The 56,952-nt window shown below is 58.4% G+C and carries 53 protein-coding genes and 2 pseudogenes (1 of these 55 only partly in view); 21 read left to right on the forward strand and 34 right to left on the reverse strand.

Annotated features, from left to right (window positions below; genetic code table 11):
* The 11 genes and pseudogenes from AB6V08_RS18110 to mdcA all read right to left on the reverse strand — a co-directional run.
* Nucleotides 1–1,546 (reverse strand): annotated as a pseudogene (locus AB6V08_RS18110) (hypothetical protein); the annotation flags it as partial.
* 33 nt (nt 1,547–1,579) lie between these two features.
* Nucleotides 1,580–1,909: pseudogene (locus AB6V08_RS23265) on the reverse strand (BapA/Bap/LapF family prefix-like domain-containing protein); the annotation flags it as partial.
* A 125-nt stretch (nt 1,910–2,034) separates the two neighbouring features.
* Entirely contained in the window at nt 2,035–2,493 is a 459-nt protein-coding gene (locus AB6V08_RS18115; protein ID WP_368544201.1) for a phage tail assembly chaperone, read from the reverse strand.
* A gap of 891 nt (nt 2,494–3,384) precedes the next feature.
* Nucleotides 3,385–4,281: a malonate decarboxylase subunit epsilon gene (gene mdcH / locus AB6V08_RS18120; protein ID WP_368544202.1), complete on the reverse strand. Its 897-nt coding sequence runs from the start codon at nt 4,279–4,281 to the stop codon at nt 3,385–3,387.
* Nucleotides 4,281–4,898, reverse strand: a complete 618-nt coding sequence (locus AB6V08_RS18125; protein ID WP_368544203.1) for a malonate decarboxylase holo-ACP synthase — start codon at nt 4,896–4,898, stop codon at nt 4,281–4,283. Before AB6V08_RS18125 ends, mdcH begins: the two co-directional genes overlap by 1 nt.
* Nucleotides 4,899–4,900: 2 nt before the next feature.
* Nucleotides 4,901–5,860 (reverse strand): AEC family transporter, encoded by a 960-nt coding sequence (locus AB6V08_RS18130; protein WP_368544204.1) that lies wholly within the window; start codon nt 5,858–5,860, stop codon nt 4,901–4,903.
* A 127-nt stretch (nt 5,861–5,987) separates the two neighbouring features.
* Nucleotides 5,988–6,788 (reverse strand): biotin-independent malonate decarboxylase subunit gamma, encoded by an 801-nt coding sequence (gene mdcE, locus AB6V08_RS18135; RefSeq protein ID WP_368544205.1) that lies wholly within the window; start codon nt 6,786–6,788, stop codon nt 5,988–5,990.
* Complete coding sequence (locus AB6V08_RS18140) at nt 6,788–7,621, reverse strand: biotin-independent malonate decarboxylase subunit beta (RefSeq protein WP_368544206.1); 834 nt, start codon at nt 7,619–7,621, stop codon at nt 6,788–6,790. The genes mdcE and AB6V08_RS18140 overlap by 1 nt, the downstream gene beginning before the upstream one ends.
* Nucleotides 7,614–7,913, reverse strand: coding sequence for a malonate decarboxylase acyl carrier protein (mdcC, locus tag AB6V08_RS18145; RefSeq protein ID WP_368544207.1), 300 nt, complete (start codon nt 7,911–7,913; stop codon nt 7,614–7,616). Before mdcC ends, AB6V08_RS18140 begins: the two co-directional genes overlap by 8 nt.
* Before the next feature lie 9 nt (nt 7,914–7,922).
* Nucleotides 7,923–8,780 (reverse strand): triphosphoribosyl-dephospho-CoA synthase, encoded by an 858-nt coding sequence (locus AB6V08_RS18150; protein WP_368544208.1) that lies wholly within the window; start codon nt 8,778–8,780, stop codon nt 7,923–7,925.
* Nucleotides 8,780–10,435 (reverse strand): malonate decarboxylase subunit alpha, encoded by a 1,656-nt coding sequence (gene mdcA, locus AB6V08_RS18155; RefSeq protein WP_368544209.1) that lies wholly within the window; start codon nt 10,433–10,435, stop codon nt 8,780–8,782. Before mdcA ends, AB6V08_RS18150 begins: the two co-directional genes overlap by 1 nt.
* Nucleotides 10,436–10,663: 228 nt before the next feature.
* On the opposite strand from mdcA, the gene AB6V08_RS18160 reads away from it, so the two are divergent.
* The 3 genes from AB6V08_RS18160 to AB6V08_RS18170 are packed head-to-tail and all read left to right on the forward strand — an operon-like array spanning nt 10,664 to nt 12,802.
* Nucleotides 10,664–11,686: a hydrolase gene (locus AB6V08_RS18160; RefSeq protein WP_368544210.1), complete on the forward strand. Its 1,023-nt coding sequence runs from the start codon at nt 10,664–10,666 to the stop codon at nt 11,684–11,686.
* The gene (locus AB6V08_RS18165; RefSeq protein WP_368544211.1) at nt 11,683–11,901 is read left to right on the forward strand and encodes a YheU family protein; all 219 of its coding nucleotides are present in this window, start codon (nt 11,683–11,685) and stop codon (nt 11,899–11,901) included. The genes AB6V08_RS18160 and AB6V08_RS18165 overlap by 4 nt, the downstream gene beginning before the upstream one ends.
* A 31-nt stretch (nt 11,902–11,932) precedes the next feature.
* Nucleotides 11,933–12,802: a phosphoribulokinase gene (locus AB6V08_RS18170; protein ID WP_368544212.1), complete on the forward strand. Its 870-nt coding sequence runs from the start codon at nt 11,933–11,935 to the stop codon at nt 12,800–12,802.
* Between the two features lie 87 nt (nt 12,803–12,889).
* Here AB6V08_RS18170 and AB6V08_RS18175 read toward each other — a convergent pair whose 3' ends face one another.
* A complete protein-coding gene (locus AB6V08_RS18175) occupies nt 12,890–13,294 on the reverse strand; it encodes an OsmC family protein (RefSeq protein WP_368544278.1) in 405 nt (134 codons plus the stop codon).
* Between the two features lie 310 nt (nt 13,295–13,604).
* Between AB6V08_RS18175 and crp the strand changes: the two genes are divergently transcribed.
* Complete coding sequence (gene crp / locus AB6V08_RS18180; protein WP_000242758.1) at nt 13,605–14,237, forward strand: cAMP-activated global transcriptional regulator CRP; 633 nt, start codon at nt 13,605–13,607, stop codon at nt 14,235–14,237.
* A gap of 57 nt (nt 14,238–14,294) precedes the next feature.
* Nucleotides 14,295–16,382, forward strand: coding sequence for a YccS/YhfK family putative transporter (locus AB6V08_RS18185; RefSeq protein WP_368544279.1), 2,088 nt, complete (start codon nt 14,295–14,297; stop codon nt 16,380–16,382).
* Between the two features lie 78 nt (nt 16,383–16,460).
* On the opposite strand, the gene argD is transcribed toward AB6V08_RS18185, so the two are convergent.
* The 4 genes from argD to ppiA form a co-directional block, all read right to left on the reverse strand.
* A complete protein-coding gene (gene argD / locus AB6V08_RS18190) occupies nt 16,461–17,681 on the reverse strand; it encodes a bifunctional acetylornithine/succinyldiaminopimelate transaminase (protein WP_368544213.1) in 1,221 nt (406 codons plus the stop codon).
* An 86-nt stretch (nt 17,682–17,767) separates the two neighbouring features.
* Nucleotides 17,768–18,331 (reverse strand): aminodeoxychorismate synthase component 2, encoded by a 564-nt coding sequence (pabA, locus tag AB6V08_RS18195; RefSeq protein ID WP_368544214.1) that lies wholly within the window; start codon nt 18,329–18,331, stop codon nt 17,768–17,770.
* 31 nt (nt 18,332–18,362) lie between these two features.
* Nucleotides 18,363–18,947, reverse strand: a complete 585-nt coding sequence (locus AB6V08_RS18200; protein WP_368544215.1) for a putative adenosine monophosphate-protein transferase Fic — start codon at nt 18,945–18,947, stop codon at nt 18,363–18,365.
* A gap of 105 nt (nt 18,948–19,052) precedes the next feature.
* The gene (gene ppiA, locus AB6V08_RS18205) at nt 19,053–19,625 is read right to left on the reverse strand and encodes a peptidylprolyl isomerase A (RefSeq protein WP_368544216.1); all 573 of its coding nucleotides are present in this window, start codon (nt 19,623–19,625) and stop codon (nt 19,053–19,055) included.
* A 279-nt stretch (nt 19,626–19,904) separates the two neighbouring features.
* Here ppiA and tsgA point away from each other — a divergent pair, with 279 nt between their 5' ends.
* Nucleotides 19,905–21,089 (forward strand): MFS transporter TsgA, encoded by a 1,185-nt coding sequence (gene tsgA / locus AB6V08_RS18210; protein WP_368544217.1) that lies wholly within the window; start codon nt 19,905–19,907, stop codon nt 21,087–21,089.
* Between the two features lie 18 nt (nt 21,090–21,107).
* Here tsgA and AB6V08_RS18215 read toward each other — a convergent pair whose 3' ends face one another.
* A complete protein-coding gene (locus AB6V08_RS18215) occupies nt 21,108–22,409 on the reverse strand; it encodes a cytosine deaminase (RefSeq protein WP_368544218.1) in 1,302 nt (433 codons plus the stop codon).
* 239 nt (nt 22,410–22,648) lie between these two features.
* On the opposite strand from AB6V08_RS18215, the gene nirB reads away from it, so the two are divergent.
* From nirB to AB6V08_RS18235, 4 genes are all read left to right on the forward strand, one after another.
* On the forward strand, nt 22,649–25,192 hold the full coding sequence (nirB, locus tag AB6V08_RS18220) for a nitrite reductase large subunit NirB (protein ID WP_368544219.1): 2,544 nt from the start codon (nt 22,649–22,651) through the stop codon (nt 25,190–25,192).
* Nucleotides 25,189–25,515 (forward strand): nitrite reductase small subunit NirD, encoded by a 327-nt coding sequence (gene nirD / locus AB6V08_RS18225; RefSeq protein ID WP_368544220.1) that lies wholly within the window; start codon nt 25,189–25,191, stop codon nt 25,513–25,515. The genes nirB and nirD overlap by 4 nt, the downstream gene beginning before the upstream one ends.
* Nucleotides 25,516–25,650: 135 nt before the next feature.
* On the forward strand, nt 25,651–27,024 hold the full coding sequence (gene cysG / locus AB6V08_RS18230) for a siroheme synthase CysG (protein ID WP_368544221.1): 1,374 nt from the start codon (nt 25,651–25,653) through the stop codon (nt 27,022–27,024).
* Between the two features lie 146 nt (nt 27,025–27,170).
* Nucleotides 27,171–27,341, forward strand: coding sequence for a YhfL family protein (locus AB6V08_RS18235; RefSeq protein WP_234671627.1), 171 nt, complete (start codon nt 27,171–27,173; stop codon nt 27,339–27,341).
* Between the two features lie 109 nt (nt 27,342–27,450).
* On the opposite strand, the gene trpS is transcribed toward AB6V08_RS18235, so the two are convergent.
* The 12 genes from trpS to pilM all read right to left on the reverse strand — a co-directional run bounded on the left by trpS (nt 27,451) and on the right by pilM (nt 37,401).
* Nucleotides 27,451–28,455, reverse strand: a complete 1,005-nt coding sequence (trpS, locus tag AB6V08_RS18240) for a tryptophan--tRNA ligase (RefSeq protein ID WP_368544222.1) — start codon at nt 28,453–28,455, stop codon at nt 27,451–27,453.
* Nucleotides 28,448–29,209 carry a phosphoglycolate phosphatase gene (gene gph, locus AB6V08_RS18245; RefSeq protein WP_368544223.1) on the reverse strand — a complete coding sequence of 254 codons (762 nt, stop codon included), beginning with the start codon at nt 29,207–29,209 and terminating at the stop codon, nt 28,448–28,450. The genes trpS and gph overlap by 8 nt, the downstream gene beginning before the upstream one ends.
* Nucleotides 29,202–29,879, reverse strand: coding sequence for a ribulose-phosphate 3-epimerase (gene rpe / locus AB6V08_RS18250; RefSeq protein ID WP_368544224.1), 678 nt, complete (start codon nt 29,877–29,879; stop codon nt 29,202–29,204). The genes gph and rpe overlap by 8 nt, the downstream gene beginning before the upstream one ends.
* 41 nt (nt 29,880–29,920) lie before the next feature.
* Nucleotides 29,921–30,733: an adenine-specific DNA-methyltransferase gene (gene dam / locus AB6V08_RS18255; RefSeq protein ID WP_368544225.1), complete on the reverse strand. Its 813-nt coding sequence runs from the start codon at nt 30,731–30,733 to the stop codon at nt 29,921–29,923.
* Between the two features lie 67 nt (nt 30,734–30,800).
* Entirely contained in the window at nt 30,801–32,108 is a 1,308-nt protein-coding gene (damX, locus tag AB6V08_RS18260; protein WP_368544226.1) for a cell division protein DamX, read from the reverse strand.
* Nucleotides 32,109–32,200: 92 nt separating this feature from the next.
* The gene (gene aroB / locus AB6V08_RS18265) at nt 32,201–33,289 is read right to left on the reverse strand and encodes a 3-dehydroquinate synthase (protein WP_368544227.1); all 1,089 of its coding nucleotides are present in this window, start codon (nt 33,287–33,289) and stop codon (nt 32,201–32,203) included.
* Between the two features lie 57 nt (nt 33,290–33,346).
* Nucleotides 33,347–33,868: a shikimate kinase AroK gene (gene aroK, locus AB6V08_RS18270; protein WP_010436374.1), complete on the reverse strand. Its 522-nt coding sequence runs from the start codon at nt 33,866–33,868 to the stop codon at nt 33,347–33,349.
* A 286-nt stretch (nt 33,869–34,154) separates the two neighbouring features.
* Nucleotides 34,155–35,384 carry a DNA uptake porin HofQ gene (hofQ, locus tag AB6V08_RS18275; protein WP_368544228.1) on the reverse strand — a complete coding sequence of 410 codons (1,230 nt, stop codon included), beginning with the start codon at nt 35,382–35,384 and terminating at the stop codon, nt 34,155–34,157.
* Complete coding sequence (locus AB6V08_RS18280) at nt 35,296–35,688, reverse strand: HofP DNA utilization family protein (protein WP_368544229.1); 393 nt, start codon at nt 35,686–35,688, stop codon at nt 35,296–35,298. Before AB6V08_RS18280 ends, hofQ begins: the two co-directional genes overlap by 89 nt.
* Nucleotides 35,678–36,133 (reverse strand): HofO family protein, encoded by a 456-nt coding sequence (locus AB6V08_RS18285; RefSeq protein ID WP_368544230.1) that lies wholly within the window; start codon nt 36,131–36,133, stop codon nt 35,678–35,680. The genes AB6V08_RS18280 and AB6V08_RS18285 overlap by 11 nt, the downstream gene beginning before the upstream one ends.
* Before the next feature lie 3 nt (nt 36,134–36,136).
* Nucleotides 36,137–36,625, reverse strand: a complete 489-nt coding sequence (locus tag AB6V08_RS18290) for a PilN domain-containing protein (RefSeq protein WP_368544231.1) — start codon at nt 36,623–36,625, stop codon at nt 36,137–36,139.
* Entirely contained in the window at nt 36,622–37,401 is a 780-nt protein-coding gene (gene pilM, locus AB6V08_RS18295; protein ID WP_368544232.1) for a pilus assembly protein PilM, read from the reverse strand. Before pilM ends, AB6V08_RS18290 begins: the two co-directional genes overlap by 4 nt.
* 120 nt (nt 37,402–37,521) lie before the next feature.
* Between pilM and mrcA the strand changes: the two genes are divergently transcribed.
* Nucleotides 37,522–40,074 (forward strand): peptidoglycan glycosyltransferase/peptidoglycan DD-transpeptidase MrcA, encoded by a 2,553-nt coding sequence (gene mrcA, locus AB6V08_RS18300; protein WP_368544233.1) that lies wholly within the window; start codon nt 37,522–37,524, stop codon nt 40,072–40,074.
* Between the two features lie 92 nt (nt 40,075–40,166).
* Here the strand turns inward: mrcA and nudE are convergent, their stop codons facing one another.
* On the reverse strand, nt 40,167–40,727 hold the full coding sequence (gene nudE / locus AB6V08_RS18305; RefSeq protein ID WP_368544234.1) for an ADP compounds hydrolase NudE: 561 nt from the start codon (nt 40,725–40,727) through the stop codon (nt 40,167–40,169).
* Nucleotides 40,728–41,052: 325 nt separating this feature from the next.
* Here nudE and AB6V08_RS18310 point away from each other — a divergent pair, with 325 nt between their 5' ends.
* From AB6V08_RS18310 to pckA, 5 genes are all read left to right on the forward strand, one after another.
* Entirely contained in the window at nt 41,053–43,191 is a 2,139-nt protein-coding gene (locus AB6V08_RS18310) for an intracellular growth attenuator family protein (RefSeq protein WP_368544235.1), read from the forward strand.
* A gap of 65 nt (nt 43,192–43,256) precedes the next feature.
* Nucleotides 43,257–43,940, forward strand: a complete 684-nt coding sequence (gene yrfG / locus AB6V08_RS18315; RefSeq protein ID WP_368544236.1) for a GMP/IMP nucleotidase — start codon at nt 43,257–43,259, stop codon at nt 43,938–43,940.
* Nucleotides 43,937–44,338 (forward strand): ribosome-associated heat shock protein Hsp15, encoded by a 402-nt coding sequence (hslR, locus tag AB6V08_RS18320; RefSeq protein ID WP_368544237.1) that lies wholly within the window; start codon nt 43,937–43,939, stop codon nt 44,336–44,338. Before yrfG ends, hslR begins: the two co-directional genes overlap by 4 nt.
* A gap of 26 nt (nt 44,339–44,364) precedes the next feature.
* Nucleotides 44,365–45,243 (forward strand): Hsp33 family molecular chaperone HslO, encoded by an 879-nt coding sequence (hslO, locus tag AB6V08_RS18325; RefSeq protein ID WP_368544238.1) that lies wholly within the window; start codon nt 44,365–44,367, stop codon nt 45,241–45,243.
* Nucleotides 45,244–45,628: 385 nt separating this feature from the next.
* Nucleotides 45,629–47,248 (forward strand): phosphoenolpyruvate carboxykinase (ATP), encoded by a 1,620-nt coding sequence (gene pckA, locus AB6V08_RS18330; protein ID WP_368544239.1) that lies wholly within the window; start codon nt 45,629–45,631, stop codon nt 47,246–47,248.
* Nucleotides 47,249–47,475: 227 nt separating this feature from the next.
* Here the strand turns inward: pckA and envZ are convergent, their stop codons facing one another.
* Nucleotides 47,476–48,822: a two-component system sensor histidine kinase EnvZ gene (gene envZ / locus AB6V08_RS18335; RefSeq protein ID WP_008503047.1), complete on the reverse strand. Its 1,347-nt coding sequence runs from the start codon at nt 48,820–48,822 to the stop codon at nt 47,476–47,478.
* Complete coding sequence (ompR, locus tag AB6V08_RS18340) at nt 48,819–49,538, reverse strand: osmolarity response regulator transcription factor OmpR (RefSeq protein WP_001157751.1); 720 nt, start codon at nt 49,536–49,538, stop codon at nt 48,819–48,821. Before ompR ends, envZ begins: the two co-directional genes overlap by 4 nt.
* Before the next feature lie 233 nt (nt 49,539–49,771).
* Here ompR and greB point away from each other — a divergent pair, with 233 nt between their 5' ends.
* The 5 genes from greB to feoC all read left to right on the forward strand — a co-directional run bounded on the left by greB (nt 49,772) and on the right by feoC (nt 55,795).
* Complete coding sequence (greB, locus tag AB6V08_RS18345) at nt 49,772–50,245, forward strand: transcription elongation factor GreB (protein ID WP_006177891.1); 474 nt, start codon at nt 49,772–49,774, stop codon at nt 50,243–50,245.
* Nucleotides 50,246–50,332: 87 nt separating this feature from the next.
* Nucleotides 50,333–52,651: a Tex family protein gene (locus tag AB6V08_RS18350; RefSeq protein ID WP_368544240.1), complete on the forward strand. Its 2,319-nt coding sequence runs from the start codon at nt 50,333–50,335 to the stop codon at nt 52,649–52,651.
* A gap of 318 nt (nt 52,652–52,969) precedes the next feature.
* Complete coding sequence (gene feoA, locus AB6V08_RS18355; protein ID WP_014072118.1) at nt 52,970–53,197, forward strand: ferrous iron transporter A; 228 nt, start codon at nt 52,970–52,972, stop codon at nt 53,195–53,197.
* A 30-nt stretch (nt 53,198–53,227) separates the two neighbouring features.
* The gene (feoB, locus tag AB6V08_RS18360; protein ID WP_368544242.1) at nt 53,228–55,546 is read left to right on the forward strand and encodes a Fe(2+) transporter permease subunit FeoB; all 2,319 of its coding nucleotides are present in this window, start codon (nt 53,228–53,230) and stop codon (nt 55,544–55,546) included.
* A gap of 12 nt (nt 55,547–55,558) precedes the next feature.
* Nucleotides 55,559–55,795 carry a [Fe-S]-dependent transcriptional repressor FeoC gene (feoC, locus tag AB6V08_RS18365; protein ID WP_368544243.1) on the forward strand — a complete coding sequence of 79 codons (237 nt, stop codon included), beginning with the start codon at nt 55,559–55,561 and terminating at the stop codon, nt 55,793–55,795.
* 32 nt (nt 55,796–55,827) lie between these two features.
* Here the strand turns inward: feoC and AB6V08_RS18370 are convergent, their stop codons facing one another.
* Together AB6V08_RS18370 and bioH are read right to left on the reverse strand one after the other, a co-directional pair.
* Nucleotides 55,828–56,097, reverse strand: coding sequence for a YdgH/BhsA/McbA-like domain containing protein (locus AB6V08_RS18370; RefSeq protein ID WP_368544244.1), 270 nt, complete (start codon nt 56,095–56,097; stop codon nt 55,828–55,830).
* 111 nt (nt 56,098–56,208) lie between these two features.
* Nucleotides 56,209–56,952, reverse strand: the 3' portion of a protein-coding gene (gene bioH, locus AB6V08_RS18375) for a pimeloyl-ACP methyl ester esterase BioH (RefSeq protein ID WP_368544245.1). It continues 30 nt past the right edge of the window; the window shows 744 of its 774 coding nt (coding positions 31–774); its start codon lies beyond the right edge, outside the window; its stop codon occupies nt 56,209–56,211.

Here is a 56,952-nt window from a genome sequence, read left to right on the forward strand (position 1 = left end):
CCTCCACGGTGGTCGCCTCGTCAACCGCCTTATGAGCGTCGTCTTTCTCCTCGTCGCTCAGGTGCGGCATGTCGTCGATCGCCTTATTGGCGTCGTTTTTGGCAGCCTCGAGGTTATCTCTGGCGGCATCGGCCAGCGCTTTTTCGACATCGGGAACGGTCGTCGCGGACTGGATAGTCTCCTTTGCCTGAGTCTTCTGCTCGTCGCTCAGGTACGCCATATCGTCCACGGCCTGGGTCGCGTCCGATTTGGCGTTCTCCAGGTTCTTCGCGGCAGCATCGGCAACGGCCTGCTCCACGCCCGCAACGTCGGTCGCATCGTTAACGGCCTTGTGGGCGTTATCTTTCTGCTCGTCGCTCAGGTACGCCATGTCGTCGATCGCCTTGTTGGCGTCGTTTTTCGCGCCCTCAAGGTTTTCGCGTGCCGCCTCTTCAACCGCCTGGTTAACCTCCTCTTCGGTGGTTGCCTCTTCAACGGCCTTGTGCGCGTCGTCCTTCTGCTCGTCGCTCAGGTGAGGCATGTCGTCGATCGCCTTGTTGGCGTCGTCTTTTGCACTCTCAAGGTTTTCCTGGGCCGTCTCTTCAGCGGCTTTGTTGGCCTCTTCCTGGGCGGTGGCATCATCAACGGCCTTGTTGACCTCCTCTACGGTGGTCGCCTCGTCAACTGCCTTATGAGCGTCGTCTTTCTCCTCGTCGCTCAGGTGAGGCATCTCGTCGATCGCCTTATTGGCGTCGTTTTTGGCAGCCTCGAGGTTATCTCTGGCAGCATCGGCCAGCGCTTTTTCGACATCGGGAACGGTTGTCGCGGACTGGATCGTCTCCTTTGCCTGAGTCTTCTGCTCGTCGCTCAGGTACGCCATATCGTCCACGGCCTGGGTCGCGTCCGATTTGGCGTTCTCCAGATTCTTCGCGGCTGCATCGGCAACGGCCTGCTCCACGCCCGCAACGTCGGTCGCATCGTTAACGGCCTTGTGGGCATCGTCCTTTTGCTCGTCGCTCAGGTACGCCATGTCGTCGATCGCCTTGTTGGCGTCGTTTTTGGCGTTCTCAAGATTTTCGCGAGCGGCCTCCTCAGCGGCTTTGTTGGCCTCATCCTGTGCAGCGGCATCATCAACGGCTTTGTTGACTTCCTCTTCGGTGGTCGCCTCTTCAACCGCCTTGTGCGCGTCGTCTTTCTCCTCGTCGCTCAGGTGCGGCATGTCGTCGATCGCCTTGTCGGCGTCGTTCTTGGCATTTTCGAGATTTTCGCGAGCAGCATCTTCAGCGGCTTTGTTAGCCTCATCCTGTGCGGCGGCATCATCAACGGCCTTGTTGACCTCCTCCACGGTGGTCGCATCATCAACGGCCTTATGAGCGTCGTCTTTCTCCTTGTCGCTCAGGTGAGGCATCTCGTCGATCGCCTTATTCGCATCGTCTTTGGCTGCGTCGAGCTCATCTTTGCCTGTATCCAGGCTCTTCGCCCTACTGCTACTGCCGCTGCTGTGATTTATTGCGGCAATTGCAAGACCACTAATCGCAGCCATCGCAATGAGAGGTACGACCCACACATACTCTTCACCAGCGGCTACGGCAGTTTCAGTTCCTGCAAATACCTCTTCAAAGCTTTGCAATGGTTTAAATTGCAGGCCGTTGAATTGTTCCTTTGCAAGATAATCCCCTTCAAAGATCTCTTTACCATCATCAAAAACCAGCTTCTTCTTCGTATCACCGAAAAAGTCTTTGATGACAATTTTTTGGTTGTCCTTTAAGAAGATATTGAGGGTGTTATTTTCCTTCTGTACGCCTGTTACATCCCTTGCTGAAATAGGTAAGCGGATGGCTCCGCTTTGGGCAGGGGCGACCCCGGTCGTCCCTGCCGTACTGGCGAGCTTTTCGCCTGAGGAAGAGAAATAATCAATTGATCCATTCATACATATTCAGTCCCATATTTATTTGCAAATAAGAAAACACGTCGTGAGTGAGTAAATTCTCGCAGGAACACCCTTCATCCACTTCCTGACTCGATATGTTTTCCTATACATTTAAAGCAAAACCATTAACTTAGTTGCGGTTTAACTGTTTTTTCTCCTCCCATGTTTTTAATGATGTCGAGAATACCGTCCAGATTGAATACAATCGCCTCTTTCATCAGCATGATGATGTCCTGAGGCGTAGAGAATAATTTCGTTAATTCATGGAAAGACAGTTTTACTTTTTGATCGTCCTCTTTGAGATAGACAATCATCCCTTCTGAAAGCACTCTCTTAACCCACTTTTCCAGGTTACGGCTATCAATTACAGTGGATAATGATTTTAATAGCTTCGTGATATCAGGCTTGTTTTCTTGATCTGATACTGTTGAAACAAGCCCTTCCAACGATTTTTCCCCGAGCGTTTCCAGCAGCGGCGCCAGAATATCCTTTTGCAAATCAGCAACAAACATCAAGCGATTCCAGGCCTGCAGCTTAACTAACATAAATTTTTTGTCGTCAAATACGATTTCTTTACTTTCCATAGCATCATTCTCTTCACTGGCGGGTTTAATATTTTTTCAGGAGAAAACCGCCGTTTCTTCTCCCGAAAGAAAAAGTGAGGTACGTCCAGATAGCTGGAAGCAGTAAAAGTAGTTCGAAATAGATCAAACAGTCCCGTTGTATAAACCGCTTACTGTCTGGTATCAGCATGAGAAATTTTTAGCGCGGTACGGCCAACTGTTTTGGCCATTTATTGGAGGTGTCATATGCTTGACTAGCAATACTTAGGTTTCCCTTCAATGCAATCTGTAGACACCACCTTTAATTTGCTCGAACATACTTACCCTTCCAAAAGTTAAAATACCAATAATGATATGACTCAACTGATATACATAACCGCTTATCCAGACACTTTGCTCTTTAGTACCAGGACACAAATAAATAGGGTTGGATTATTTACTTACCCACCCGATAAATATTATGCTTAAGCCGACAATATAAACGGCTACCGGATACTTGTGTCCAATACTAAACATACTTTGCAATAAGAAAAACCCCTAAACATACATGGATGAGGGATTTAGGAAAATCGCTCAAAGCATATTCCTAACCCTCTTCAGTAGGTAAGAGATGTTTATTTGGAGGTGCGTGGGTTCAGCGCGATATAATAAACGTGCCAGACAGCGCAGTACCGCAGGGAACGGTGGAAGGGATATGTGAGGTGACAGTGAGTGTGATTGTCTGGCGGATGAGATTCAATTATTGACGATTGGTCGAAGGGCTAACTCAGGATTTTCATGTCAGGCGTGCTGTTATCCTTGCTGTATATAAACCGCCGATGCGCAGGCTTCATTGGGCCGTTTTCCGGCCCAGCCCCCTTACCCGATTTTCAGCAACTGAGCGCGTGAGTACGCAATCTCAGCGGGCAAAAATCACCCGCGCAGCCGACGCGCCAGATGCACCGCCACGTCCACGCCGCTGCGCTCCAGGGAAACCGCCTCTCCTTCCCACGCCGCCTGACGCGTCAGGCAGGTCAGCACGCCGCCGGGCGGCATCTCGATAGCCAGCCGCGCTTCGCGCTCGTTGGCGGAAATCACCGCCTCCTGCCAGCGCACGGTGCGCGCCATGTTCATCGCCAGATCGTCGGCAATCTTTTCCGGCTGCCAGAGCACGCGCCCGGTGCTGCCGCTGAGGTACGCGCAGCGCGGGCGGGAAAGCGTCACGCCGCTAAACGCCTCGGCCAGCGTTGCCGCAGGCTCTGCCAGCAGTTCACAGTGGGACGGCACGCTCACCGCCAGACGATGGGCTTTGTTCGCCCCTTTCGCCAGCGCGCGCTGCGCTACCTGCGCCATGCCGTCATCGGTGCCGGCGATGACAATCTGCGTTTCCGCGTTGAGGTTGGCGATATAGGTTCCGGTGCCGTCGAGCAGGGTTTCAACCTGTGGCAGCGTTAGCCCCATTATCGCCGTCAGGCCGTAGCCGTGGGGATAGGCCTGCTCCATCAAATCGCCGCGCAGCGCCACCAGCTTCAGGGCGTCGGCGAAATCCAGCGCCCCGGCGATAACCGCAGCGGGATAGGCGCCAATCGACAGGCCGCTGACGATGTCCGGCGACACGCCGCGACGCTCAAGCTCACGCGCCCAGGCTACGCCTGCAATCAGCAGGGAAAGCTGCACCGCGCGGGTATGGGTTAACGCGGCGGCGGTGTCGAGGGTATCGACTTCTTCGCCAAGCACCTCGCGCGCCTGGGCCAGCTCAGTTCCCGGCAGGCTTTGCAGCATGCCTTCACGCTGCGTGCCCTGCCCCGGAAAGGTAAACAGTATTTTCATCACTCCTCCCTGCGCCACGGATCGGCCACCAGGCGCGGCCCGCGGCGGGTTTTCAGCAGCGTTTTGCCGTCCCGCAGCCACTCCGCCAGCGCAAAGCCGCCTTCCGGCGTGTCGACCTGGGTATCGGCGCGGCACAGGGCGCGGCTAAGCTGAGACTGCCAGGCGGCAAAAGCATCGGGTGAAACGGGCTGCGGCGCGCGGATGAGCAGATCCAGATCGCTGTCGGCGTGGATAACCGGGATCCCGGTCGCCAGCGCATAGCCGGTGCTGCCGGTAATGCCCCACGTCCACGGCCACGCCTGCTGAGAAAGCTGAAGCGCCACCTGAACCGGCGGCTGGGTCACAAAGGGTGAGCGCAGCAGATCCCCCGCTACGCTCAAATTTTCCGGTGAAACCACGCGCAGAACGTTTTCGGGCTTCACCCATCCGGCCGCCCGCTGGTCGCGGCGTAAACCGCGCACGCCAACGGGAACACGCCCGGCATTATCAACATCACGCCGCACCACCACCGGCAGGCCGGGATGCCACGCGCCGTCTACCCAGGATTCCGTAATCCCTTCCAGCGCGTCGCGCGCGTTGAGCCAGATGAGGTCGTGTGGGCGTAATGTTGCGGTCATGGTTACATTCCTGAAGTCAGCGAGATAAACAGCGGCAGCGACAGGATACACAGTACGGAACTTAACAGCAGCACGGCTTCTGCATCCGGCGACTGCACGCCGAAGCGGTTACCGAACACCACGCCGAAGAAACCGGCTGAGAGCGCAATCATCAGGATAGCGGTGATCGCCACGGAGCCGTGCAGGCCGAAGATCAGCACGATACCCCACGCGATAGCCGGCTGGATCAGCAGCTTGGCGATGGTCGAGGTAATGACCATGGTGTTGATCTGCAGCTTGCGGGCAGAGAGGATCACCCCGGTCAGGAACAGCGCCGCAGCGGTTGCCGCCAGGCCCAGAGGCTTAATCGCCGCCAGCACCAGCTCCGGCATTTTGATGCCGATAGCGGACAAAATCACACCCAGCAGCGGGCCCATCACGATAGGTTTTTTGATTGAACGCCACATCAGCACCGGCAGCATAGAGAGCGTGGAGCCGGAGTTATTGCCCTCAGCGCGCGCTTTTTCGCGCTCCAGGATCAGCAGGCAGAACGGGGTCATCAGCACTGAACCGCAGGCGATAGACACCGCGACGGAGAGCGACGTGGACGAGCCTTCACCCAGCACACTGCCCAGAATCGGCAGGCCGAGCGCCGCGTAGTTTGGCAGGGCAACGGTCAGGGTCAGCACCGCCGCGTCCTGCGGGGATTTTTTAAACACGCTGGTCGCGAGGAAGTAGATCGCCGCATAGGTGATCCACATCGCCAGCGTCAGCACCAGAATCAGCGGCGACTGCGCCACAATCCCGGTCCACGGCGTTTGCACGGTGGCGCTGAACAGCGCGGCCGGCAGCGCGAAATCCATTACGAAGATATTGAGCAGGGAAACATTTTTGTTATCGACCATCTTTGCCTTACCGGCCCAGAATCCCAGCAGCATGATGACGAAAATCGGTGCAAGAGCATGAACAATTACGTAAGTCATAAAATCACCTGTAGTAAAAAAGTTATAGCACTGGCGCGATGTTTATTATTTTTTCAGGATGCATCGCCCCTCGCGGGCGCAGCGGGCGCGCCCACGGGGTGATGCATCTGGCAGGTCTTCTTTTTACTTACCAGCTTGCTCGCATACGTTCGCGTACGAGGGCTGAGCTGCGGCGGTTGTCGGCACCCAGACGGTTTTTCAGCGTGGTGTCCTGACGCGCGTCTGCGATGGCCTGTTGCAGGGTGGATTTCACCTGCGCCAGATCGCTGGCGGATGGGGCATCCGGGTTGCTGATGTTCAGCAGGTCGGAAAGCAGCCCCAGGGTGGCATAGTTGCTGATGTCGTAGGCCATTGGCGGAATGGTGGCCGCCAGTTTTTCCAGCGCCTCGACGGTACGCAGCGTGATGCGTGCGGCAGACTCTTTGCCCATCGCGTGGATCAGCACCCCGGCGTCGTTGAAGGCGATCAGGCGGTTAGCCTGGTAGCCGTGCGCCAGAAACGCACCGGACATCGCTTTGCCGACGATAAGCCCAATCACCGGATGCCCGGCGAGACGCGCGTTGGCATAGGCTGCCGCCGCGCCCGCTAAGGCCTGGTGAATACCGAACGCCTCTTCGCGGCGGCCGTAGGCCTGGCTCGGCACGTCGATCACCGCCACAATCGGGCGTTTCACGGCGCTGTTCGCATCTGCGGCGACGGTTTCGCTGACCACTTTCGCCAGCGTCCAGCCTTCCAGCAGACCGACCTCACCCTGCGCGGCGCGCGGGAAGTGGTTGTTGGCGTCAGGCACGACCGCGACAAAGCGTACCGCTTCGCCGTTGAGTTCGCCGTCTGCTGCCTGCACGGACGGGCAAAGCCCTTCCAGACGTTTGGCATTCGGGGCGAGGGTTTCCAGCCAGAGTGCGCCACGGCTAATTGCGTTACTCATCATTTCACCTCCCGGGCAAAAAGCGCTTTAATCTGTTCGGCATCGGCCTGCTTGCGGGTGTCGAAATTCGTCAGGCGATTCAGGTAATCGTCGTAGTTATCGGTGCGGTGCTTCGCCGGAACGCCTTTGGCGATCGCGTCGTTCATCGCGCCTTTCACCGCGTTGATGCCGTCGCCGACCAGCGCGTCCACCAGCCCGCTTTCATAGCGCACCTCGCCGCCGGTCATGCTCCAGATAAACGGACGATCGCGGGAGTCGTACTCTTCAATGCCCGCTTCCTGCTCGATAACCTGCGGGCCGTTCAGGCCCAGACGCGCTTCGCGGGTCACAATCAGGTAGCTGCACAGCGCCGCGGCGATAGACATCCCGCCGAAGCAGCCCACGGTACCCGCCACAATCCCGATCACCGGGGTGTAGCGGCGCAGGTCAACAATCGCCGCGTGGATATCGGCAATCGCCGCCAGGCCGAGGTTGGCCTCCTGCAAACGCACGCCGCCGGTTTCGAGGCACAGCACCGCCTGAGTCGGGATGCCGTTGCGGTTATCTTCTGCCGCCAGTTCGAGCGCCGCCGCCATTTTGGCGCCGGACACTTCGCCCATGCTGCCGCCCTGGAAGGCGCCTTCAATCGCCACAACCACCGCGGGCTGACCGTTGATGGTGCCTTTCGCCACCACCATGCCATCATCGGCCTGCGGCACAATGCCCTGCGGCCCAAGCCACGGGGAGATAATGCCTTCGAACGGGTCGAGCAGTTCGCGGTAGCTGCCGTCATCGAGCAGCGCCTGCGCGCGCTGGCGGGCCTTCAGTTCAATAAAGCTGCTGTCATCACGCATGGTTCACCCCTTCAAAAACCTGTTCGATACGAATGCGCGCCACGCCGGGCGTCGCGCCGAAATCGTGGATAACCAGCTTGCCCGCGGGCAGGCTGCTGACGGCCTGCAGACGGCTGAACAGGGCGTCCCAACGACCGCGGCTGTTGTCGACGGAAGTGGTGATATCAATGGTTAAGGTCTCGCCCGGTTCGGCGGTGAATAACACCTCCATATCCCCGGAGCCGACAACCCCTGCCAGCGCCTTACCGCTTAACGCGCGGCTGGCTGGCACGGTCAATGTAATTTTTTCCATAACATCCTCTTAATGCTTTGAATAAGGCATCTCGATACGGTCGAGAAACAGCGTGGCGGCGAGCAAATCAGCGGCGCCGCCCGGCGAGGCGTTGAGCGCGAGCATCTGGCGGTCTAGCGCGACCAGCGCCTGCTGGCCTGCGGCGGTGGCACATCCTCCCGCGCTAAGCACCGCACGGGCGCCGTCCTGCATAGCGTCCAGCCCTTCCATTCCAGCGCGTGAGAGCACGCAGGTGTCGGTGAGGGAGGTCATGATCGCCATGAGCGCATCGAGCCGGGCGTGGGTTTCGCTGCTGCCGTTCAGACGGCTCAGACGAAGCTGCGGCAGGGCACGCTGCATCACGTGCGGGAAAGCCTGCTGCGCCTCTTCCCGCGCCCCCGGCACCCGGTAGCGGTGGGTGGCTCGCAGCCCTTTGCTGAACACCTTCGGCGCCGCGTCGTCCGGCAGTTTTGCCAGCAGTGCGGCGGTTCTGGCGACGGCCTGCGCATTCGCGCTGCCGCCCAGCATCGCTACGGCGCTCACCAGCAGCCCAAGCGCCCAGATAGCGCCCCGGTGGGTGTTTACCCCGTCGGTGGCGGCCATCATCTGCCGCTCGCCTTCGCGGCCCAGTCGCCCGACCGTCTGGCGCAGGGCAATATCCGCCGGACGCTGCCAGCTTTGCTGCGCCAGCGCCTGAAACGTAGGGGTCAGGCTGTGCGCGGAACGCTCCATCAGCGCAAGCGTGAGATCGTGGTGCGCGCCGTTCCCCCGACTGTCCACCAGACCGGGTTTCGGGCTTAATCGTGCTTCGTCAATCAGACACTGCGTGGCGGTTCGCGCCAGCCATTCGGCACCGCCTTCAACCTGGATCTGGGGCAGAAGTTTCATTACCAGCTCCGGAATTTCGCAGGTGGGTTATAAAGACCGCCCGACCATTCAACCAGGTCAGACACGCTGCCCGCCGCCAGCAGCGAACGGGTGGCGTCGGTGCGGCGGATCCCCATATCTTCCGGGTAAACCACTTTGCCGCTCTGACGCAGCTCGGCGACGCGTTTGGCGTCAACGCCCAGGCCGATATCGGTGATACCCGCAACGGCGGCAACCATGGCGCGGCGCTCTTCCAGATCTTTCGCGCGGTAGAGGTAGGCAATCCCCTCTTCCGTCAGCACGTGGGTGACGTCATCGCCGTAAATCATGACCGGCGCCAGCGGCATGCCGGAGGCTTTCGCCACGTCAACCGCGTCCAGTTTTTCCACGAAGGTCGGCTTCACGCCTGCCTGGAAGGTTTCAACCATCTGTACCACCAGCTTTTTACCGCGCTGCATCGGGTCAGGCTCGGTGATCATGTTCAGCCAGGCCGGAGTGGCGTGACGACGACCGTGCGGGTCATGGCCCATGTTTGGCGCGCCGCCGAAGCCGGACAGACGCCCGCGGGTCACGGTTGAGGAGTTGGCGTAGCCGTCTACCTGAAGGGTAGAACCGATGAACATATCCACCGCGTACTGGCCTGCCAGCTGGCAGAAGGCGCGGTTAGAGCGCATCGAGCCGTCGGCCCCGGTGAAGAAGACGTCAGGACGGGCGCGGATGTACTCTTCCATCCCCAGCTCGCCGCCGAAGCAGTGAACGCTCTCAACCCAGCCGCTTTCAATCGCCGGGATCAGCGTTGGGTGCGGGTTCAGGGTCCAGTGCTTACAAATTTTGCCCTTCAGGCCGAGCTGTTCGCCGTAGGTTGGCAGCAGCAGCTCAATCGCAGCGGTGTTAAAGCCAATCCCGTGGTTCAGGGACTGCACCTGATGCTCTGCGTAGATGCCTTTGATCGCCATCATCGCCATCAGGATATGCTCTTGCTTGATCAGACGCGGGTCGCGGGTAAACAGCGGTTCGATGAAGAACGGCTTGTCGGCGACGACCACGAAGTCAATCCAGGAGCCGGGGATATCCACGCGCGGCAGGTCGCATTCGTCGTCCACTAGCTCGTTGACCTGGGCGATAACAATCCCGTCGTGGAACGCGGCGGCTTCAACCAGCGCCGGCGTGTCTTCGGTGCTCGCGCCGGTATAGAGGTTACCTTTGCGGTCAGCTTTGAACCCGGCAATCAGCGCCACGTTTGGCGAGAGATCAACGTACAGGCGGGAGTAAAGTTCGATGTAGGTGTGGATGGCGCCGATTTCGAGCTGTCCGTCTTCCAGCAGCTGCGAAATGCGCAGGCTTTGCGTACCGGAGAACGAGAAATCGAGCTTGCGGGCGATACCTTTTTCAAAGATATCCAGATGCTCGCTGCGGCCAACGCTTGGCATGATCATATGCAGGTCGTGAACGATTTGCGGGTTCACTTCTGCCAGCGAGCGGGAAAGAAAATCTGCCTGCTTCTGGTTGTTGCCTTCCAGGACGACCTTGTCGCCTGGCGCAATCAGTTTTTCCAGCATGGCGACAAGGTCGCCGGTTGGCAGTACCTTGCCCTGCACCGGTACGGATGCCAGGCGGCGCGCTTTTTCAGTGCGGCGCGTGTTCCATTGCCGGGTGGGTGTTTGCCCAGATAACATTATTAACCTCCTGATTCAGCTAATCATTCTGATTTGCTTAACGTTGAGTAAAGTCTGCACGCTGGTGAGAAAGGCATCAATTAAGCGTAGGACGGATTCATTAGCCTGAGAGTAATAATCAACGTAAGGAAATGTGATCGGGATCAGTTCATGTTTCGGAAAAACGGGCTAAACGGGGTACAATTCGGAAGGTATCGTAAATAACAGACAATAATCAGCATCGCCGTTATGACCCAAATTATCCCATCAGACTTCGACATGGCGCCTGAAGAGAGCGCAGCGTTCGTGCCTATGCGCGGCGTGGCTAACCGCCATCTGCAAACCATGCTGCCGCGCCTTATTCGCCGCAAGCTGCAGTTCACACCGCACTGGCAACGGCTGGATTTGCCGGACGGTGACTTTATCGATCTCGCCTGGAGCGAAGCGCCGGAGCAGGCGAAACACAAGCCGCGTCTGGTGGTGTTTCACGGTCTGGAAGGCAGCCTTCACAGCCCCTACGCCCACGGCCTGATTCAGGCGGCGAAAGCGCGCGGCTGGCTTGGCGTGGTGATGCATTTTCGCGGATGCAGCGGCGAGCCGAATCGCCAGAAGCGTATCTATCACTCCGGTGAAACCGAAGACGGCACCTGGTTTTTACGCTGGCTGACCGAGAACTTCGGCACCGCGCCTACCGCCGCCGTCGGCTATTCCCTGGGCGGCAATATGTTGGCCTGCCTGCTGGCAAAAGAGGGCGATGCGGTTCCTCTGGACGCGGCGGTGATTGTCTCCGCGCCGTTTATGCTGGAGCATTGCAGCTATCATATGGAAAAAGGCTTTTCGCGGGTCTACCAGCGCTATCTGCTCAATCTGCTGAAGGCCAACGCCGCGCGCAAGCTGAAGGCCTACCCGGACACCCTTCCGGTGAGCCTGCAACAGCTCAAGAAAGTGCGGCGTCTGCGCGAGTTCGACGATCTGATCACCGCGAAGATTCACGGTTTCGCCGACGCGCTGGACTACTATCGCCAGTGCAGCGCGATGCCGGTGCTAAGCAAAATCACCAAACCGACGCTGATTATTCACGCGAAAGACGATCCGTTTATGGATCATCACTCCATCCCGGCGCAGGAATTTCTGCCCGCCAACGTGCAGTATCAGCTGACCGAACACGGCGGCCACGTTGGCTTTGTCGGCGGCACGCTACGACGCCCGCAGATGTGGCTGGAATCACGCATTCCCGACTGGCTCACCCCTTTCCTGGACGATAAAAAATGATTATTCCCTGGCAGGATCTGGCTCCCGAAACGCTCGATAATCTGATTGAAAGCTTTGTATTACGCGAAGGCACCGATTATGGTGAACAGGAACGTTCGCTCGAACAAAAGGTCAACGACGTAAGACGCCAGCTCAAAAGCGGCGAGGTGGTGCTGGTATGGTCTGAACTGCACGAAACGGTCAATATCATGCCCCGCAACGCCTTTCACGGCTGACCTTTAAACCCTTTCCAGTCAGGGAGTTGCTATGTCCGCCAGACATCCGGTTATTGCCGTTACAGGCTCCAGCGGTGCGGGAACCACCACCACCAGCCTCGCCTTCCGCAAGATTTTCGCGCAGCTGAATTTACGGGCCGCCGAGGTTGAAGGCGACAGCTTTCACCGCTACACCCGCCCTGAAATGGATATGGCGATCCGCAAAGCGCGCGATCTGGGCAAGCACATCAGCTACTTCGGGCCTGACGCGAACGACTTTGGCCTGCTGGAACAGACGTTCCGCGAGTACGGTCAAACCGGCACGGGGCAGTCGCGCAAATATCTGCACACCTACGACGAAGCGGTTCCGTGGAACCAGGTGCCGGGCACCTTCACCCCCTGGCAGCCGCTGCCGGAGCCAACCGACGTGCTGTTTTATGAAGGGCTGCACGGCGGCGTCGTGACGACCCAGCACGACGTGGCGCGCCACGTGGATCTGCTGGTGGGCGTGGTGCCGATTGTGAACCTGGAGTGGATCCAGAAGCTGACGCGAGACATCAGCGAGCGCGGCCACTCCCGCGAGGCGGTGATGGATTCGGTGGTGCGTTCGATGGAGGATTACATCAACTTCCTGACGCCGCAGTTCTCCCGCACCCACATCAACTTCCAGCGCGTCCCGACGGTAGACACCTCAAACCCGTTTGCCGCCAAAACCATCCCCTCTCTGGATGAAAGCTTTGTCGTTATTCACTTCCGCAATCTGGACAATATCGACTACCCCTGGCTGCTGGCGATGCTGCAGGGCTCATTTATATCTCACATGAATACATTGGTGGTGCCCGGCGGGAAAATGGGGCTGGCAATGGAGCTGATTATGACGCCGCTGGTGCAGCGGCTGATGGAAGGCAAGCAGATCGCGTGACGTCTGTTGCCGGATGGCGCTTCGCTTATCCGGCCTACGTTCGAGCAGCTGTAGGCCCGGTAAGCGCAGCGCCACCGGGCGTTGTTTTTAAGCTTCAATCACTTCATACGAATGCGTGATTTTTACCGCTTTCTCCAGCATTAACGCCACAGAGCAGTATTTCTCCGCAGAAAGATCCACCGCGCGCGACACCGCCGCGTCTTTCAGCTCGGTGCCGGTCACAATAAAATGCAGATTAATGTGCGTGAACAGGCGCGGCGCCTCTTCGCGACGCTCGGAAGTGAGCTTTACTTCGCAGTCGGTCACGTCGTGACGGCCTTTTTGCAAAATAGAGACGACGTCGATCGCGCTGCAACCGCCCGCCGCCATCAGCACCATCTCCATCGGGCTTGGGGCTTTGTCGCCGGAGTTACCGTCCATCAAAATCTGGTGTCCGGAAGCGGATTCGCCCAGGAACGTTAAACCTTCTACCCATTTCACACGCGCTTGCATATTCATTTACTCCAACGTTGCATTTTTGGTGACAGATTACGCGCGCGTTACATTTCTCGCAACGGAAGGCGACCTGCATCATGCTGAAGCGAGACACCAGGAGACACGCGGCGAAAGCTATGCTAAAACACTCTGGATGCTACAGTAATACATTGACGTTACACATGTATGCAGAGGACATCAAACTTTACTGGCTGCGAAACGTTACGACAGCCAACTTCCCAGGTATGGGTAAGAATTCGATTGCAACCCCAGAGTCTGGCTGCATCTTATGACTCTGGTGACAGCTTATAACAGAGGATAACAGCGCATGGTGCTTGGCAAACCGCAAACAGACCCGACACTCGAATGGTTCTTGTCTCATTGCCACATTCATAAGTACCCATCAAAGAGCACGCTGATTCACCAGGGTGAAAAAGCGGAAACGTTGTATTACATCGTTAAAGGCTCGGTGGCAGTGCTGATCAAAGATGAGGAAGGCAAAGAAATGATCCTTTCTTATCTGAACCAGGGCGATTTCATCGGTGAACTGGGCCTGTTTGAAGAAGGCCAGGAACGTAGCGCCTGGGTTCGTGCAAAAACCGCGTGTGAAGTGGCTGAAATCTCCTACAAGAAATTCCGTCAGCTGATTCAGGTTAACCCTGACATCCTGATGCGTCTTTCTTCCCAGATGGCTCGCCGTCTGCAGGTCACGTCTGAGAAAGTGGGTAACCTCGCCTTCCTGGATGTTACGGGTCGTATCGCACAGACCCTGCTGAACCTGGCGAAACAGCCAGACGCCATGACCCACCCTGACGGTATGCAAATTAAAATCACGCGTCAGGAAATTGGTCAGATCGTCGGTTGCTCCCGCGAAACCGTGGGCCGTATCCTGAAAATGCTCGAAGACCAGAACCTGATTTCCGCCCACGGTAAAACCATCGTGGTCTACGGAACCCGTTAATTCCGGTCAAACGGCGTGGCATCGCGAGGTGCCACGCCGTTTTTGTCTCTATTCCCCATGTGGCGCAGGCTCATCTATCACCCGGAAGTTAACTACGCACTGCGACAAACGCTGGTGTTATGCCTGCCTGTGGCGGTGGGGTTAATTCTCGGCCATCTGCAGCAAGGGCTGCTGTTCTCTCTGGTTCCCGCCTGCTGCAATATCGCCGGGCTCGATACCCCGCATAAACGCTTTTTCAAACGCCTGATTATTGGCGGCTGCCTGTTTGCAGGCTGTAGCCTCGCCGTGCAATTGCTGCTGGCGCGCGATATTCCGCTGCCGCTGATTTTAACCGTGCTGGCGATGACCCTCGGCGTGACCGCTGAAATCAGCGCGCTCCACGCCCGCCTGCTGCCCGCCTCGCTTATCGCCGCCATCTTCACGCTGAGCCTTGCGGGGAACATGCCCGTGTGGGAGCCGCTGCTGATCTACGCCGCGGGCACGCTGTGGTACGGCGTGTTTAACTGGTTTTGGTTCTGGCTGTGGCGCGAACAGCCGCTGCGCGAGTCCCTGAGCCTGCTGTACGTGCAGCTTGCGGAGTACTGCGAGGCGAAATACACCCTGCTCACCCAGCACACCGACCCGGAGAAATCCCTGCCGCCGCTGCTGGCCCGCCAGCAGAAGGTGGTGGATTTAATAAGCCAGTGTTACCAGCAGCTGCACATGCTCGCCGCCAATAAAAACCATGACTACAAGCGGCTGCTGCGCGTCTTCCAGGTGGGGCTGGATCTGCAGGAGCATATCTCCGTCAGCCTGCACCATCCGCAGGAGGTGCAAAAGCTGGTTGAGCGCAGCCACGCCGAAGCGGTGATCCGCTGGAACGCGCAGACGGTTGCCGCGCGGCTGCGCGTCCTGGCGGACGATATTCTTTACCACCGCTATCCCACGCGCTTCAACATGGACAAGCAGCTTGGCGCGCTGGAGAAGATTGCCCGTCAGCACGAAGATAACCCCGTTGGCCAGTTCGCCGCCTGGCACTTCAGCCGCATTGCCCGTGTTCTGCGCACCCAGCGCCCGCTCTACCCGCGCGATTTAATGGCGGATAAGCAAAAGCGCCTGCCGCTGCTGCCTGCGCTGAAAAGCTACCTCTCTTTCAAATCCTCCGCCCTGCGCAACGCCGCGCGGATAAGCGTGATGCTCAGCATCGCCAGCCTGATGGGAGTGGCGCTGCACCTGCCGAAGCCTTACTGGATCTTAATGACCGTGCTGTTCGTCACCCAAAACGGCTACGGCGCGACGCGGGTGCGCATTTTGCACCGGGCGGGCGGCACGATGGCGGGGCTGATCATTGCGGGCATCACGCTGCACTTCCACGTACCGGACGGTTACACCCTGCTGGGCATGCTGGCGGTGACGATCGTGAGCTATCTGATTATCCGCAAGAACTACGGCTGGGCGATGGTGGGCTTTACGGTGACGGCGGTGTATACCCTGCAGCTGCTGACCCTCAACGGCGAGCAATTTATAGTCGCCCGGCTGGTGGATACGCTGATTGGCTGCCTGATTGCCTTCGGCGGCATGGTCTGGCTGTGGCCGCAGTGGCAAAGCGGGCTGTTGCGCCAGAACGCCCACGACGCGCTGGAGGCGGATCAGCAGGCGATTCGCCTGATCCTGAGCGACGATCCGCAGCCCTCCCCGCTGGCCTACCAGCGCATGAAGGTCAACCAGGCGCACAACGCCCTGTTTAACTCCCTGAACCAGGCGATGCAGGAGCCGGGGTTTAACTCGCACTATCTGGCGGACATGCGGCTGTGGGTCACGCACAGCCAGTTTATCGTCGAACACATCAACGCCATGACCACCCTCGCGCGCGAGCACACGATGCTGACGCCGGATCTGGCGCAGCGCTATTTGCAATCCTGTGAAATTGCCCTGCAGCGCTGTCAGCAGCGCCTGGAGTACGACGCGCCGGGCGAGGCGGGAGATTCGAACATTCTGGAAGCGCCGGAAACGCTGACCCACGGGCCGATGAGCACCCTTGAACAGCATTTGCAGCGCATTCTGGGACATCTGAACACCATGCACACCATTTCGTCGGTGGCGTGGCGCCAGCGTCCGCATCACGGCATTTGGTTAACGCGAATTTTAAAGCGGACGCCGTACTAATTTTGCCGGATGACGCTTCGCTCATCCGACATACGGTTTTGCAGCCCCGTGCAAGCGCAGCGCCGCCGGGCAATAAGGTTATCCCCGGACAATCTTCCCGACCGCTGCCGCGAAGCGGGTTAATCCGTCTTCAATATCCTTCTCTTCCACCACCAGCGACGGCGCAAAGCGCATCACGTCCGGCCCGGCGTTAAGCACCATTACGCCTTCGTGCGCGGCGGCGTGGAGGAAATCGCGCGCGCGGCCTTTGTACTGCGGCTTCAGCTCCGCGCCAATCAGCAGGCCCATGCCGCGGATCTCGCTGAACACGTCGTACTGCGCATCGATTTGCTGAAGGTGCTTCACGAACAGCTCGCGTTTAGCATTCACGCCGCTCAGCACCTCCGGGGTATTGATGATATCGAACGCCGCCCCGGCAATGGCGCAGGCCAGCGGGTTGCCGCCGTAGGTGGAGCCGTGAGAACCCACGTGGAACGCGGAGGCGATCTCCTGGGTGGTGAGCACCGCGCTCACCGGGAAGCCGCCGCCGAGCGCTTTGGCGCTGGTCAGGATGTCCGGCGTCACGCCGTAGTGCATGTAGGCAAACAGATCGCCGGTACGCCCCATGCCGCTCTGCACTTCATCAAACACCAGCAGCGCCTGATGCGCATCGCACAGCTCGCGCAGGCCTTTGAGGAATTCCGGGGTCGCCGCCGTGACGCCGCCTTCGCCCTGAATCGGCTCGACCACCACCGCGCAGATGTGATCGTCCATCACCGCTTTCACCGCGTGAAGATCGTTGAACGGCACGTGGATGATATCGGCAGGCTTCGGGCCAAAGCCGTCGGAGTATTTCGGCTGACCGCCAACGGACACGGTGAATAGCGAGCGGCCGTGGAAGGCGTTATGGAAGGCGATGATTTTGGTTCTGTACGGGCTGTGGCGGGTCGAGGCGTAGAAGCGCGCCAGCTTGAAGGCGGTTTCGTTGGCTTCGGTGCCGGAGTTCATGAACAGCACGCGCTCGGCAAAGGTGGCGTCGATGATCTTGCGGCCCAGACGCAGCGCCGGCTCGTTGGTAAAGACGTTGCTGGTGTGCCACAGGGTTTCGCCCTGGGTTTTCAGCGCCTCCACCAGCGCGGGATGGCAATGACCCAGCGCCGTCACCGCAATTCCTCCCGCGAAATCAACGTACTCTTTACCCTGCTGATCCCACACGCGGCTGCCTTTCCCTTTGACCGGGATAAATTCAGCCGGTGCATAAATCGGCAGGATCACTTCATCGAATGTTGCGCGAGTAATTGCTGGTTGTTCAGTTGCCATGTCATGCCCGTCCATTTTATGTCACAGAAATTGTGAAAATATAGTCACAAAATATGCATAAAAAATCAAAGCAAGGCAATAGATATTCAGCGATTGAGGAAATTCGCCAGCAGCTGATGGCCCTGCTCGCTGAGAATGCTTTCCGGGTGGAACTGCACCCCTTCGAGATCCCATTCGCGGTGGCGAATGCCCATAATTTCCCGCGTGTCGCTCCAGGCGGTGACCTCAAAGCAGGCGGGCAGGGTTGGCGGGTCGATCACCAGCGAGTGATAGCGGGTCACGGTAAGCGGATTATTCAGCCCGCTGAACACGCCAGCACCATTATGGGTGACGGGGGAGGTTTTGCCGTGCATCACTTTCGCCGCGCGAACGATGGTCGCGCCGAAGGCCTGGCCAATGGCCTGATGGCCGAGGCACACGCCGAGGATCGGCAGCTTACCGGCATAATGTTTGATAACGTCCAGCGAGATGCCGGATTCAGACGGCGTACACGGCCCCGGCGAGATAACGATTTTCTGCGGCGCCAGCGCCGCGATCTCCGCAAGGGTAATGTCGTCGTTGCGGCGAACCTCCACCTGCGCACCCAGCTCACAAAAATACTGGTAAAGGTTCCAGGTGAAGGAATCGTAGTTATCAATCAGCAGGATCATGGCGGCTCCAGAACAAAAATGCCGCCCTATTCTACTCAGTTTCGCGCGCTTCGCTTACCACTTTGCTGAAGATGGCCGTCAGGGCGCTCAAATCCCCCATCGCCCCGCTCTGGTTGGCGTCGGCCCAGGCTTTGGGATCGATATCCTGCCAGTGCAGCAGGTAGCCTGCGTGGATCGCCAGCTGTTCAAAGAAAACGCGCTGGGCGATGCCGTTACCGCTCATGAAAGGATGCAGCATGTTAATTTCGCAGTAGTAATGGCTCACTTTGTTGATGAATTCCGCTTTCTCAAGGCCAGCCAGATATTTGTCGCTTTCCAGGGCATCCATCAGCTCATTCCCCACCTTTTCGATGTATTCGAAATGGCAGAACGGCGTGTCACCCTTAAAAATATCGTCGGTGCGGAATTCGCCTGCGCGCTTCATCTCTCTGCTGTAGAGATGGCGATGGATCAGGCGCAGATGGGGCAGCCCGGGGGCCGACGGCCCAAGAGGGAGCGTCTCAATCTGGGGGTCCTTAGGACCGTGACCTTTTTCAAGGAGACAGCTGGCCTGGAAATTCGCGCTTCGCTGCTGTTCCCAAAGACGGGATTTTTGCTTCTCGGTGAGTTTTTTCACTTAACGCCTCCCTGATATGTCCGTTTGCCACAAGTATAAGCGGCAAAATGCGGTTTCGCAGGGAGGGGTCAGCAACGCGGGCAGAGGTTGCCCGCGCAAAGACGCTTACGGCAGGACTTTCGCAGACAGAATAACAACCGGTTTTGTCGGCACATTCTGGTACGGGCCGACGTCGTGGGTTGGAACCTGAGAAATCTTGTCCGCCACGTCCATGCCTTTCACGATTTTACCGAATACCGCGTAACCGAAGTCGCGCTGGCCGTGGTCGAGGAAGGCATTGTCCGCGACGTTGAGGAAGAACTGGCTGGTTGCGCTGTCTTTATCCGCCGTTCGCGCCATCGAGATGGTGCCGCGGGTGTTCAGCAGGCCGTTGTCCGCTTCGTTTTTGATTGGCGGGTTAGGCTGTTTCTGCTGCATCTGCTCGGTGAAGCCGCCGCCCTGCACCATGAAGCCTGGGATCACGCGGTGGAAGGTGGTGTTGTTGTAGAAACCACTGTTCACGTAGTCGAGGAAGTTTTTCACAGAAACAGGAGCTTTCTGGCTATTCAGTTCCAGCTCAATATTCCCGGCAGAGGTGGTCAGCAGAACGTGAGGGTCACCTTTCGCTGCCAGCGCAGCAGGAGTAACGGCAGAAAGAGCAAACACAGCTGCAACAGCCGCCAGCGTTGATTTGAGCATGAGAATTCCTTAACAAAGCGCAGTAAAGAAGAGCGAGTGGCTTGATTCTAAAGAGCAGTATGAACCGAGGCCAGCCTTTTACCTAATTTTACGAAATTGAAACAGTTGTAACTGCGCAAACGATTGGTTTGGGCACGATTTTATGTGATTCAGATCACACTAAACCCTGCAATTTAATTCGAAAGTTTCCTAAAACGTTTAATTAGATCACTTTCCCGTCTAAAATCTGCCCGCTCGAACGCAGTCAATGCGTTTTACTTTACTTTGAACAGGCCAGACATGACTAACAGCAATCGCATCAAGCTCACATGGATCAGCTTTTTCTCCTACGCCCTGACCGGCGCGTTGGTGATCGTCACCGGGATGGTGATGGGAAATATCGCAGATTACTTCCAGCTGCCCGTTTCCAGCATGAGTAACACCTTTACCTTCCTGAATGCCGGCATTTTGATCTCCATTTTCCTCAACGCCTGGCTGATGGAAATCGTCCCGCTGAAAACGCAATTGCGCTTTGGGTTTGTGCTGATGGTCGCCGCCGTGGCGGGTCTGATGCTGAGCCACAGCATCGCCCTGTTCTCCGCCGCCATGTTCGTGCTCGGTCTGGTGAGCGGGATCACCATGTCCATCGGTACGTTCCTGATCACCCACATGTATGAAGGCCGCCAGCGCGGCGCGCGTCTGCTGTTCACGGACTCCTTCTTCAGCATGGCGGGGATGATCTTCCCGATGGTGGCGGCATACCTGCTGGCGCGCAGCATCGAGTGGTACTGGGTTTACGCCTGCATCGGCCTGGTGTACGTGGCTATCTTTGTTCTGACCTTCGGCTGTGAGTTCCCGGTGCTGGGCAAAAAGGCGCAGACCAGCGCAGAGCCGGTGGCGAAAGAGAAATGGGGTATCGGCGTGCTGTTCCTGTCCATCGCGGCACTGTGCTACATCCTCGGCCAGCTGGGCTTTATCTCCTGGGTGCCGGAATACGCCAAAGGTCTGGGCATGAGCCTGAACGACGCGGGTAAACTGGTGAGCGATTTCTGGATGTCTTACATGTTCGGCATGTGGGCGTTTAGCTTCATTCTGCGCTTCTTCGATTTGCAGCGCATTCTGACCGTGCTGGCGGGCCTGGCTACCGTGCTGATGTACCTGTTCATCAACGGTTCGCCGGAGCATATGCCGTGGTTCATTCTGACCCTGGGCTTCTTCTCCAGCGCGATTTACACCTCGATCATCACCCTGGGCTCGCTGCAAACCAAAGTGGCCTCGCCGAAGCTGGTTAACTTCGTGCTGACCTGCGGCACCATCGGCACCATGCTGACCTTCGTGGTCACCGGCCCGATTGTGGCGCACAGCGGCCCGCTGGCTGCGCTGCATACCGCGAACGGTCTGTACGCCGTGGTGTTCATCATGTGCTTTATCCTCGGCTTCGTGAGCCGCCACCGCCAGCATAACGCGGCAGCGGCATCTCACTAAACCCCTCGCCCCTTTGCGCTATGCAGAGGGGCTGTTTCTGGCAAAGCTAATCTCCTCTCCCCCGCTGTCCATCTGGATCCAGGTCTGCGCCGGCTGCGTGGTCGCAATGATGCGCCCCTGACGAATCGACCAGCGCACCGGCACCTGGCAGCGCACCGCTTCAAACCCGCTCTCGGCAGGCAGAATAATCAGGTTCGCCGGATTCCCCCGCTCGATACCGTAATCGCTCAGGCCAAAGGTTCGGGCGCTGTTGTGGGTGATCAGGTTCAGGCCGCTGTCGATTTGCGGATAGCCCATCATCTGGCAGACGTGCAGCCCCATGTGCAGCACCTGCAACATATTGCCGGTGCCGAGCGGATACCACGGATCGAAGACGTCGTCGTGACCGAAGCAGACGTTAATGCCCGCTTCCTGCAGCTCTTTGACCCGCGTAATGCCCCGGCGCTTCGGATAGTCGTCAAAACGCCCCTGCAGGTGAATGTTCACCAGCGGGTTAGCGACAAAGTTAATGCCGGACATCTTCAGCAGGCGGAACAGCCGCGAGGTGTACGCCCCGTTGTACGAGTGCATGGCGGTGGTATGGCTGGCCGTAACGCGCGGGCCGATTCCCGCCTCGTACGCCAGCGCGGCGACGGTTTCGACAAACCGCGACTGCTCGTCGTCGATTTCGTCGCAGTGGATATCCAGCGGACGGTCATACTTCTTCGCCAGGTCAAAGGCGATATGCAGGGACTGCACGCCGTATTCGCGGGTGAATTCGAAATGCGGGATTGCCCCGACCACGTCCGCCCCCAGCGTTAATGCCTCTTCCAGCAGCGCCGCGCCGTTCGGGTACGAAAGGATCCCCTCCTGCGGGAAGGCCACGATTTGCAGCGTGACCCACGGCGCGACCTCCTGCTTAACCTCCAGCATCGCTTTCAGCGCGGTGAGCGTCGGGTCAGAAACGTCCACGTGGGTGCGGACAAACTGAATGCCGTTGGCGATTTGCCACTTCAGCGTTTTCCACGCCCGGGCTTTTACGTCCTCATGGCTGAGCAGCGCCTTGCGTTCCGCCCAGCGCTCAATGCCTTCGAACAGCGTGCCGGACTGGTTCCAGTTCGGCTCACCCGCCGTCTGGGTGGTATCCAGATGGATGTGCGGCTCGATAAACGGCGGGATCGCCAGCCCGCCGCGGGCGTTTAAGATCTCATAGCTTTCGCTGTGGCCGTCGCCCATCGGGGTGATGTCGCCAAAACGCCCGTTCTCAATGGCGATTTGCCATAGCCCTTCACGACCCGGTAACCGGACATTCTGTACAAGCCAAAGTGGTGCTGTAGACATATCTTCCCCCGAAAAACGGCTCTGCTATTTAGGAGTACCCGTTTTAAAAAATTCGCTACCTAATTTGTACACAAAATCGACGCCGCCGAAAAGCGAGTGATTTCCTCGACTTATAAAAATCCTGACAAATCAGTGATATACCACCTAAGTAGTAGGTGAAAGCGTATTTGATTTGCATCAATAAGCCCCCGTGCTGAATCGTTAAGGTAGGCGGTAATAGAAAAGAAATCGAGGCAAAAATGAGCAAAGTCAGACTCGCAATTATCGGTAACGGCATGGTCGGCCACCGCTTTATTGAGGATCTTCTCGATAAAGCCGACGCTGCCCGCTTCGACATTACCGTGTTCTGTGAAGAACCCCGCAAGGCGTACGACCGCGTGCACCTCTCTTCCTACTTCTCCCACCACACCGCCGAAGAGCTCTCTCTGGTGCGTGAAGGTTTCTATGAGAAGCACGGCGTAAACGTGCTGGTGGGCGAACGCGCCATCACCATCAACCGCCAGGAAAAAGTGATCCACTCCAGCGCCGGACGCACGGTTTTTTACGACAAGCTGATTATGGCGACTGGCTCCTACCCGTGGATCCCACCGATCAAAGGGTCAGAAACTCAGGACTGCTTCGTTTATCGTACCATTGAAGATCTTAAAGCCATCGAAAACTGCGCGCGCCGCAGCAAGCGCGGTGCGGTGGTTGGCGGCGGCCTGCTGGGTCTGGAAGCGGCAGGCGCACTGAAAAACCTCGGCGTTGAAACCCACGTTATCGAATTTGCCCCGATGCTGATGGCCGAGCAGCTTGACCACATGGGCGGCGACCAGCTGCGCCGTAAAATCGAAAGCATGGGCGTGAAGGTTCACACCAGCAAAAACACTAAAGAGATCGTCCAGGAAGGCACCGAGGCGCGTAAAACCATGCGCTTTGCCGACGGAAGCGAGCTGGAAGTCGATTTTATTGTCTTCTCCACCGGGATTCGTCCGCGCGACAAGCTGGCGACCCAGTGCGGTCTGGCCGTTGCCCAGCGCGGCGGCATTATGATCAACGACGCCTGCCAGACCTCTGACCCGGATATCTACGCCATCGGCGAGTGCGCCAGCTGGAACAACCGCGTTTACGGCCTGGTCGCGCCGGGCTACAAAATGGCGCAGGTTGCCGTTGACCATATCCTCGGCACCGAAAACGCCTTCGAAGGCGCGGACATGAGCGCCAAGCTGAAGCTGCTGGGCGTGGACGTGGGCGGCATCGGCGATGCGCACGGCCGCACCCCGAACTCCCGCAGCTACGTGTATCTCGACGAAAGCAAAGAAGTCTACAAGCGCCTGATCGTAAGCCAGGACAACAAAACCCTGCTCGGCGCGGTGCTGGTGGGCGATACCAGCGACTACGGCAACCTGCTGCAGCTGGTGCTGAACGCCATCGAGCTGCCGGAAAACCCGGACGCGCTGATCCTGCCTGCCCACGCTGGCAGCGGCAAGCCGTCTATCGGCGTGGATAAACTGCCGGACAGCGCCCAGATTTGCTCCTGCTTCGACGTCACCAAAGGGATGCTGGTCGCGGCCATCAACAAAGGCTGTCACACCGTGGCGGCGCTGAAGGCCGAAACCAAAGCCGGTACCGGCTGCGGCGGCTGTATTCCGCTGGTCACGCAGGTACTGAACGCCGAGCTGGCGAAGCAGGGCATCGAAGTGAACAACAACCTGTGCGAGCACTTCTCCTACTCGCGCCAGGAGCTGTACCACCTGATCCGCGTGGAAGGCATCAAATCCTTCGACGAACTGCTGCAAAAACACGGTCAGGGCTATGGCTGTGAAGTGTGTAAACCGACCGTCGGCTCCCTGCTGGCCTCCTGCTGGAACGAGTACGTTCTCAAGCCGGAACATACGCCGCTGCAGGACACCAACGACAACTTCCTGGCGAACATCCAGAAAGACGGCACCTACTCCGTCATTCCACGCTCCGCCGGGGGCGAAATCACGCCGGAAGGCCTGGTGGCGGTGGGCCGCATCGCCCGTGAATTTAACCTCTACACCAAAATCACCGGCTCCCAGCGCATCGGCCTGTTCGGCGCGCAGAAAGATGACCTGCCGGAAATCTGGCGTCAGCTGATTGAAGCGGGCTTTGAAACCGGTCACGCGTATGCCAAAGCGCTGCGTATGGCGAAAACCTGCGTGGGCAGCACCTGGTGCCGCTACGGCGTGGGCGATAGCGTGGGCTTCGGCGTAGAGCTGGAAAACCGCTACAAGGGCATTCGTACCCCGCACAAAATGAAGTTCGGCGTCTCCGGCTGCACCCGTGAATGTGCCGAAGCGCAGGGGAAAGACGTGGGGATCATCGCCACCGAGAAGGGCTGGAACCTGTACGTGTGCGGCAACGGCGGGATGAAACCGCGCCACGCGGATCTGCTGGCCGCGGACCTCGATCGCGACACGCTGATCCAGTATCTCGACCGCTTCATGATGTTCTACATCCGCACCGCCGACAAGCTGACCCGTACCGCGTCCTGGCTCGACAATCTGGAAGGCGGCATCGACTACCTGAAATCGGTCATCATCGACGACAAGCTGGGCCTGAACGCGCATCTGGAAGAAGAGATGGCGCGCCTGCGCGAGGCGGTGATTTGCGAGTGGACTGAAACCGTGAATACCCCGGCCGCCCAGACCCGCTTCAAACACTTTATCAACAGCACCCAGCGCGACCCGAACGTGCAGGTAGTGCCCGAGCGCGAGCAGCATCGTCCGGCGACGCCTTACGAACGCATTCCGGTGACTCTGGTGGAGGAAAACGTATGAGCCAGTGGGTAAACATCTGCACTATTAACGACATCCTGCCCGCAACCGGCGTCTGCGCGCTGCTGGGCAATGAGCAGGTGGCGATCTTCCGCCCTCGTCACGACGAACAGGTTTTTGCCATCAGCAATATCGACCCGTTCTTCGACGCCAGCGTGCTCTCTCGCGGCCTGATTGCGGAGCATCAGGGCGAGCTGTGGGTTGCCAGCCCGCTGAAAAAACAGCGCTTCCGCCTAAGCGACGGGCGCTGCATGGAAGATGAAACGCACTCCGTGAAGCACTACGACGTCCGCGTGAAGGACGGCCAGGTGCAGCTGAAAGGCTAACCCCCCGCCTTTCCTGTAGGAAAGGCTTATGACCCCTTCTGGGTAACGGCAGGAAAAACCGTATGTTCCGTGCGATTCCTGCTGTTATCCTGACGTCAATTCTTACCCCCTCCATGAATGCTGTGAGGTAACGTCGTGGATCACCTGCCGATTTTCTGTCAATTACGCCATCGCGACTGCCTGCTTGTAGGCGGCGGCGATGTGGCTGAACGTAAAGCGCGTCTGCTGTTAGACGCAGGCGCCCGCCTCACGGTAAACGCCCTCGCCTTCGCCCCGCAGTTTGAAGTCTGGGCGCAGGAAGGCATGCTGACCCTCGCCCCGGGGGAGTTCAACGAATCCCTGCTCGATACCTGCTGGCTGACCATCGCCGCCACCGACGACGACGCCGTAAACCAGCGCGTGAGCGACGCCTGCGAAGCGCGCCGTATCTTCTGCAACGTGGTGGATGCGCCGAAAGAAGCCAGCTTTATCATGCCGTCGATTATCGACCGTTCGCCGCTGATGGTGGCGGTGTCGTCCGGGGGACGCTCCCCCGTTCTGGCACGGCTGCTGCGGGAAAAGCTGGAGGCGATTTTGCCGCAGCATCTCGGCCAGGTGGCGAACTACGCCGGCCAGCTTCGTTCGCGGGTGAAGCAAACCTTCGCCTCGGTGGGCGAGCGTCGCCGCTTCTGGGAAAAGTTCTTTGTTAACGATCGCCTGGCGCAGTCGCTTGCCAATCAGGATCGGCAGGCCGTTGAAGACACCACCGAGCAGCTTCTCGCCGAGCCGTTAGAAAACCGCGGTGAAGTGGTGCTGGTGGGCGCGGGCCCCGGCGACGCCGGGCTGCTGACGCTGAAAGGGCTACAGCAGATCCAGCAGGCGGATATCGTGGTCTACGATCGCCTGGTCTCCGATGAGATCATGAACCTGGTGCGTCGGGACGCGGATCGCGTGTTCGTGGGCAAGCGGGCGGGCTACCACTGCGTGCCGCAGGAGGAGATCAACCAGATCCTGCTGCGCGAAGCACAAAAAGGGAAGCGCGTGGTGCGTCTGAAAGGCGGCGATCCGTTTATCTTTGGCCGCGGCGGTGAAGAGCTTGAAACCCTGTGCAGCGCGGGCATTCCGTTCTCCGTGGTGCCGGGCATTACCGCCGCATCCGGCTGTTCGGCCTATTCCGGCATTCCGCTGACCCACCGCGATTACGCCCAAAGCGTGCGGCTGGTCACCGGGCATCTGAAAACCGGCTGCGAGCTGGACTGGCACAACCTGGCGGCAGAAAAGCAGACCCTGGTGTTCTACATGGGGCTGAACCAGGCCGCGACCATTCAGGCCAAACTGCTGGAGCACGGCATGGATGAAACGATGCCGGTGGCGCTGGTGGAAAACGGCACCTCCACCCGACAGCGCGTGGTTGACGGCGTGCTGACGGAGCTGGGCGAACTGGCGCAGCGGGTCGACAGCCCGGCGCTGATTATCGTAGGCCGCGTGGTGGAGCTGCGCGACAAGCTGAACTGGTTCTCTCACCACTAACCCATATTATCCCCTGCCGGAGTAGTCCTTAACCGGACTACTCCCCCGCCGAACTCGCCGATAACATACCGCCTGCAAAATGGAGCTTTTCCATTTATTCCCTCGTGTTACACCATAAATTTCGTCTTTAAATACAAGGAATGAGTATGTTTAAACTGGCTAAAGCCGCCGTTCTGGTCGGCGTATTAACCACTCTTACCGCCTGCACCGGTCGTGTTGAGAACACCAAAAACAACTGTAGCTACGACTACCTGCTGCACCCGGCGATCTCTATTTCTAAGATCATCGGCGGCTGCGGCCCTGCTGCTCAGCAGTAAGCGATTTTCAGGCGTAAAAAAACCGGGGATTTCCCGGTTTTTTTGTTTAGGTTGTGCGGCCTGATGCCCTCACCCTAGCCCTCTCCCACAGGGAGAGGGGAAAAAAACGTTACGGCTTACCCACAAACCCAATTGCGTCGTACACCGCTTTCAGGGTTTCGGACGCGCGCGCGCTGGCTTTTTCCGCGCCGTCTTTCATCACTTTTTGCAGGAAAGCTTCGTCGTTACGGTAGCGGTTATAGCGCTCCTGCAGCTCGGTCAGCATACCGGACACCGCTTCCGCCACTTCGCCTTTCAGATGGCCATACATCTTGCCTTCGAAGTGCTGTTCCAGCTCAGGAATGGTGCGACCCGTCACGCCAGAGAGAATGTCCAGCAGGTTGGACACGCCCGCTTTGTTCTGCACGTCGTAACGCACCACAGGCGGCTCGTCGGAGTCGGTCACGGCGCGCTTGAGTTTTTTCACCACCGACTTCGGATCTTCCAGCAGGCCGATCACGTTGTTGCGGTTATCGTCAGACTTGGACATCTTCTTGGTCGGCTCCAGCAGCGACATCACGCGCGCGCCGGATTTTGGAATGAACGGCTCAGGCACTTTGAACACGTCGCCGTAAATGGCGTTGAAGCGCTGGGCGATATCGCGGCTCAGCTCCAGGTGCTGTTTCTGGTCTTCACCCACCGGAACCTGGTTGGTCTGGTACAGCAGAATGTCTGCTGCCATCAGCACCGGGTAATCAAACAGACCGGCGTTGATGTTTTCAGAGTAGCGAGCGGACTTGTCCTTGAACTGGGTCATACGGCTCAGCTCGCCGAAATAGGTGTAGCAGTTCAGCGCCCAGCCCAGCTGCGCGTGCTCCGGCACGTGGGACTGAACGAAAATGGTGCTTTTCTCCGGGTCGATGCCGCAGGCCAGGTACAGCGCCAGGGTATCCAGCGTGGCTTTGCGCAGCTTCTCAGGATCCTGACGCGCGGTGATGGCGTGAAGATCCACGATGCAGTAGATGCAATGATAGTCATCCTGCATGTTGACCCACTGACGCAGCGCACCCATGTAGTTGCCAATGGTCAATTCACCTGACGGCTGTGCGCCACTAAAAACGATGGGCTTAGTCATTTTTCACTTCCTGATGTTCACTGTGCGAGAGCCCGAGAGCGGGCAAAATATCTTTAAAGTGGTCGAACACGACGTCCGGCTCACTGACCGTAATGGCTTCACCGTAGTTGTAGCCATAGGTTAATCCCATGGAAGGACAGCCTGCCGCTTTCGCCGCCAGAATATCATTGCGGGAATCACCGACAAAGAGCAGCTCGGCGGGCGTTAAGGATAATTTTCCTGCCACCAGCAGCAGCGGTTCCGGATGCGGCTTTTTGTTCTGCACGTCATCGCCGCCGACAATCACGGAGAAATACTTCGCGATATCCAGCGCTTCCAGCAGTGGCGCCACGAACGGCGTCGGCTTGTTGGTCACCAGCCCCAGCGGGATGCCTTTGGCGTGAAGCGCGCTCAGCGTTTGCGCCACGTCCGGGAACAGGAAGCTGCCCTCTTCGACCGTTTCTTCGTAAAAGCGATCGAACAGCTTGCGCAGAATACGCTGCTGCTCGTCCTGTGGGATATCCGCGTGGTCAACGCTCGGTTTACCCTGCGCGGAACGCTGCACCGCACGCTCCTGGCGTGCCCAGGTCAGCGCACGCTCCATCAGCACGTCAGCACCGTTGCCAATCCACGTTACGACGCGCTCTTCGCCCGCAACGGGTAATTCAAGGGCATACAGCGCCTGGTCGACGGCGCTGGTTAAGCCTGGCGCGCTGTCGACCAGCGTGCCGTCGAGGTCAAATGCTACACCCCGAACTGCCTGCAATTTATCCATGACTTACCTTTGCCAGTTCATGGCGCATTTCATCAATCACTTTCTTGTAATCCGGCTGGTCGAAGATGGCAGAGCCCGCAACAAACATGTCTGCCCCCGCCGCCGCGATCTCACCAATATTGTTCACCTTCACGCCGCCATCCACTTCCAGACGAATGTCATAGCCTGACTCATCAATGCGGCGACGCACTTCGCGCAGCTTGTTGAGGGTCTCTGGAATGAACGACTGGCCGCCAAAGCCCGGGTTCACGGACATCAGCAAAATCACGTCCAGCTTGTCCATCACGTAGTCGAGGTAGCTCAGCGGGGTCGCCGGGTTGAACACCAGGCCCGCTTTACAGCCGTTCTCTTTGATGAGCTGAAGGGTGCGGTCCACGTGTTCGGACGCTTCAGGGTGGAAGGTAATAATGCTGGCACCCGCCGCCGCGAAATCAGGCACGATGCGGTCAACCGGCTTGACCATCAGATGCACGTCAATCGGCGCGGTAATGCCGTAATTACGCAGTGCTTTCAGCACCATCGGGCCGATGGTCAGATTGGGAACGTAGTGGTTATCCATAACGTCGAAATGGACGACATCCGCACCCGCGGCCAGCGCGTTTGCGGTGTCTTCACCCAGGCGGGCAAAATCGGCCGACAGAATTGAGGGGGCAATCAAAAACTGTTTCATCCGCATCTCCTTGAAATGTGTTTACCGGCGGGCAAAACGGCTCAGGGTCGATAAAGAGCCAGGAGTTCGTCCACCTTTTTACGTGTGCCGCCGTTGCTGCTAATGCTGCGCCGCACTTTGACCTGAAAATGCTTCGCGGCCTTGTACCATTCGCGCGTGTCCGGCGTATCGTGATTCGAAATTAACACTGGAATTCTTTTGCTGACCAGCTTTTCTGCCATCTCCGCCAGGCGCGCCTGTTCAGCCGGGCTGAAGGCGTTGGTGTGATAGGCGGTAAAATTCGCCGTGGCAGAAAGCGGTGCGTATGGCGGGTCGCAGTAGACCACCGAGCTGGCGTCAGCTTTGTCCATACACTCTTCATACGACAGGCAGTAAAACTCGGCGTTCTGCGCTTTTTCAGCAAAGTGGTACAGTTCAGCCTGCGGGAAATAGGGGCGCTTATAGCGGCCAAACGGCACGTTGAATTCGCCGCGCAGGTTATACCGACACAGGCCATTGTAGCCATGACGGTTGAGATAGAGGAACAGCAGCGCGCGCCGGAACGCATCTTTGCTCTGGTTAAACTCCGTGCGCAGCTGGTAGTAAACGTCCGGGTTATTGTGCTCAGGCGTAAACAGCTTACGCGCCTCTTCAACGTACTCATCGGTACGCAGCTTCACGATGGTGTAGAGGCTGATAAGGTCGCTGTTGATATCCGCCAGGATATAACGAGAAAAATCGGTATTCAGGAATACCGATCCAGCACCCACGAAGGGCTCGATGAGACACTCGCCTTTTGGCAGGTGCTTTTTAATATCATCGAGCAGGGGGTATTTGCCCCCTGCCCATTTCAGAAAAGCGCGATTTTTTTTCATGCTGACTAACTGATTACACCTTCTCCGGCTGTGGAGAAAGCTCCGACAGCATCCTGCGCTTTAAACATTACTTAAGATCGGCCTGAACCTGATGAATCGGCTTCGCCCACGGGTTTTTCGCCTGAACGTCCGCTGGCAGCGCCGCAACGGCACGCTTCGCTTCGTCTTTAGAGGCATAAACACCGCTCACCAGCACGTACCACGGCTGCCCGTTGCGCGTCGTCTGATAAACCACGTAGTTTTTCAGGTTCGACTTTTTCGCCCAACCGTTAAGGTTGTCATAGTTAGACGAGCTGCTGAGCTGCAGGGTGTAGTTGCTGGACGGCGCAGATTTCAGAGAACCCACGTTACCCGCAGTTTTGCCGGATGTCGCAGCGGAAGCCGTTGCGGTTGCAGCAGGTGCTGCCGTTGCCGCTGGCGCAGTGGTGGTTGCCGCTGCTTTTGGTGCCGCTGTTGCTGCGGTTGCCGCTGGCGCTTTTACAGGCGCGCTTACCGCTGCGGTTTCAGTGCGTTTCGGCTGGGTAACCGGTTTTGATTCCGGCGCTTTCACCACGGCCTGTGGTTTGGTTTCACGCTTCGGCTCAATCACAGCCTGTTTGCGCTCCTGGTGAGTCGCAGTCTGCGTTTGACGCGGCTTCGTTTCCGTAGCTGCGGTTTGAGTCTGGGCGTTGCTGCCACGAATCGGTGCCACGGTCGCAGGTTCGGTTGGCAGCGTGGAGCTCGCCACCGCGTTGTTCACCTGTTCCTGGTTCTGCGGCTGCGTCAGGGCGTTGTTCAGGTCACCCTGAACTTCTACACGCTGCTGGCCGTCTGGCGTGGCAGGTGCCTGACCCTGAGTCGGGGTAGAAGAGACTGGCGGCAGGGAGATATCCTGCGGCGATGCGGTGTTACCGGCCGTCTGCTCTGCTGAGGTGGTGCCCGGCGCTGGCTGCGCACCGTTCGCCTGATCGGTAGCATCGCTGCCAGACAGGTTAATGCTTTTCTCAGTAGACGCGGTCTGTGAACGAGAGTCAGTTGACGGTGCTTTCAGCGCGGAACCGATGCCGATAATCAGCAGCAGCAGAACAAACACGCCCAGGCCCATCATGATGTACTGGCGGGAAGCCGGTTTTGCGGCCGCTTTCTTACGTTTACGCGGGCGACGCTCTACAACAGGCTCTTCGTCCATTGAATCTTCTTCGGACTCATAATCCTCTTCTTCTCGCTCATCACGCGCGTTGCGGCTGCGCGAAGGGCGACGATCGTCTGCATCCAGATCAACATCGTCAAAGTTGATCTGCGGCTCGTTATCACGTTCTGAAGATTGACGAGAACGACCAGTACGACGATCGCTGGGATCGGGTTTCAGCTCGTCTTCTGGTTTGAATTCATCCATTTAACACCCCACTCAAAGGCTTATGCCAACGACTTTGCATTTCACCTGAAGCTAAACGACCACCGGTTAAAGTGGCCTGACCTTTCTAGTTGTTACGCCTGCTGACAATCAGCGATAGCGCCAAGAACGACTTCGTGCGGCACTCCGCCGCGCACTTCACTCTTCCCTATTGCAAGCGGGAGTACGAGTCGCATCTCACCTGCCAATACTTTTTTATCGCGCATCATGTGGGGTAAATACGCTTGTGCAGACATGTCCTGCGGCCCGGTTACCGGCAAGCCAGCGCGCACAAGTAGCGTAATGATGCGCTGCGTCTCTTCCGGAGTGAACTGACCAAGACGTTCCGAGGTACGCGCGGCCATCACCATACCGGCAGCAACCGCTTCGCCGTGAAGCCAGTTGCCGTAGCCCATTTCGGCTTCAATCGCATGACCAAACGTATGCCCCAGATTCAGTAAAGCACGTAAGCCGGTTTCACGCTCGTCTGCTGCAACGACTTCTGCTTTCAGCTCACAACAACGGCGGATGCAATACGCCAAAGCTTGCCCGTCGAGGCGCAGCAATGCGTCCATATTTTCTTCCAGCCAGCGGAAGAATTCACCGTCGAGAATGATGCCGTATTTGATGACTTCTGCAAGGCCAGAAGCCAGCTCGCGTTTTGGCAGCGTTGTCAGACAGTCGAGATCTACCACCACCGAAGTAGGCTGGTAGAACGCGCCAATCATGTTTTTGCCAAGCGGATGGTTTACGGCCGTTTTGCCACCAACGGAGGAGTCAACCTGAGACAACAGCGTAGTCGGTATCTGAATAAAGCGGACACCGCGCTGATAGCTGGCGGCAGCAAAACCCGTCAGATCACCGACAACACCGCCGCCGAGGGCAAGCAGTGTCGTATCGCGACCATGAGGTTTTTGCAGTAATGCGGTAAAGACGGTATCGAGCACCGTCAGGCTTTTATACTGCTCGCCATCGGGCAGGATCACACTGTCGACCTTCACGCCCGCCTGCTCAAGCTGCTGACGTACGCGGTCGAGATAAAGCGGAGCCAGAGTCTCGTTGGTGACCAGCATCGCCTGATCACCCGCTTTCAGTGGTAAGAAGGAAGCTGGGTCGTTAAACAAACCAGCCGCGATGGTGATAGGGTAACTACGTTCCCCGAGAGTAACTGTAATCCTCTCCATGACGCGACATCCACCTTTAATGCTTTTACCCGCAGGCGAGTGTATTTAAAGCCAGAATCAGTTGCTTTCCAGCATATGAATAATCTGGTTTGCAACCACTTTAGCGCTCTGATCGTCGGTACGAATGGTCACATCAGCAATCTCTTCGTACAGAGGATTGCGTTCACCGGCCAGGGCTTCCAGAACCTCGCGCGGAGGCGTTTCAACCTGCAGCAGCGGGCGTTTTTTATCACGCTGCGTACGTGCCAGTTGTTTTTCGATGGTCGTTTCGAGATAGACCACCACGCCACGGGCGGAAAGACGGTTGCGGGTTTCGCGAGATTTTACAGAGCCGCCGCCTGTCGCCAGAACGATGCCCTGTTTTTCCGTGAGTTCGTTGATCACTTTTTCTTCTCGGTCACGGAAACCTTCTTCGCCTTCTACGTCGAAGACCCAGCCCACATCAGCTCCGGTTCGTTTCTCAATCTCTTGATCAGAATCGTAAAATTCCATATTGAGTTGTTGAGCTAACTGACGCCCAATAGTGCTTTTGCCGGCACCCATAGGCCCAACCAGAAAGATATTGCGTTTCTCTGCCATTTTTTCGGTACTACTAAGACTATTCGTTAATGGTAATCCCCGCTTCGCAGACACCCAGCGTAGCAGGACATGAACTGAAACCTCATATGCAATTGAGCGAGAGTCAGACTAAAAATTATCTCAATACTCCGGCTTGTTTGGCAACTGATTAAATCGCCGCGCCAGATGCATAAGGCAACAACACGCAAGTCCAACTCAAATCGGTACTCCTTGTATGCTAATTCATGCCCCACGTCAAACATCTGCAACAAACTGAATGCAAAATCATTGCGGGGATTGTCACCCATTAATGAAGGCCGACCAGACGGGGCGTGATAAACACCACCAGCTCGCGTCGTTCATTGTCTTTTCCGTCATGGCGAAAAAGTTGTCCTAACCAGGGAATTTTCCCCAGCCCCGGCACGCTGTCGCTGCCCGTTTTGTTCTTTTGCGAGAAAATGCCGCCCAGCGCCAGCGTTTCTCCACTCTTTACTTCAACCTGCGTGTGAATTTCCTGCTTATCTATCGCCATCGTTTCGCCATCTGCCTGCTTTAATACCTGCCCGGGCATGTTCTCGCTGATGTGTAATTTCAGCCGCACCCGGCCGCCGGGCATTACCACAGGCGTGACCTCCATGCCGAGAACCGCCTCTTTAAACTGCACCGAGGTGGCGCCGCTCTCCCCGCTGGAGACCTGATAGGGAATTTCGCTGCCCTGCTTGATGCTGGCCGGCTGCATATGGGAAGCAAGCAGCCGCGGGCTGGCGATGATCTCCACCTGCTGCTTTTGCTCCAGCGCCGACAGCTCAAGATCGAGCAGCCTGCTGTTGATCCTGCCGATGTTAAAGCCCACGTGGGTTGTCGCCTGCGCCGCCGAGAGCTCAGCGCTCACCGCCGTCGCCCCGCCGGACTCAGCCTGCGCACCCAGGTTCCACTTCACCCCCAGCTCGCGCAGGCTCTTTTCGGTAATCGTCACGATATGCGCCGCCAGCTCGACCTGCTCGACGGGGATATCCATCTGCGAGGCCCAGAGCTGCAGGGCGTCCAGCACCGCTTTGTTATCACGCGCCAGCAGACGGTTGGTGCGCTTATCAACGGACAAACTCCCTTTTGGGCTGAGCAGCTTTTCCGCCGCCTTTTGCAGCTCGCCGGCATCCGCCCAGGAGAGAGGAATGCTGCGCGATACCAGCGGCGCATCGAGCCGCCGCTTCTCAATTTCCCGCTCCCTGCGCGCCTGCTGTTCCTGCTGCCACGCCGCCGTGTGGACGTAAAAAATCCCGCGGTCTTCGCGCAAAACCAGCCCGGCGCTGGCGACAACCGTCTGCAGCGCCTGCCGCCAGGGGACCTGGGTTAAGTTGAGCGACAGCGAGCCTTTAACATCGGGCGAGACCACCAGATTGCGTCCCTCCTGCGCGACCAGCGCCTGAAGCACCTGCACCACCGGCGCATCATCCACCACCAGCGTGACCGGCTTTGGCGCTGCCGCCCACGCCAGGCTGCTGAGCATTATCAGCAACAGCGTTATCCCTGCTTTCATTCTTCGTTCCTTCTCGTTGCCACTGCCACTGCGTCGGCTCGCAGGCCGCGTTCAGCGCAATGGTGAGTGCCTTATCCTCTACAGACATCACCCGCCAGCCCACCGGCAGGCGATCTCCCGCCTTCACCCGATGCCAGCGATGCTGCCCGTCCTGCAAAAGCCCGACGCGGTTAACCGACCCGTGATACCGCCACTGCGCCAGCTGCCCTGCCGCACACCGATCCGGCGGCGGATGAAAGGGGTCGCGCATTCCGGTCAGCAACAATACGGAGCCTACTATCAGATAGCGCAAGCTAGTGTGCATCGTGCAGCTCCAGGCTGAGGCGCAGCCGCGCGCCCTCGGGGATGATCTCGAATGCCTCGACGCTCATTTCCCGCTGCGCCAGCCGGGAGAAAACGGCCGGAATTTGCCCCCAGTCGGCGTCCAGCGTTAGCGCGCCGCCGCCCGTAAACGGCTTCCAGGAGACCAGCGTTGTGCCGTCGCGCTGAAACGCCAGCGCGGAGAAGGCCGTTTTCGTCTGCGGCTCGTCGGGCTTTGCGGGACGGTGCAAACGCGCAACGGCAGACCAGAGCGCCGCGCGGGTTTGCCTCGCATCGGTTAGCTGCGCTTCCAGCGCGGCGCGCTGGGCGTCCATCGGCGTTATCAGCAGCGCCCATGCGAACAGGGCGATAACGCCCGCCATCAGGCAAGCCATGAGCGCGCGCGTCCGGGCACGCCACGCGCACCAGCGTTCAAAAAGAATATGCATGGGCTACCCCTGGCGTTTGAGCCGAAAAGTAAACATCCACCGCCCCTGGTCGTCCTGCTGCAGCTCGCCCGCCGCGCCGGGCGTCATGCCCGTTACCCTCGGCAGGGCATCCGCCATCGCCGTGAGCGCGGGAAGCGTGGCGGCGTACCCGGTGAGGGTCAGGGTTGATGCCTGATAGCGCAGCCGGGTCAGCCAGGCCTGCGGCGGCATCGCCTGCGCCAGGGATTCCAGCGCCGGGTGCCACAGGGGCGCGGCGGGAGATTGTGCCGTTATGCTTGCCGTTTGCCTGCGGCGGGCCTCAAGCGCCCGCTGGACGGCGTTAATCCCCGTGAGCTCCAGCTCCAGGCCGCGCATGCTGAGGCGCTGATGCGCCCGCACGCCGAGCGCCAGGACGAATGTCACCAGCAGCCAGCCCGCGAGCAGCAGGCACCAGACGCGCAGGCACCGCGCCCGGCGCTGCTGCCTCCACGGCAGGAGATTCACCCGGCTCATACGGGCATCTCGCTCATGGCCAGCGCCAGCGCAACGGTAAATTCAGCCCCGCACTCGGGCAGCGGCGGCTGGCAGCGGGAGACCAGCTCGAAGGGATCGCGGGCATCGTCGTCAAACAGGGCGATGTCGTCGGGCGAGAGCGCCAGCAGCGCCGCCAGCTCAGCAGCGTTTTCCGCTTCGCTGCGCGAACGCCGCCCCCACTGGTGGCGCATCGCCCACAGCCACTGGTTGTCGTCGCGCCAGGCAACGCACCGTGCGGGCGCAACGGCGGGAAGCAGGCTCGCCAGCGCGCCCGCATCGGGCGTCACGGCAACCAGCCGCAGGCGCAGGGTCTCTGCCAGCGAAAGCAGCGTGGCGACCTCTTTGTTTTGCGCCGCCGTGACATGGTACACGCGGCTGAAGGTATCCTGGGCGTAATCAAAGCAGAGCGACTCCGCGGGCATCTCCAGCTCACGCGCCAGCGCGGAGCCAACCCAGCTGAGCTGCTCGCTATCGCGCAGGGTCATGGCCGGGCGCGGAAGGGTCTTTTGCAGGGTTCGCGCCGCAGGAAACGCGACGAACGCCCGGTGGTGAAGCGGTAGCATCCGCCGCCAGCCGCGCAATGCCACCGCCAGCTTGTCCGGCGCGCGAATTTGCCCGTCGCAGACGATTCCTTGCGCGAGCGGAATAGCCCACCAGCGGCGCAGGCACCAGCGCGACTTCTCGTGGGTGAGCGCGACGATCCGCACCGTATCTTGTTGAATATGAACGCCCGTTTGCCATGTTTTGAAAGCCATACTTCACGATCTCCTTATCGCCCGTCAGAGTGACGGCTATATCAATGCATCAGGCTTGCCTTTATACTACCGCGCGATTGTTTATAAACTGCCCAAGTGGAACCAAATGGGAAACCTCCGGTGAAGTTCGTAAAGTATTTATTGATCCTTGCAGTCTGTTGCATTCTGCTGGGAGCAGGCTCGATTTATGGTTTGTACAAGTACATTGAGCCGCAGCTACCTGATGTCGCCACGCTTCGCGATGTTCGACTCCAGATCCCTATGCAGGTCTATAGCGCCGATGGCGAGCTGATGGCGCAGTACGGTGAAAAACGCCGTATCCCGCTGACCTTAAAACAGGTTCCGCCCGTCATGGTGAAGGCCTTTATCGCTACCGAGGACAGCCGTTTTTACGAGCACCACGGTGTCGATCCGGTGGGGATCTTCCGCGCCGCCAGCGTGGCGCTGTTCTCCGGCCATGCCTCTCAGGGGGCGAGTACCATTACGCAGCAGCTGGCGCGTAACTTCTTCCTCAGCCCTGAAAAGACGCTGATGCGTAAGATCAAAGAGGTGTTCCTCGCGATCCGCATTGAGCAACTGCTGAGCAAAGACGAGATCCTTGAGCTTTACCTCAACAAGATCTACCTCGGCTACCGCGCCTACGGCGTGGGTGCCGCCGCGCAGGTCTATTTTGGCAAGCCCGTCGAGCAGCTCACGTTAAGCGAAATGGCGACCATCGCCGGCCTGCCGAAAGCGCCGTCCACGTTCAACCCGCTCTACTCTCTCGACCGGGCGACCGCGCGCCGCAACGTGGTGCTGTCGCGTATGTTGAGCGAAGGCTACATCAGCCAGACCGAGTACGAACAGGCGCGTAACGACGTTATCGACGCCAACTACCACGCCCCCGAAATCGCCTTCTCCGCGCCTTACCTCACGGAAATGGTGCGTCAGGACATGGTGAGCCGCTACGGTGAGAACGCCTACGAAGACGGCTATCGCGTTTACACCACTGTGACCCGCAAGGTGCAGCAGGCGGCGCAGCAGGCCGTGCGCAATAACGTGATGGATTACGACATGCGTCACGGCTATCGCGGCCCGTCTAACGTGCTGTGGAAAGTGGGCGAAGGCGCGTGGGACAGCAAAAAAATCACCTCTACCCTGAAGGCGCTGCCAACCTATGGCCCGCTGTTGCCGGGGGCAGTGACCCGCGCCGACGCGCAGGAAGCGGAAGTGATGCTGGCTGACGGCACGTCGGTGACGCTGCGCATGGACGGCGTTCGCTGGGCGCGTCCTTACCGCTCCGACACGCTGCAAGGGCCAACGCCGCGCAGGGTGACCGATGCCATTCAGACCGGCGAGCAAATCTGGGTACGCCAGGTGGGCGACGCCTGGTGGCTGGCGCAGGTGCCGGACGTGAACTCCGCGCTGGTGTCCATCAACCCGCAAAACGGTGCCGTGATGGCGCTGGTGGGCGGTTTTGACTTCAACCAGAGCAAGTTTAACCGTGCGACCCAGGCGCTGCGTCAGGTGGGCTCTAACATCAAGCCTTTCCTGTATACCGCCGCGATGGATAAAGGGCTGACGCTCGCCAGCATCCTGAACGACGTACCGATTTCCCGCTGGGATGCCGGTGCCGGTTCAGACTGGCAGCCGAAGAACTCCCCGGCGGAATACGCGGGCCCGATTCGTCTGCGTCAGGGTCTGGGGCAGTCGAAAAACGTGGTGATGGTGCGCGCGATGCGTGCGATGGGCGTTGACTACGCGGCAGAGTATTTACAGCGCTTTGGCTTCCCGGCGCAGAACATCGTACATACCGAATCGCTGGCGCTCGGCTCTGCGTCCTTTACCCCGCTGCAGGTGGCGCGCGGCTACTCGGTGATGGCGAACGGCGGCTTCCTGGTCGATCCGTTCTACATCAGCAAAATCGAGAACGATCAGGGCGGCGTCCTGTTTGAAGCGAAGCCGAAAATCGCCTGCGCCGAATGCGACCTTCCGGTGATCTACGGCGATACGCCGAAATCCAACGTGCTTGAGAACAAGGACATGGAAGACGTCGCGATTTCGCAGGAGCAGCAGAATTCCACCGTGCCTCAGCCGCAGCTGGAACAGGCCAACCAGGCGCTGGTGGCGCAAAGCGGCGCGCCGGAATATGCTCCGCACGTGATCAACACCCCGCTCTCGTTCCTGATTAAGAGCGCCCTGAACACCAACATCTTCGGTGAACCGGGCTGGCAGGGTACGGGCTGGCGCGCAGGGCGCGATTTGCAGCGTCATGACATCGGCGGCAAAACCGGTACGACGAACAGCTCGAAAGACGCGTGGTTCTCCGGCTATGGCCCGGGCGTGGTGACGTCGGTCTGGATCGGATTTGACGATCACCGCCGCGATTTAGGGCGCACGACGGCGTCCGGGGCGATTAAAGATCAGATTTCCGGTTATGAAGGCGGCGCTAAGAGCGCGCAGCCGGCCTGGGATGCTTACATGAAAGCGGTGCTGGAAGGCGTGCCTGAACAGCCGCTGACGCCACCGCCGGGCATCATCACGGTCAACATCGACCGCAGCACCGGGCAGCTCGCCAACGGCGGCAACAGCCGTGCCGAGTATTTCATCGAAGGGACGCAGCCGACCACCCAGGCAGTGCAAGAGGTGGGTACGGAGCTGATTGATAACGGCGAGACCCACGAGCTGTTCTGACGTCTGTAAAAAAGCCGGGCGGCGATAACGCCTTACCCGGCCTGACCCACAGTACAAAAACGGCAACCCGAAGGTTGCCGTTTTTTATTGGGCTACAAACGCCCCTGCCCTTTCAGCCACTCGCGCACCAGGAACAGCGCGCTCACGTTGCGGGCTTCGTTGAAGTCGGGATCTTCCAGCAAATCCATCAGATGGGCCAGCGGCCAGCGCACCTGCGGCAGCGGCTCCGGCTCGTCGCCTTCCAGCTTTTCCGGGTAGAGATCTTCCGCCACCACGATATTCATTTTGCTGGAGAAATAGGACGGCGCCATGCTGAGCTTTTTCAGGAACGACAGCTCCTTCGCGCCAAAACCGACCTCTTCTTTCAGCTCGCGGTTAGCGGCTTCGTACACGGTTTCGCCCGGGTCAATCAGCCCTTTCGAGAACCCAAGCTCATAAGATTCTGTTCCCACAGCGTATTCGCGGATTAAAATCAGATGGTCGTCGATGATAGGGATAATCATCACCGCTTCGCGCGCAGAGGGGCGCATACGTTCATAAACGCGACGCACACCGTTGCTAAACTCCAGATCCACGCTTTCGACATTAAACAGGCGCGATTTGGCGACTGTTTCAACGTTCAGAATGGTGGGTTTTTGTAATGGTTTGCTCATCTTGATGGGTCTTTACTGGGTGAACTGGGGTTATTGTGCGATATGCCGCACGGTTTCGGCAATGTCAATCGTTCTTTATTTACATTTTTGCAACGTAACGAGAATCAACTCTCATTTCAAAACAAAAGTCAAGAGGTTGAAATCACTCCAGGAATTTGCTGATATCGCGCGTTGGCAAGCTTTGTTATCATCGTCGATCACTGGGATGCGCTTCAAAATGCTCAAGTTCGACTCCATACTTGCCGATAGCCAACCACAGACTCTCATTCAATGTTAAAGGTGCTACAGACTACACCTGTAAGAAGATAAGTAAGATGGGGAAAGCATGAGCACCATTTTGATTTTTCTCGCTGCTATGCTGGCCGGCGCTTTGATTGCAGGGTGGGTATACAGGCGTCGGATACAGCGCCGATACCGGCTGCCCTTTTTAAACGCTTTCGCCGGTGCGAACACCCGCAAACTGTCGCCGGAAGAACGCAGCGCGGTTGAAAGCTACCTCGAAACCCTTAATCGTTCGCAGCTAACGCCTGGGCCAACCGGTGCCAGCACGGCGCCCGTGTCGCTCAACCTTAACGCCCAGAGCGATACCGTGGTTTGCGTGACGCGCTCGATCACCCGCTACGGTATCACCACCGACGATCCCAACAAGTGGCGCTACTACCTTGACTCCGTTGAAGTGCATCTGCCGCCGTTCTGGGAGCAGTACATCAACGACGAAAACAGCGTTGAGCTTATCCATACCGACTCTCTGCCGCTGGTTATCACGCTGAACGGCCACACCCTGAGCGAATACGTTCAGGAAGCGCCGCGCTTTGCGCTGGAACGCGCGAGCTCGACCCAGGCGTCGATTCGCGGTGAAGAGACCGAGCAAATTGAGCTGCTCAACATTCGTCAGGAAACACACGAAGAGTATGCCCTGAGCCGCCCGGACGGCATCCGCGAGGCGGTGCTTATCGTTGCCGCTTTCCTGATGTTCTTTATCTGTTTGCTCTCACCAGACGTGTTTGTTCCCTGGCTGGCTGGCGGTGCGGTATTGCTGCTGGCGGCGGGTCTGTGGGGGTTATTTGCCCCGCCGTCCAAAACCGCCCTGCGTGAGATCCACTGCCTGCGCGGCACGCCAAAGCGCTGGGGATTATTCGGTGAGAACGACCAGGAACATATCAACAATATCTCGCTCGGCATTATCGACCTGATCTACCCGCGCCACTGGCAGCCGTGGATCGCCCAGGATTTGGGCCATAAAACCGATATCGATATCTATCTTGATCGTCAGGTGGTGCGCCAGGGGCGGTATTTGTCGCTGCATGACGAGGTGAAGAACTTCCCGCTCCAGCACTGGCTGCGCAGCAGCGTGATCGCGGGTGGCGCCGCCGCGGTGCTGCTGATGCTGCTGTTGTTCGTGCCGCTGGATATGCCGATTAAATTCACCCTGTCGTGGATCAAAGGGGCGCAAACCGTTGAAGCCACCAGCGTTAACCAGCTCGATGAAGCCGGGGTGCGCGTGGGCGATACGCTGCGGCTGAAAGGCACCGGGATGTGTAACATCCATACGCCGGGAAGCTGGAACACGCGACAAAACTCGCCGTTTGCCCCGTTTGACTGCTCGCAAATCATCTGGAATGACGCACCGCCGCTGCCGCTGCCGGAGTCCGATGTGGTGGGCAAAGCCACCGCCCTCACCCAGGCGGTGAATCGCCAGTTGCATCCAAAGGCGGACGATGATTCCCGCGTCAGCCCGGCGCTGCGCTCCGCCATTCAGAAATCGGGCATGATCCTGCTGGATGACTTCGGTGAGATCGTTCAGAAGACCCAGGATTTGTGCTCCGCGGCGGACGAGTGCGTGCGCCTGAAGAATGCGCTGGTGAACCTCGGGAACAGCAAGGACTGGGAGGCGCTGGTGAAGCGCGCCAACGCGGGCAAGCTGGACGGCGTGAACGTGCTGCTGCGCCCGGTGAGCGCGGAGTCTTTGGATAACCTCGTCGCCACCTCTACCGCCCCGTTTGTGATGCGCGAAACCACCCGCGCGGCGCAGTCGCTTAACAGCCCGGCACCGGGCGGGTTTGTGATTGCCAGCGATGAAGGCACGGACCTGGTGGATCAGCCGTACCCGCAAATTGCGCTTTACGATTACCCTGCCCAGGAGCAGTGGGGCGAGTTCCAGCGGCTGGCGCAGATGTTAATGCAAACGCCGTTCAGCGCCGAAGGGATCGTGACGCGGATCTTCACCGACGCCAACGGCACGCGCCATATCGACTTGCACCGGATGCCGGACAGCGCGGGGTTGTGGCGCTATGTCGGCACGTCCCTGCTGATGATTGCGATGCTGGCCGCCGTTATCTGGAACGGCTATATGGCCGTGCGCCGCTACCAGCGTTCGCGCACGCGGCTGGCTGAAATCCAGCAATACTACGAAAATTGCCTCAATCCTAAGCTGATCTCCTCCCCTGAGAGCCTGATCGGATAACGTCACGGCGCGACAAGTTGTGCTACCCTGTCGCGCACGTAACTTCTGGCTGAAGAGTTCCCCTTATGCATCTTGATATCGCCTGGCAGGACGTGGATACCGTCCTGCTGGATATGGACGGCACGCTGCTCGATCTCGCCTTTGACAACTATTTCTGGCAAAAGCTGGTGCCTGAAACCTATGGCAAGCAGCAGGGGATCTCCCCGGCAGAAGCGCAGGAATTCATTCGCTCGCAGTATAGCGCCGTGCAGCATACGCTAAACTGGTACTGTCTTGACTACTGGAGCGAGCGTCTGGGTCTGGATATTTGTGCCATGACGACCGCCCAGGGGCCGCGCGCCGTCCTGCGCGAGGACACCGTGCCTTTCCTGGACGCGCTGAAAGCGAGCGGCAAGCGCCGTATTTTGCTGACCAACGCGCACCCGCATAACCTGGCGGTGAAGCTGGAACATACCGGACTGGCTTCACACCTTGATTTATTACTTTCTACCCACACATTTGGTTATCCGAAAGAGGATCAGCGGTTGTGGCACGCCGTAGCAGAAGAGACCGGGTTGCAGCCTGAAAGAACGCTGTTCATTGATGACAGCGAACCGATCCTTGATTCTGCCGCCACCTTTGGCATTCGCTACTGCCTGGGTGTGACCAATCCTGACTCTGGCCTGGCTGAAAAAAGCTATCTGCGGCATCCGGGGCTGAACGACTATCGCCGGATGATCCCCTCACTCACCGTGAAGGAGTCGCCATGAAAGAGAAACCCTCCGAAGGGGTAAGACTGGATAAATGGCTGTGGGCCGCCCGTTTTTACAAAACGCGCGCGCTCGCCCGAGAGATGATTGACGGCGGCAAAGTCCACTACAACGGCCAGCGCGGAAAGCCGAGCAAGCTCGTTGAACTGAACGCCACCATCACGCTGCGTCAGGGCAACGATGAAAAGACGGTGGTGATCAAAGCCATCACCGAGCAGCGAAGGCCCGCAACCGAAGCCGTTTTGCTCTATGAAGAAACGGTGGAAAGCGTCGAAAAACGCGAGAAGACGGCACTGGCACGCAAAATGAACGCGCTGACGATGCCGCACCCGGATCGGCGTCCGGATAAAAAAGAGCGCCGTGAACTGATGAAATTTAAACACGGTGAGAGTGAATAACCCCCTCACCTGCACGAGAGATGACTATGGCCCAACACGACCAATTACACCGCTATCTGTTTGAACAATTCGCCGTGCGCGGCGAGCTGGTCACCGTGTCCGAAACCTGGAAACAGATCCTGGAAAACCACACCTACCCGCTGCCGGTAAAAAACCTGTTGGGCGAACTGCTGGTTGCCACCAGCCTGTTAACCGCAACGCTGAAGTTTGCCGGTGATATCACCGTGCAGCTGCAGGGTGACGGCCCGATGACGCTGGCCGTGATCAACGGCAACAACCAGCAGCAGATGCGCGGCGTGGCGCGCGTTCAGGGCGATGTGCCTGAAAACGCAGATCTGAAAACGCTGGTGGGCAACGGCTATCTGGTGATCACCATTTCCCCGGAAGAGGGCGAGCGCTATCAGGGCGTTGTGGGGCTGGAAGGTGATACCCTGGCAGCCTGTCTGGAAGATTACTTCATGCGCTCCGAACAGCTGCCAACGCGTCTGTTCATCCGCACCGGTGAAGTGGATGGTCAGCCTGCCGCGGGCGGTATGCTGCTGCAGGTTCTGCCAGCCCAGGACGCGCAGACCAACGACTTTGAGCACCTGGCGACCCTGACCGAAACCGTTAAAGCGGAAGAGCTGTTCACCCTGTCGGCGACCGACGTGCTGTGGCGTCTGTATCACGAAGAAGAGGTGACCGTTTACGATCCTCAGGACGTAGAGTTCAAATGCACCTGCTCCCGCGAGCGCTGCGCTGGCGCACTGAAAACCCTGCCGGATGAAGAGATCGACAGCATCATGGCGGAAGACGGTGAAATTGATATGCACTGTGACTACTGCGGTACGCACTACGTGTTCAATTCAATGGATATCGCTGAGATCCGCAACAACGCCTCCCCGGCGGATCCGCAGGTCCACTAAACCTTTTTTCCCCTCCCCCTGACCCTCTCCCCAACGGGAGAGGGAACGTGAACACCCTCTCCTCTTGGGCAGAGGGTTGAGGGGCAAAATTCCCCTATAAGCTGAATCGTTTTCACAATGTAACTCTTACGTAATTTTCCTACATGTATGCGATTACATTCACATTCCTTCCGTTAAATTCACCACCAATTAACCTTTTAAGAACATTTTCCCCAACCAAAAAGCGATTCCTGCGATAATCTGCCCGCCCTGTGACTGGAGTCGCAGCGTTTTCCGTTAGTAAGGGTTTTGTCCAGATACGTAAATCTATGAGCCCCGTCCCGGTTAACAACCTAAGAAAAACCCTACAATTTCAGGCAGTACATATTGGCTAAGGAGCAGTGACATGCGCGTTAAAGGTATAACCTCGCAAGATCTCAAGGCTTATGGCATTCACGACGTCCAGGAACTCGTTTACAACCCCGATTACGATACGCTGTATCAGGAAGAGCTCAATCCAGCGCTGGAAGGATACGAGCGAGGTGTGTTGACGAATCTTGGTGCTATCGCCGTCGATACCGGTATTTTTACCGGCCGTTCGCCGAAGGATAAGTACATCGTCCGTGACGACACCACGCGCGACACCCTGTGGTGGTCGGATAAAGGCAAAGGAAAGAACGACAACAAGCCGCTCTCCCCTGAAACCTGGCAACATCTGAAAGGACTCGTCACAAATCAACTTTCCGGCAAGCGTCTGTTTATTATCGATGCTTTCTGCGGCGCCAACGCCGACACCCGTCTTTCCGTACGCTTTATTACCGAGGTGGCCTGGCAGGCGCACTTCGTGAAGAACATGTTTATTCGCCCGACCGACGAAGAGCTGCAGGATTTCAGCCCTGACTTTATCGTGATGAACGGCGCGAAATGCACCAACCCGCAGTGGAAAGAGCAGGGCCTGAACTCCGAGAACTTTATCGCCTTCAACCTGACCGAGCGTATCCAGCTAATCGGCGGAACCTGGTACGGCGGCGAAATGAAGAAAGGGATGTTCTCGGTGATGAACTACCTGCTGCCGCTGCAGGGCATTGCGTCGATGCACTGCTCGGCGAACGTCGGCGAAAAAGGCGATGTCGCGGTCTTCTTCGGGCTTTCCGGCACCGGTAAAACCACGCTGTCCACCGACCCGAAACGCCGCCTGATTGGCGATGATGAGCACGGCTGGGACGACGACGGCGTATTTAACTTCGAAGGCGGCTGCTACGCGAAGACTATTCGCCTGTCTGAAGAGGCCGAGCCGGACATCTTCCACGCCATCCGTCGCGATGCGCTGCTGGAGAACGTGACCGTGCGCGCCGATGGGTCTATCGACTTCGACGACGCCTCAAAAACCGAAAACACCCGCGTTTCCTACCCTATCTACCACATCGACAATATCGTGAAGCCGGTGTCGAAGGCGGGCCATGCCACGAAGGTGATTTTCCTGACCGCCGACGCGTTCGGCGTGCTGCCGCCGGTATCGCGCCTGACGGCCAACCAGACGCAGTATCACTTCCTCTCCGGCTTTACCGCGAAGCTGGCGGGCACAGAGCGCGGCGTGACCGAGCCGACCCCAACCTTCTCTGCCTGCTTCGGCGCGGCGTTCCTGTCGCTGCACCCAACGCAGTACGCAGAAGTGCTGGTCAAGCGTATGCAGGCCTCCGGCGCGCAGGCGTATCTGGTGAACACGGGCTGGAACGGCACGGGGAAACGTATCTCTATCAAAGATACCCGCGCGATTATCGATGCGATTCTGGACGGTTCTCTGGATAACGCCGAAACCTTCACCCTGCCGATGTTCGATCTGGCGATCCCAACGGCGCTGCCGGGCGTGGATACCCGTATCCTCGATCCGCGCAATACCTACGCCTCGCCGGAACAGTGGCGTGAGAAGGCGGAAGCGCTGGCGAAGCTGTTTATTGAAAACTTCGAGAAGTATACCGATACCCCGGCTGGCGCTGCGCTGGTGAGCGCGGGGCCTAAGCTGTAGCCCTTCTCCCCCTCACCCTAACCCTCTCCCCGCAGGGGAGAGGGAATTGCACGGTGCGTTTTTCTCCCTTTCCCCGTGGGGTAGAGGGAATTGCACGGTGCTTTTTTTCTCCCTCTCCCTGTGGGAGAGGGTCGGGGTGAGGGCATCAGGCCGCAGAGACCGCATCTTGTCGGGTGGCGGCTTCACCTCACCCGACCTACGAAAAGGGTGGCTAAAGCCACCCTTTTTTAACTCTCTTTCACCTGCCCGCGCGTCACCGGCACCGGCAGCCATGCGCGAATGCTCAAACCGCCCCGCTCGCTGGTGCCAATCTCCAGCAAGCCGTTATGGTTATCCACAATACGCTGCACAATCGCCAGGCCCAGGCCCGTTCCGCTGGTGCTGCGGGCGCTATCGCCGCGCACAAACGGCTGGAACAGGTGCTTACGCTGCTCGGGCTTAATGCCCGGGCCATCGTCTTCCACCTGGAACCAGGCGCGGTTCAGCTCGGAGCCGCTGCTGACCTTGATCCAGCCGTTCCCGTAGCGCGCCGCGTTCACCACCATATTGGCTACCGCGCGCTTGATGGAGAGCGGGTGCATCCGCACCTGGATTTCGCCCGCCTGCAGGTCGGTGTCAATTTCGCGCTCGTAGCCGCTTTCCGCTGCCACCACTTCCCCCAGCACCGCGTTCAGATCCGCCATCTCCATCGGCATCTCCTGCCCGGTACGCAGGTAGTCGATGAACTGCTCGATAATGGCGTTACACTCTTCGATGTCCTTGTTAATGGACTCCGCCAGATAGCCATCCTCTTCGCCCATCATCTCCGTCGCCAGACGAATACGGGTGAGCGGCGTGCGCAGATCGTGGCTGACGCCCGCCATCAGCAGAGTACGGTCGTCCGCGAGCTGCTTAACGCCTGCCGCCATATGGTTGAAGGCGCGGGTCACTGAGCGCACTTCGGAGGCGCCGTATTCACGCAGCGGCGGCGGAATAATGCCTTTACCGACCTGTAGCGCAGCGTGCTCCAGGTCGACCAGCGGTCGGTTCTGGATGCGGATAAACAGCCACGCCCCCCCTATCGCCAGCAGCATAATCGCCAGGGTGTAGCGGAACAGCGGCGAGAAGTCGCCCTGATGAATTTCGGTGAGCGGAACGCGCACCCAGATATTCGGCGAAAGCCAGGTTTTCAGCCAGACAACCGGCGAGCTTTTGTTGACCTCGACGCGCACTTCCGTCGGGCCGCCAAGCTGCTGCGCCATCTGCTGGCTGAGGAACTCATAGTGTTGCGCCCAGCGCAGGCCAGCGTCTTCTGCCGCTTCGTTGGAATAGAGCGAAATGCCCAGCTCGCGGTAGATTTCACGACGAAACGCCGGAGGAACCACCAGCTGAGTACCGTCCTCCAGCTGCAGTTTATCGGTCATCAGCATACGGACTTCGTACGCCAGCACCTTATTAAACTGCTGGAGGCTCGGCAGGATCGCAAAGTTCAGCACCACCAGATAGGTCGTCACCAGGCTGACGAACAGCAAGGTGACGATCAGTAACAGCGTGCGGGCAAACGAGCTTCGCGGCGAGAAGCGCATTCGCCTCATGCTTTAGAGCCGTCCGGGACGAAGACGTAGCCCAGACCCCAGACGGTCTGAATGTAGCGAGGATGCGCCGGATCTTCTTCCACCATGCGGCGCAGACGGGAGATCTGCACGTCAATAGAGCGTTCCATTGCGGAGTATTCACGACCGCGCGCCAGGTTCATCAGCTTGTCGCGAGACAGCGGCTCGCGCGGGTGGCTAACCAGCGCTTTCAGAACGGCGAATTCACCGCTGGTGAGCGGCATAGGTTCGTCTTCGCGGAACATCTCGCGGGTGCCGAGGTTCAGCTTGAACTTGCCGAAGGCAATTACCGCCTCTTCCTGAGAAGGGGCGCCCGGTAGTTCGTTCGCCTGACGGCGCAGCACGGCGCGGATACGCGCCAGCAGCTCGCGCGGGTTAAACGGTTTTGGAATGTAGTCGTCGGCGCCAATTTCCAGGCCCACGATACGGTCAACTTCTTCCCCTTTCGCCGTTACCATAATGATCGGCATCGGGTTGCTCTGACTGCGCAGGCGGCGGCAGATAGACAAACCATCTTCGCCGGGCAGCATCAGGTCGAGCACCATCAGGTGGAAGGATTCACGGGTCAGCAGACGATCCATCTGTTCGGCGTTCGCCACACTGCGAACCTGGAAGCCCTGCTCGGTCAGATAACGCTCAAGCAGCGCACGCAGGCGCATGTCGTCATCCACGACCAGAATCTTGTAGTTTTCTTGCATTGTATTTACTCCCAAAGGTTCGGATAGTCTTTGTAACAGCGTATTCTAAAAAAGTGCACGTGTTCGACCAGCTAATTCTGGTATAAATTCTAGTCGAAATTGTTACAAAGCATATTTAACAGCAGCTTATCTGCATATTTCATCACATAAATCATTATTAACGCTGTCTGTTAAACTGTGTGATACGTAATGTGCGCACGTTCTGCCATGAAGTCGAGTCTGAAGAAAGCCCAATGAAAACGCCGCTGATCACCCGTGAAGGGTACGAAAAACTCAAAAAAGAGATGGATTACCTGTGGCGAGAAGAGCGCCCAGAGGTGACGAAAAAGGTGACCTGGGCGGCAAGCCTCGGCGACCGCAGCGAAAATGCTGACTACCAGTACAACAAAAAGCGCCTGCGGGAGATCGACCGCCGGGTGCGCTACCTGACCAAATGCCTTGAGCATCTCAAGATTGTCGATTACTCGCCGCAGCAGGAGGGCAAAGTGTTCTTCGGCGCGTGGGTCGAAATTGAAAACGACGACGGCGATACCCTGCGTTTTCGCATCGTCGGTTACGATGAAATTTTTGGTCGTAAGGATTACATCTCCATCGACTCGCCCATGGCTCGCGCCCTGCTGAAAAAGGAAGTGGGTGATTTAGCCGTGGTGCAAACCCCCGGTGGCGAAGCGAGCTGGTACGTGAACGAAATCGAGTACGTAAAATAATCTGAGAGCGCCCCCCACGACTGGCATTTTGCCGTGCCAGTCCGTATAACTATCCCCTGATTTTTTGACCCACAAGATGATAAAGCCATGATGAAAGATTCGCTCTGCCGCATTATTGCGGGTGATATTCAGGCCAGAGCCGAACAGGTAGAAGCTGCCGTTCGCCTGCTTGATGAAGGGAACACCGTGCCGTTTATTGCACGCTATCGTAAGGAAGTCACGGGCGGTCTCGATGACACACAGCTGCGTAATCTGGAAACCCGCCTGGGTTATCTGCGCGAGCTGGAAGACCGTCGTCAGGCGATCCTGAAATCCATCGGCGAGCAGGGCAAGCTGACCAGCGACCTCGAAAAAGCCATCAACGGCACCCTGAGCAAAACCGAATTAGAAGATCTCTATCTGCCGTATAAACCGAAGCGCCGCACGCGCGGGCAGATTGCGATTGAAGCCGGCCTTGAGCCGCTGGCCGACCTGCTGTGGAACCAGCCTTCCCACGACCCGGAAACCGAAGCCGCGAAATTTATCGACGCCGACAAAGGCGTGGCGGACACCAAGGCCGCCCTCGACGGCGCGCGCTACATCCTGATGGAGCGTTTCTCCGAAGACGCGGCGCTGCTTGCCAAAGTGCGTGATTACCTGTGGAAAAACGCGCATCTGGTGGCGACCGTGGTCAGCGGTAAAGAGGAAGAAGGCGCGAAGTTCCGCGACTATTTCGATCACCACGAACCGATTTCAACCACCCCTTCCCACCGCGCGCTGGCGATGTTCCGCGGGCGCAACGAAGGCGTGCTGCAGCTCTCCCTGAACGCCGACCCGCAGTTTGACGAGCCGCCAAAAGAGAGCCACTGCGAGCAGATCATTATCGACCACCTCGGCCTACGCCTGAACAACGCCCCGGCGGACGGCTGGCGTAAAGGCGTGGTGAGCTGGACGTGGCGCATCAAGGTGCTGATGCACCTCGAAACCGAGCTGATGGGCACCGTGCGCGAGCGCGCCGAAGACGAAGCCATCAACGTGTTCGCCCGCAACCTGCACGACCTGCTGATGGCCGCCCCTGCTGGCCTGCGCGCGACGATGGGCCTCGATCCGGGTCTGCGTACCGGCGTGAAGGTCGCGGTCGTTGACGGCACCGGCAAGCTGGTGGCAACCGACACCATTTATCCGCACACCGGACAGGCCGCGAAAGCCGCGGTGGCCGTGGCGGCGCTGTGTGAGAAGTACAACGTGGAGCTGGTGGCGATCGGTAACGGCACCGCGTCCCGCGAAACCGAGCGTTTCTACCTCGACGTGCAGAAGCAGTTCCCGAAAGTCACCGCGCAGAAGGTGATCGTCAGCGAAGCCGGGGCGTCGGTCTATTCCGCCTCCGAGCTGGCGGCGCAGGAGTTCCCGGATCTCGACGTGTCCCTGCGCGGCGCGGTCTCTATCGCCCGCCGCTTGCAGGACCCGCTCGCCGAGCTGGTGAAGATCGACCCGAAATCCATCGGCGTGGGCCAGTATCAGCACGACGTGAGCCAGACTCAGCTGGCGCGCAAGCTGGACGCGGTGGTGGAAGACTGCGTTAACGCCGTGGGCGTTGACCTGAACACCGCTTCCGTTCCGCTGCTGACCCGCGTGGCGGGCCTGACCCGCATGATGGCGCAGAACATCGTGGCGTGGCGTGACGAGAACGGTCAGTTCCAGAACCGTCAGCAGCTGCTGAAGGTGAGCCGTCTGGGGCCAAAAGCCTTTGAGCAGTGCGCGGGCTTCCTGCGCATTAACCACGGCGATAACCCGCTGGATGCCTCAACCGTTCACCCGGAAGCCTACCCGGTGGTGGAGCGTATTCTGGCGGCGACCCAGCAGGCGCTGAAAGATCTGATGGGCGACAACAGTGCCCTGCGCAGCCTGAAAGCCGCGGACTTCACCGACGCGCAGTTCGGCGTGCCAACGGTGACGGACATCATCAAAGAGCTGGAAAAACCGGGTCGCGACCCGCGTCCTGAGTTTAAAACCGCCACCTTCGCCGACGGCGTAGAAACCATGAACGACCTGCTGCCGGGCATGGTGCTGGAAGGCGCGGTGACGAACGTCACCAACTTCGGTGCCTTTGTGGATATCGGCGTGCATCAGGATGGCCTGGTCCACATTTCGTCGCTGGCGGACAAGTTCGTTGAAGATCCGCACACCGTGGTCAAAGCGGGCGATATCGTGAAGGTCAAAGTGCTGGAGGTCGATCTGCAGCGTAAGCGTATCGCCCTGACCATGCGTCTGGACGAGCAGCCGGGCGAAACCAACGCCCGTCGCGGCGGCGGCCGCGAGCAGCAGCGTCCGGCAGCCAAAGCGGCGAAGCCTCGCGGACGTGACGCACAGCCTGCGGGCAACAGCGCGATGATGGATGCGCTGGCGGCGGCGATGAAGAAGAAGTAATTCCTGCCCCCTCTCCTTCCGGGGAGAGGGGCTTTTTATTCACAGCGTGCATAAAAATAAATTAAGAATGTACTCACTCATTATTTTAAATATGAAACCGATTGCACACCCATATTTAAACTCTCCATCATCACTTCATTAACAAATACGTTAATTCTGCATGACATCCGCGGGCCTTAAATATTGAGCAAGGTCAAATTGCCCGCAAATTAACGCCCCTGTTAGCATCCCGTCACATTTTAGATATTGCCGATAAAAACAATTCTCATTACCATTGCATTGTTGATTATTTAATCTTTCCTTCGTTAAGTAGGCACTATGCAATTCACTCCCGACAGTGCATGGAAAATTACCGGTTTTACCCGCGAGATTAGCCCGGCTTATCGGCAAAAGCTGTTGTCCCTTGGCATGCTGCCAGGCTCCTCCTTCCAGGTGGTGCGCGTGGCGCCGCTGGGCGATCCGGTTCATATCGAAACCCGCCGCGTGAACCTGGTACTGCGCAAGAAAGATCTCGCGTTAATTGAGGTCGAAGCAATTTCCCGATAAGAAGCCAGCGGTTTCAGTGAGTCTAATGCAATGAAAAAATTAACTATTGGCTTAATTGGCAATCCTAATTCCGGCAAGACAACCTTATTTAATCAGTTAACCGGCGCGCGTCAGCGCGTGGGGAACTGGGCGGGCGTAACCGTTGAGCGCAAAGAGGGTCAATTTGCGACAACCGATAATCAGGTCACCCTGGTGGATTTGCCCGGCACCTATTCGTTAACCACTATTTCGTCACAAACCTCTCTCGATGAACAAATTGCCTGCCACTATATTCTGAGCGGCGACGCCGACTTATTAATTAACGTGGTGGATGCCTCAAACCTTGAGCGCAATCTGTATCTGACGCTGCAGCTGCTGGAGCTCGGTATTCCGTGCATCGTGGCGCTCAACATGCTCGATATCGCCGAAAAGCAGAAGCTGCGCATTGAAATCGACGCCCTGTCCGCCCGTCTCGGCTGCCCGGTTGTCCCGCTGGTGTCGACCCGCGCGCGCGGCATCGACGCCCTGAAGCTGGCGGTCGATCGCCACACCGGCAACAGCAGCGTTGAGCTGGTTCACTATGCCAGGCCTCTGCTGCGCGAAGCCGATCTGCTGGCCCAGGAGATGGATCAAACCATACCGGCCAGACAGCGCCTGTGGCTCGGCCTGCAAATGCTCGAAGGGGATATCTACAGCCGCGCCTACGCGGGCAACGCGGCAGATAAGCTGGACGTGTCGCTGGCGCGCCTGAGCGAGGAGCTGGACGACCCGGCGCTGCACATTGCCGACGCGCGCTACCAGGCCATCGCCGCGATTTGTGACGTGGTGAGTAACGCCCTGACCGCCGAGCCGAGCAAATTCACCGCCGCGGTGGATAAAATTGTCCTGAACCGCTTCCTCGGCCTGCCGGTCTTCCTGCTGGTGATGTACCTGATGTTCCTGCTCGCCATCAACATCGGCGGCGCGCTGCAGCCTATCTTTGACGCCGGTTCGGTGGCGATTTTCGTCCACGGCATTCAGTGGCTCGGCTACACCCTGCACTTCCCGGAATGGCTGACCATCTTCCTCGCCCAGGGGCTGGGCGGCGGGATCAACACCGTGCTGCCGCTGGTGCCGCAGATCGGCATGATGTACCTGTTCCTCTCGTTCCTTGAGGACTCCGGCTATATGGCGCGCGCCGCCTTCGTGATGGATCGCCTGATGCAGGCGCTCGGCCTGCCGGGGAAATCCTTTGTGCCGCTGATTGTTGGCTTCGGCTGTAACGTGCCGTCGGTGATGGGCGCACGCACGCTGGATGCGCCGCGCGAGCGCCTGATGACCATCATGATGGCGCCGTTTATGTCCTGCGGCGCGCGTCTGGCGATTTTCGCGGTCTTTGCGGCGGCCTTCTTTGGCCAGCAGGGGGCGCTGGCGGTCTTCTCCCTGTACGTGCTGGGCATCGTGATGGCGATCCTCACCGGCCTGATGCTGAAGCACACCATTATGCGCGGCGAAGCGTCGCCGTTCGTGATGGAGCTGCCGGTGTACCACGTCCCGCACCTGAAAAGCCTGGTGATCCAGACCTGGCAGCGCCTGAAAGGCTTCGTGCTGCGCGCCGGTAAAGTGATCGTCATCGTCAGTATCTTCCTCAGCGCCCTGAACAGCTTCACCCTGAGCGGCAAGGCGGCGGAGAACATCAACGACTCCGCGCTGGCCTCCGTCAGCCGGGTGATTACCCCGGTCTTCAAGCCGATTGGCGTGCATGAAGACAACTGGCAGGCGACCGTTGGCCTGTTCACCGGGGCGATGGCGAAAGAAGTGGTGGTCGGCACGCTGAACACCCTCTACACCGCCGAGAACATTCAGGAGCAAGAGTTCAACCCGGCGGAGTTCCACCTTGGCGACGAGCTGATCGGCGCGGCGGAAGAGACCTGGCAGAGTCTGAAAGACACCTTTAGCCTGAGCGTACTGGCGAACCCGATTGAGGCCAGCAAGGGCGACGGCGAAATGGCTACGGGGGCAATGGGCGTGATGAGCGAGAAATTCGGCAGCGCGTCTGCGGCCTACAGCTACCTGATCTTCGTGCTGCTCTATATTCCGTGCATCTCGGTGATGGGGGCAATTGCCCGCGAGTCGAGCCGCGGCTGGATGGGCTTCTCCATTCTGTGGGGGCTGAACATCGCCTACTCGCTGGCGACGGTCTTCTACCAGGCCACCAACTTTAGCCAGCACCCGCGCTACAGCCTGATCTGCATTCTGGCGGTCGTGCTGTTCAACGTGGTGGTCATCGGCCTGCTGCGCCGGGCGCGCAGCCGCGTCAACGTGAACCTGCTGGCCACCCGTAAAACCCCCGCCACCTGCTGCAACAGCCCGGCTGGCGACTGTCACTAAAGGGGGAGCGCAATGGCATCGTTGATTCAGGTTCGTGATTTACTGGCGCTGCAGGGGCGAATGGAGGCCAAACAGTTAAGCCTCACCCTGCATACGCCGCAGCCGATGATCGATGCCATGCTGCAACGACTGGAAGCCATGGGAAAAGCGGTGCGCATTCAGGAAGAGGCCGACGGCTGCCTGACCGGGAGCTGCAAAAGCTGTCCGGAAGGAAAAGCCTGTCTCAGGGAGTGGTGGGCGCTGCGATAGCAAAGCCGGGCGAGATGCCCGGCTTTTTTGTCTTACTTGTACACGTCCGCAGTGGCGCGAACGTCTTTGGTATCTTTAGTGGCGCTGGTGATCACGTAGTAGGTCCCGCCCAGCTCATCTGCTTTTTTGGATAACTCCCTTTTGGCGTCCATTGGCGCGGTGGTGTCTGAGGTTGAGATATCACCGATTTTGGTCAGATTCATCTCTTTCACTTTATCTTTTTGCAGCTCTTGCGCCGCTAATGCACCAAAAGACAGTGACCCAATAACCAGAGAAGTGACAATACCTGTAATCAATTTCATAACCATGACTCTCCTTAGGATGGTGTTTTGATTATCGTGGGCGGAACAACCGCAACGACTCAGTAAGTATTGTTGCGGTACGCCACTTTTGCCAGGTGGGACAGAAAACAATCAGAGTAAACGTTGACGCAGGGCAACCAGCGCGGCGCAGAATTCCGCCGGATGAGAGATAAACGGCGCGTGGGCGGCTTTGGCTATCACCATCGATTCACTTTGCGGCCACAGCGCGTCCAGCAGCGGCACCACCTTGCGCGGCACCAGCCCGTCGAGATAGCCATAAATACGCAGATGCGGCATCGCCAGCGCGCTCAGGGGCTCGCGCAGATCCACCGTTTTTAAGATTTCCAGACCGCCGTTCAGCACGTCCACCTCCGGCATCGGCAGCGAGAGCACGGTGCTTTTCAGCGTGCGCGCATCCTGACGCGCGGTGTCGGTGCCCATGGTTTGCAGCGCCAGGAAGCGCTCCACGGTTCGCTGGAAATCTTCGCTCAGCTGCTGCTGGAATCCGGCCAGCACGTCGGGCTTGATGCCCGGCCACGCGTCGCGCGCGCTAAAGCAGGGCGAGGAGGCAACCGTCACCAGGGCCTGCACGCGGTCAGGGTGGTTGAGCGCGATGCGGCTCGCCACCAGCCCGCCGAGGCTCCAGCCGAGCCAGATGGCGCGCGGGGGAGCCTGCTCTAGCACCTGCTCTGCCATCTCATCCAGCGTCATCGCACCGTAGCCGCGGCTGCGGCCAAATCCCGGCAGGTCGACCAGATGCAGGGTAAATTGCGAGGCCAGTTCCTCAAGAATGCAATTCCACACTTCGGCGTTCAGTCCCCATCCGTGCAGCAGCACAAGATGGCAATTTCCCGT

It is taken from the genome of Enterobacter soli, assembly GCF_964208575.1.
Taxonomy (GTDB): Bacteria; Pseudomonadota; Gammaproteobacteria; order Enterobacterales; family Enterobacteriaceae; genus Enterobacter; species Enterobacter soli_A.

Coding starts and splice junctions, on each gene's coding strand:
- AB6V08_RS18115 (WP_368544201.1), bottom strand. CDS start 2,493: ATGGAAAGTAAAGAAATCGTATTTGACGACAAAAAATTTATGTTAGTT.
- mdcH (WP_368544202.1), bottom strand. CDS start 4,281: ATGAAAATACTGTTTACCTTTCCGGGGCAGGGCACGCAGCGTGAAGGC.
- AB6V08_RS18125 (WP_368544203.1), bottom strand. CDS start 4,898: ATGACCGCAACATTACGCCCACACGACCTCATCTGGCTCAACGCGCGC.
- AB6V08_RS18130 (WP_368544204.1), bottom strand. CDS start 5,860: ATGACTTACGTAATTGTTCATGCTCTTGCACCGATTTTCGTCATCATG.
- mdcE (WP_368544205.1), bottom strand. CDS start 6,788: ATGAGTAACGCAATTAGCCGTGGCGCACTCTGGCTGGAAACCCTCGCC.
- AB6V08_RS18140 (WP_368544206.1), bottom strand. CDS start 7,621: ATGCGTGATGACAGCAGCTTTATTGAACTGAAGGCCCGCCAGCGCGCG.
- mdcC (WP_368544207.1), bottom strand. CDS start 7,913: ATGGAAAAAATTACATTGACCGTGCCAGCCAGCCGCGCGTTAAGCGGT.
- AB6V08_RS18150 (WP_368544208.1), bottom strand. CDS start 8,780: ATGAAACTTCTGCCCCAGATCCAGGTTGAAGGCGGTGCCGAATGGCTG.
- mdcA (WP_368544209.1), bottom strand. CDS start 10,435: ATGTTATCTGGGCAAACACCCACCCGGCAATGGAACACGCGCCGCACT.
- AB6V08_RS18160 (WP_368544210.1), top strand. CDS start 10,664: ATGACCCAAATTATCCCATCAGACTTCGACATGGCGCCTGAAGAGAGC.
- AB6V08_RS18165 (WP_368544211.1), top strand. CDS start 11,683: ATGATTATTCCCTGGCAGGATCTGGCTCCCGAAACGCTCGATAATCTG.
- AB6V08_RS18170 (WP_368544212.1), top strand. CDS start 11,933: ATGTCCGCCAGACATCCGGTTATTGCCGTTACAGGCTCCAGCGGTGCG.
- AB6V08_RS18175 (WP_368544278.1), bottom strand. CDS start 13,294: ATGCAAGCGCGTGTGAAATGGGTAGAAGGTTTAACGTTCCTGGGCGAA.
- crp (WP_000242758.1), top strand. CDS start 13,605: ATGGTGCTTGGCAAACCGCAAACAGACCCGACACTCGAATGGTTCTTG.
- AB6V08_RS18185 (WP_368544279.1), top strand. CDS start 14,295: ATGTGGCGCAGGCTCATCTATCACCCGGAAGTTAACTACGCACTGCGA.
- argD (WP_368544213.1), bottom strand. CDS start 17,681: ATGGCAACTGAACAACCAGCAATTACTCGCGCAACATTCGATGAAGTG.
- pabA (WP_368544214.1), bottom strand. CDS start 18,331: ATGATCCTGCTGATTGATAACTACGATTCCTTCACCTGGAACCTTTAC.
- ppiA (WP_368544216.1), bottom strand. CDS start 19,625: ATGCTCAAATCAACGCTGGCGGCTGTTGCAGCTGTGTTTGCTCTTTCT.
- tsgA (WP_368544217.1), top strand. CDS start 19,905: ATGACTAACAGCAATCGCATCAAGCTCACATGGATCAGCTTTTTCTCC.
- AB6V08_RS18215 (WP_368544218.1), bottom strand. CDS start 22,409: ATGTCTACAGCACCACTTTGGCTTGTACAGAATGTCCGGTTACCGGGT.
- nirB (WP_368544219.1), top strand. CDS start 22,649: ATGAGCAAAGTCAGACTCGCAATTATCGGTAACGGCATGGTCGGCCAC.
- nirD (WP_368544220.1), top strand. CDS start 25,189: ATGAGCCAGTGGGTAAACATCTGCACTATTAACGACATCCTGCCCGCA.
- AB6V08_RS18235 (WP_234671627.1), top strand. CDS start 27,171: ATGTTTAAACTGGCTAAAGCCGCCGTTCTGGTCGGCGTATTAACCACT.
- trpS (WP_368544222.1), bottom strand. CDS start 28,455: ATGACTAAGCCCATCGTTTTTAGTGGCGCACAGCCGTCAGGTGAATTG.
- gph (WP_368544223.1), bottom strand. CDS start 29,209: ATGGATAAATTGCAGGCAGTTCGGGGTGTAGCATTTGACCTCGACGGC.
- rpe (WP_368544224.1), bottom strand. CDS start 29,879: ATGAAACAGTTTTTGATTGCCCCCTCAATTCTGTCGGCCGATTTTGCC.
- dam (WP_368544225.1), bottom strand. CDS start 30,733: ATGAAAAAAAATCGCGCTTTTCTGAAATGGGCAGGGGGCAAATACCCC.
- damX (WP_368544226.1), bottom strand. CDS start 32,108: ATGGATGAATTCAAACCAGAAGACGAGCTGAAACCCGATCCCAGCGAT.
- aroB (WP_368544227.1), bottom strand. CDS start 33,289: ATGGAGAGGATTACAGTTACTCTCGGGGAACGTAGTTACCCTATCACC.
- aroK (WP_010436374.1), bottom strand. CDS start 33,868: ATGGCAGAGAAACGCAATATCTTTCTGGTTGGGCCTATGGGTGCCGGC.
- hofQ (WP_368544228.1), bottom strand. CDS start 35,384: ATGAAAGCAGGGATAACGCTGTTGCTGATAATGCTCAGCAGCCTGGCG.
- AB6V08_RS18280 (WP_368544229.1), bottom strand. CDS start 35,688: ATGCACACTAGCTTGCGCTATCTGATAGTAGGCTCCGTATTGTTGCTG.
- AB6V08_RS18285 (WP_368544230.1), bottom strand. CDS start 36,133: ATGCATATTCTTTTTGAACGCTGGTGCGCGTGGCGTGCCCGGACGCGC.
- AB6V08_RS18290 (WP_368544231.1), bottom strand. CDS start 36,625: ATGAGCCGGGTGAATCTCCTGCCGTGGAGGCAGCAGCGCCGGGCGCGG.
- pilM (WP_368544232.1), bottom strand. CDS start 37,401: ATGGCTTTCAAAACATGGCAAACGGGCGTTCATATTCAACAAGATACG.
- nudE (WP_368544234.1), bottom strand. CDS start 40,727: ATGAGCAAACCATTACAAAAACCCACCATTCTGAACGTTGAAACAGTC.
- AB6V08_RS18310 (WP_368544235.1), top strand. CDS start 41,053: ATGAGCACCATTTTGATTTTTCTCGCTGCTATGCTGGCCGGCGCTTTG.
- yrfG (WP_368544236.1), top strand. CDS start 43,257: ATGCATCTTGATATCGCCTGGCAGGACGTGGATACCGTCCTGCTGGAT.
- hslR (WP_368544237.1), top strand. CDS start 43,937: ATGAAAGAGAAACCCTCCGAAGGGGTAAGACTGGATAAATGGCTGTGG.
- hslO (WP_368544238.1), top strand. CDS start 44,365: ATGGCCCAACACGACCAATTACACCGCTATCTGTTTGAACAATTCGCC.
- pckA (WP_368544239.1), top strand. CDS start 45,629: ATGCGCGTTAAAGGTATAACCTCGCAAGATCTCAAGGCTTATGGCATT.
- envZ (WP_008503047.1), bottom strand. CDS start 48,822: ATGAGGCGAATGCGCTTCTCGCCGCGAAGCTCGTTTGCCCGCACGCTG.
- ompR (WP_001157751.1), bottom strand. CDS start 49,538: ATGCAAGAAAACTACAAGATTCTGGTCGTGGATGACGACATGCGCCTG.
- greB (WP_006177891.1), top strand. CDS start 49,772: ATGAAAACGCCGCTGATCACCCGTGAAGGGTACGAAAAACTCAAAAAA.
- AB6V08_RS18350 (WP_368544240.1), top strand. CDS start 50,333: ATGATGAAAGATTCGCTCTGCCGCATTATTGCGGGTGATATTCAGGCC.
- feoA (WP_014072118.1), top strand. CDS start 52,970: ATGCAATTCACTCCCGACAGTGCATGGAAAATTACCGGTTTTACCCGC.
- feoB (WP_368544242.1), top strand. CDS start 53,228: ATGAAAAAATTAACTATTGGCTTAATTGGCAATCCTAATTCCGGCAAG.
- feoC (WP_368544243.1), top strand. CDS start 55,559: ATGGCATCGTTGATTCAGGTTCGTGATTTACTGGCGCTGCAGGGGCGA.
- AB6V08_RS18370 (WP_368544244.1), bottom strand. CDS start 56,097: ATGAAATTGATTACAGGTATTGTCACTTCTCTGGTTATTGGGTCACTG.